Source organism: Sinomicrobium halophytocola (assembly GCF_052983395.1).
On sequence record NZ_JBRKIT010000007.1, the window covers coordinates 57,672 to 115,342 of the forward strand.

41 protein-coding genes (1 of these 41 only partly in view) are annotated in these 57,671 nt (G+C 41.3%); 31 read left to right on the forward strand and 10 right to left on the reverse strand.

Features of this window, described 5'->3' with window-relative positions; genetic code table 11:
• Nucleotides 1–266: 266 nt before the first annotated feature.
• The 5 genes from ACVBDY_RS01740 to ACVBDY_RS01760 form a co-directional block, all read right to left on the reverse strand.
• Nucleotides 267–1,136, reverse strand: a complete 870-nt coding sequence (locus ACVBDY_RS01740) for an alpha/beta fold hydrolase (protein WP_447173744.1) — start codon at nt 1,134–1,136, stop codon at nt 267–269.
• Nucleotides 1,137–1,216: 80 nt separating this feature from the next.
• A complete protein-coding gene (locus ACVBDY_RS01745) occupies nt 1,217–2,035 on the reverse strand; it encodes an SDR family NAD(P)-dependent oxidoreductase (protein ID WP_447173745.1) in 819 nt (272 codons plus the stop codon).
• 75 nt (nt 2,036–2,110) lie between these two features.
• On the reverse strand, nt 2,111–2,650 hold the full coding sequence (locus tag ACVBDY_RS01750) for a TetR/AcrR family transcriptional regulator (protein ID WP_447173746.1): 540 nt from the start codon (nt 2,648–2,650) through the stop codon (nt 2,111–2,113).
• Nucleotides 2,651–2,717: 67 nt separating this feature from the next.
• Nucleotides 2,718–3,731 carry a zinc-dependent alcohol dehydrogenase family protein gene (locus ACVBDY_RS01755; RefSeq protein ID WP_447173747.1) on the reverse strand — a complete coding sequence of 338 codons (1,014 nt, stop codon included), beginning with the start codon at nt 3,729–3,731 and terminating at the stop codon, nt 2,718–2,720.
• A 276-nt stretch (nt 3,732–4,007) separates the two neighbouring features.
• Nucleotides 4,008–4,559, reverse strand: coding sequence for a TetR/AcrR family transcriptional regulator (locus ACVBDY_RS01760; RefSeq protein WP_447173748.1), 552 nt, complete (start codon nt 4,557–4,559; stop codon nt 4,008–4,010).
• Nucleotides 4,560–4,692: 133 nt separating this feature from the next.
• Between ACVBDY_RS01760 and ACVBDY_RS01765 the strand changes: the two genes are divergently transcribed.
• The 3 genes from ACVBDY_RS01765 to ACVBDY_RS01775 all read left to right on the forward strand — a co-directional run bounded on the left by ACVBDY_RS01765 (nt 4,693) and on the right by ACVBDY_RS01775 (nt 6,811).
• A complete protein-coding gene (locus ACVBDY_RS01765) occupies nt 4,693–5,535 on the forward strand; it encodes a helix-turn-helix domain-containing protein (protein WP_447173749.1) in 843 nt (280 codons plus the stop codon).
• Nucleotides 5,536–5,676: 141 nt separating this feature from the next.
• A complete protein-coding gene (locus ACVBDY_RS01770) occupies nt 5,677–6,213 on the forward strand; it encodes a DUF417 family protein (RefSeq protein WP_447173750.1) in 537 nt (178 codons plus the stop codon).
• Between the two features lie 64 nt (nt 6,214–6,277).
• Nucleotides 6,278–6,811: a carboxymuconolactone decarboxylase family protein gene (locus tag ACVBDY_RS01775; RefSeq protein WP_447173751.1), complete on the forward strand. Its 534-nt coding sequence runs from the start codon at nt 6,278–6,280 to the stop codon at nt 6,809–6,811.
• A 1,006-nt stretch (nt 6,812–7,817) separates the two neighbouring features.
• Here the strand turns inward: ACVBDY_RS01775 and ACVBDY_RS01780 are convergent.
• A complete protein-coding gene (locus ACVBDY_RS01780) occupies nt 7,818–11,942 on the reverse strand; it encodes a hybrid sensor histidine kinase/response regulator transcription factor (protein ID WP_447173752.1) in 4,125 nt (1,374 codons plus the stop codon).
• Nucleotides 11,943–12,393: 451 nt separating this feature from the next.
• On the opposite strand from ACVBDY_RS01780, the gene ACVBDY_RS01785 reads away from it, so the two are divergent.
• The 9 genes from ACVBDY_RS01785 to ACVBDY_RS01825 all read left to right on the forward strand — a co-directional run bounded on the left by ACVBDY_RS01785 (nt 12,394) and on the right by ACVBDY_RS01825 (nt 30,633).
• The gene (locus ACVBDY_RS01785) at nt 12,394–13,812 is read left to right on the forward strand and encodes a sulfatase family protein (protein ID WP_447173753.1); all 1,419 of its coding nucleotides are present in this window, start codon (nt 12,394–12,396) and stop codon (nt 13,810–13,812) included.
• Between the two features lie 1,081 nt (nt 13,813–14,893).
• The gene (locus ACVBDY_RS01790) at nt 14,894–17,212 is read left to right on the forward strand and encodes a glycoside hydrolase family 2 protein (RefSeq protein WP_447173754.1); all 2,319 of its coding nucleotides are present in this window, start codon (nt 14,894–14,896) and stop codon (nt 17,210–17,212) included.
• A 97-nt stretch (nt 17,213–17,309) separates the two neighbouring features.
• Nucleotides 17,310–20,396, forward strand: a complete 3,087-nt coding sequence (locus ACVBDY_RS01795) for a SusC/RagA family TonB-linked outer membrane protein (protein WP_447173755.1) — start codon at nt 17,310–17,312, stop codon at nt 20,394–20,396.
• An 11-nt stretch (nt 20,397–20,407) separates the two neighbouring features.
• Nucleotides 20,408–21,886, forward strand: a complete 1,479-nt coding sequence (locus tag ACVBDY_RS01800; RefSeq protein ID WP_447173756.1) for a RagB/SusD family nutrient uptake outer membrane protein — start codon at nt 20,408–20,410, stop codon at nt 21,884–21,886.
• A 34-nt stretch (nt 21,887–21,920) separates the two neighbouring features.
• On the forward strand, nt 21,921–24,536 hold the full coding sequence (locus ACVBDY_RS01805) for an alkaline phosphatase D family protein (protein WP_447173757.1): 2,616 nt from the start codon (nt 21,921–21,923) through the stop codon (nt 24,534–24,536).
• Nucleotides 24,537–24,715: 179 nt separating this feature from the next.
• On the forward strand, nt 24,716–26,212 hold the full coding sequence (locus ACVBDY_RS01810) for a sulfatase (protein ID WP_447173758.1): 1,497 nt from the start codon (nt 24,716–24,718) through the stop codon (nt 26,210–26,212).
• A gap of 54 nt (nt 26,213–26,266) precedes the next feature.
• On the forward strand, nt 26,267–27,742 hold the full coding sequence (locus ACVBDY_RS01815; RefSeq protein WP_447173759.1) for a sulfatase-like hydrolase/transferase: 1,476 nt from the start codon (nt 26,267–26,269) through the stop codon (nt 27,740–27,742).
• A complete protein-coding gene (locus ACVBDY_RS01820) occupies nt 27,723–29,168 on the forward strand; it encodes a sulfatase (protein WP_447173760.1) in 1,446 nt (481 codons plus the stop codon). Before ACVBDY_RS01815 ends, ACVBDY_RS01820 begins: the two co-directional genes overlap by 20 nt.
• A gap of 19 nt (nt 29,169–29,187) precedes the next feature.
• Nucleotides 29,188–30,633, forward strand: coding sequence for a sulfatase family protein (locus ACVBDY_RS01825; RefSeq protein WP_447173761.1), 1,446 nt, complete (start codon nt 29,188–29,190; stop codon nt 30,631–30,633).
• 189 nt (nt 30,634–30,822) lie between these two features.
• On the opposite strand, the gene ACVBDY_RS01830 is transcribed toward ACVBDY_RS01825, so the two are convergent.
• A complete protein-coding gene (locus tag ACVBDY_RS01830; RefSeq protein WP_447173762.1) occupies nt 30,823–31,251 on the reverse strand; it encodes an SRPBCC family protein in 429 nt (142 codons plus the stop codon).
• 86 nt (nt 31,252–31,337) lie between these two features.
• A complete protein-coding gene (locus ACVBDY_RS01835; protein WP_447173763.1) occupies nt 31,338–32,603 on the reverse strand; it encodes a multidrug effflux MFS transporter in 1,266 nt (421 codons plus the stop codon).
• A gap of 279 nt (nt 32,604–32,882) precedes the next feature.
• Here ACVBDY_RS01835 and ACVBDY_RS01840 point away from each other — a divergent pair, with 279 nt between their 5' ends.
• Nucleotides 32,883–33,866: a GlxA family transcriptional regulator gene (locus tag ACVBDY_RS01840; RefSeq protein WP_447173764.1), complete on the forward strand. Its 984-nt coding sequence runs from the start codon at nt 32,883–32,885 to the stop codon at nt 33,864–33,866.
• A gap of 611 nt (nt 33,867–34,477) precedes the next feature.
• Here ACVBDY_RS01840 and ACVBDY_RS01845 read toward each other — a convergent pair.
• Nucleotides 34,478–35,188 carry a hypothetical protein gene (locus ACVBDY_RS01845; RefSeq protein ID WP_447173765.1) on the reverse strand — a complete coding sequence of 237 codons (711 nt, stop codon included), beginning with the start codon at nt 35,186–35,188 and terminating at the stop codon, nt 34,478–34,480.
• A gap of 283 nt (nt 35,189–35,471) precedes the next feature.
• On the opposite strand from ACVBDY_RS01845, the gene ppk1 reads away from it, so the two are divergent.
• The 13 genes from ppk1 to ACVBDY_RS01910 all read left to right on the forward strand — a co-directional run bounded on the left by ppk1 (nt 35,472) and on the right by ACVBDY_RS01910 (nt 50,805).
• A complete protein-coding gene (gene ppk1, locus ACVBDY_RS01850; protein ID WP_447173766.1) occupies nt 35,472–37,487 on the forward strand; it encodes a polyphosphate kinase 1 in 2,016 nt (671 codons plus the stop codon).
• Between the two features lie 63 nt (nt 37,488–37,550).
• Nucleotides 37,551–37,880, forward strand: a complete 330-nt coding sequence (locus ACVBDY_RS01855; RefSeq protein ID WP_447173767.1) for a YegP family protein — start codon at nt 37,551–37,553, stop codon at nt 37,878–37,880.
• Between the two features lie 230 nt (nt 37,881–38,110).
• A complete protein-coding gene (locus tag ACVBDY_RS01860; protein WP_447173768.1) occupies nt 38,111–38,350 on the forward strand; it encodes a hypothetical protein in 240 nt (79 codons plus the stop codon).
• Nucleotides 38,351–39,302: 952 nt separating this feature from the next.
• Nucleotides 39,303–40,358: an efflux RND transporter periplasmic adaptor subunit gene (locus ACVBDY_RS01865; RefSeq protein WP_447173769.1), complete on the forward strand. Its 1,056-nt coding sequence runs from the start codon at nt 39,303–39,305 to the stop codon at nt 40,356–40,358.
• Nucleotides 40,359–40,381: 23 nt separating this feature from the next.
• The gene (locus tag ACVBDY_RS01870; RefSeq protein WP_447173770.1) at nt 40,382–43,453 is read left to right on the forward strand and encodes an efflux RND transporter permease subunit; all 3,072 of its coding nucleotides are present in this window, start codon (nt 40,382–40,384) and stop codon (nt 43,451–43,453) included.
• Between the two features lie 11 nt (nt 43,454–43,464).
• On the forward strand, nt 43,465–44,772 hold the full coding sequence (locus ACVBDY_RS01875; protein ID WP_447173771.1) for a TolC family protein: 1,308 nt from the start codon (nt 43,465–43,467) through the stop codon (nt 44,770–44,772).
• A gap of 439 nt (nt 44,773–45,211) precedes the next feature.
• On the forward strand, nt 45,212–45,598 hold the full coding sequence (gene tssD / locus ACVBDY_RS01880) for a type VI secretion system tube protein TssD (protein ID WP_447173772.1): 387 nt from the start codon (nt 45,212–45,214) through the stop codon (nt 45,596–45,598).
• A gap of 412 nt (nt 45,599–46,010) precedes the next feature.
• Entirely contained in the window at nt 46,011–46,406 is a 396-nt protein-coding gene (gene tssD / locus ACVBDY_RS01885) for a type VI secretion system tube protein TssD (RefSeq protein ID WP_447173773.1), read from the forward strand.
• An 11-nt stretch (nt 46,407–46,417) separates the two neighbouring features.
• On the forward strand, nt 46,418–47,200 hold the full coding sequence (locus ACVBDY_RS01890; RefSeq protein WP_447173774.1) for a hypothetical protein: 783 nt from the start codon (nt 46,418–46,420) through the stop codon (nt 47,198–47,200).
• Complete coding sequence (locus ACVBDY_RS01895; protein ID WP_447173775.1) at nt 47,190–47,693, forward strand: DUF6843 domain-containing protein; 504 nt, start codon at nt 47,190–47,192, stop codon at nt 47,691–47,693. The genes ACVBDY_RS01890 and ACVBDY_RS01895 overlap by 11 nt, the downstream gene beginning before the upstream one ends.
• A gap of 17 nt (nt 47,694–47,710) precedes the next feature.
• Entirely contained in the window at nt 47,711–49,519 is a 1,809-nt protein-coding gene (locus ACVBDY_RS01900) for a type VI secretion system Vgr family protein (protein ID WP_447173776.1), read from the forward strand.
• A 15-nt stretch (nt 49,520–49,534) separates the two neighbouring features.
• Nucleotides 49,535–50,311 (forward strand): hypothetical protein, encoded by a 777-nt coding sequence (locus tag ACVBDY_RS01905; RefSeq protein ID WP_447173777.1) that lies wholly within the window; start codon nt 49,535–49,537, stop codon nt 50,309–50,311.
• A gap of 11 nt (nt 50,312–50,322) precedes the next feature.
• On the forward strand, nt 50,323–50,805 hold the full coding sequence (locus ACVBDY_RS01910; protein WP_447173778.1) for a DUF4280 domain-containing protein: 483 nt from the start codon (nt 50,323–50,325) through the stop codon (nt 50,803–50,805).
• A 7-nt stretch (nt 50,806–50,812) separates the two neighbouring features.
• Here ACVBDY_RS01910 and ACVBDY_RS01915 read toward each other — a convergent pair whose 3' ends face one another.
• Nucleotides 50,813–51,088, reverse strand: a complete 276-nt coding sequence (locus tag ACVBDY_RS01915; protein ID WP_447173779.1) for a hypothetical protein — start codon at nt 51,086–51,088, stop codon at nt 50,813–50,815.
• Nucleotides 51,089–51,163: 75 nt separating this feature from the next.
• Between ACVBDY_RS01915 and ACVBDY_RS01920 the strand changes: the two genes are divergently transcribed.
• The 5 genes from ACVBDY_RS01920 to ACVBDY_RS01940 all read left to right on the forward strand — a co-directional run.
• Nucleotides 51,164–53,608 carry a hypothetical protein gene (locus ACVBDY_RS01920; RefSeq protein WP_447173780.1) on the forward strand — a complete coding sequence of 815 codons (2,445 nt, stop codon included), beginning with the start codon at nt 51,164–51,166 and terminating at the stop codon, nt 53,606–53,608.
• Nucleotides 53,609–53,700: 92 nt separating this feature from the next.
• On the forward strand, nt 53,701–54,540 hold the full coding sequence (locus tag ACVBDY_RS01925; protein WP_447173781.1) for a hypothetical protein: 840 nt from the start codon (nt 53,701–53,703) through the stop codon (nt 54,538–54,540).
• Nucleotides 54,541–54,575: 35 nt separating this feature from the next.
• Nucleotides 54,576–55,466, forward strand: coding sequence for a hypothetical protein (locus ACVBDY_RS01930; RefSeq protein ID WP_447173782.1), 891 nt, complete (start codon nt 54,576–54,578; stop codon nt 55,464–55,466).
• Between the two features lie 52 nt (nt 55,467–55,518).
• A complete protein-coding gene (locus ACVBDY_RS01935) occupies nt 55,519–56,445 on the forward strand; it encodes a hypothetical protein (RefSeq protein WP_447173783.1) in 927 nt (308 codons plus the stop codon).
• 246 nt (nt 56,446–56,691) lie between these two features.
• A protein-coding gene (locus ACVBDY_RS01940) for a hypothetical protein (RefSeq protein WP_447173784.1) crosses the window boundary here: on the forward strand, nt 56,692–57,671 show its 5' portion. Its footprint extends 142 nt past the window's final position; the window shows 980 of its 1,122 coding nt (coding positions 1–980); the start codon lies at nt 56,692–56,694; its stop codon lies off the right edge, out of view.

Genomic DNA, 57,671 nt, shown 5'->3' on the forward strand with positions numbered 1-57,671 from the left:
TTTAATCCATATTTATACAAATTTTGGCACCATCTTTTCAGGGGTGTAATCTCTTCAAATCCTCTCCAAAATATCCGGAAATGAGTCCTTTTCTCTTCCTCAGCCGCAGTTACTATCGCCTTCCGCTGTAAAACCCGGCGTTACTGCCACAATCTTTTGCGGCAGCAACCCAAGCTAACATTATTATATTTTATAACCATATTTGTGTTTGGTCTCAGGCATGGTTTAATTCAAAAAGCCAATACCGATCTACTTGCCGTGTTTATTTATGTTGGCAGCCCATTTAAAAAGTTCAGTATTTCTTCGCCGATCTCATTTAAATGTGTCTCCAAGGCAAAGTGGCCTGTATTATATAGTTTCACTATGGCCTTTGGCAGATCCTTTTTGAATGCCTCTGCACCCTGCGGTAAAAAGAAGGGATCCTTGTCGCCCCACACTGCTAATAGTGCCGGCTGGTGTTTTTTGAAATAGGCATGGAATGCAGGGTATAGTGCTACGTTACTTGCATAATCTTTAAAAAGATCTAATTGTATTTCTACATTACCATCCCTGTCCAGAAAATACTGGTCCAGCGAATAACTTTCAGGTGCGATTAACGCAATATCGGATACCCCTGTAAAATACTGCCATTTAGTAGTTTCTAGAGTCGTCAGAGCACGCAAGTTGTTACGATTTTCCTCACTATGGTCGACCCAATACTTTTGTATCGGGTTCCAACCGTCACTTAAGCCTTCTTCATACGCATTACCATTCTGTGAGATTATTCCAGTTATCTTATCCGGATTGGCCAATGCTAAGCGGTATCCTACAGGGGCACCATAATCAAAAACCTGTAAAGCAAAGCGTTCTAGGTTTAGGTATCCGATTAATCCCTGTATATATTTAGTCAGATTGTCAAACGTGTAGGTAAAATTAGTATGAGCAGGTGCATCCGAATAACCAAATCCAGGTAAGTCAGGAGCAATAACATGGTATTTGCTGTTTAATAATGGTATCAGGTTTCTGTACATGTGCGAAGACGTAGGAAATCCGTGTAAGAGTAATACCGTTGGTGCACCAACTGGTCCTGATTCGCGATAGAAAATTTCTAAATCATTAATTTTCGCTTTTAAGTATTTAATCGCTTGTGTTTTCATAATATATTGTTTTAGATGACACGTGTAGCTTGCATGTCCATTGGCCATTAGCTACACTTTTTTGATTACTTTTTTTAAGGTTAATGACCGTGTGCGGCCGCGGATATTTCTTTGTAGGCATCAAATTCTGCTAGACGACTTGTGTATACTTGTTGTAGCCAAGGCAAACCCTTTCTTCCCAGCAATAAGCGTAGAGGTGGATTTTCGTTATCCACTAATTGAAGCACAGCATCCAGTGTTGCTGCCGGATGTCCGTAGAAATCATCATTAAAGTTTGCAAAAACAGCTTCTTTTAACTCGTCATAAACCGCTATTGTTTCTCCGAATTTTGCTGAAGAACCTCCAAAATCGGTTGCATATCCATTAGGCTCTAATAGTGATACTTTAATTCCAAACTGGGACACTTCTCCCGCAAGGCTCTCGCTTAAACCTTCCACCGCAAATTTAGACGCATTGTACCACGATAATATTGGTAATCCTACAAGACCTAATATGCTTGACACATTTACAATATGACCTGATCCCTGAGCACGCATTACTGGCAGCATTGCTTGGATTAGCCATAACGTCCCGAATACGTTGGTATCAAACTGTGCTCTTGCCTGGGCTTCGGTAATTTCCTCTACAGCACCCATTTGTCCATACCCGGCATTGTTGATCAGCACATCAATACGACCGAATTTTTCTTTGGCTTTATTGACCGCCTCAAAAGCTGCTGTCCTATCATTCACATCCAGTTTTAACGGCAAAACCGCATCGCCATAAAGGCTAACAAGGTCTTGTACACTATTGGTATCGCGCACTGCTGTTATCACTTTGTCCCTTCTTTTTAGGAATCCTTCTGCCCAGATTTTTCCAAAACCTCTTGAGGCACCTGTAATAAACACTATTTTTGACATAATTTTTGAATTTTAATATTTGTATTCAAGTTCCATAATTAAACAAACAAGTCTGTTTTTGTTTAATCAAAAAAATTACACAATCTTTCTGATCACATTCATGGCTGACTGTATAGGCCAACTGCTTTGATGAATTTTATGAGCTATTAGTGCTCCCTCCAACAAAGTATATATTTCATCAGCTAATTCCGGCCTCTTTACTGGGTTTACTGCCTCGGCAATAAGCTGCCTCACAGCATCCTTTTGTTTTTTTACCTGAGCACTTGTCAGTTCATCCCCATCCGGCATCTCATATACCAGATTCAAAAAATGGCATCCATAGAAATCGGGTTGTGAAATCAATTCCTCGATATACGAAAATATCGAAAGGATCTTTTCGAGCGGTTGAGTCTCTTTATTAGCAGCATTTATCAGTGCTTTTACCGTCGTCTCACCTGCTTCCTCTAGATATGCCAGTAGTAGTTCTTCCTTTGATTTGAAATGCTGGTACAAAGTCGATTTCGCTATATCTGCCTCTTCTATGATCTGATTGATCCCTGTTCTGGAATATCCCTGTCTATAGAATAACCTTGCCGCCGTTCTGATGATGCCTTCTCTTGTTTTACTATTTTTCATTGTCTTCACGCTAGCTGCATGTACTTTTCATGTTTCTCATTATCCATCAAAGAAGTAGAGCGTACGGTTAATCATTAGTAATAACGAGCTTCCCAACTATTCCTTTTTCTTGGTGCTTAAAGGCTTGTATTGCTTGGTCAAAGCTGTAGGTTTTTTCGATCACTGGTTTTATGTTGTGTTTTTCAACAAAGTCAACGAGCCTTTCAAAAGCTTCTACACTGCCTACTAGTGTTCCGCGTACCTGCGCTGCCTTGAAAATTACTGGGAACAGGTCCAATGTTGTTGTTGTACCATCTAAAAACCCTATAACCGATACCTGGCCGCCATTGCATATAGCCTGTACTGATTTGTTGATATTGTTTCCTCCGACAATATCTATTACAATATCGACCCCATTACCGCCGGTCAATTCCAATACTTTCTCGTGCCATTTAGGATATGTCTTATAATTTACCACTTGATCTGCTCCCAGACGCTGTAACAATTCACTTTTTTCTTCACTTCCCGTTAGTCCGATTACGCGGGCTCCCATGGCTACTGCTAGTTGTGTAGCAAATAGCGCTACACCTCCGGTACCCAAGGTTACTACCGTCTGTTCTCTCTGCAGCTTACCTAATTCTGCCAATGCCGTCCAAGCCGTTAATCCGGCTATAGGCAATGTTGAAGCCTCGATGTCCGTCAGATTTTCTGGGCTTCTTACTGCACCCGCTTCGCTCAGTAATGCATACTCGGCCAATCCACCATCTATAGGGCCTCCCAAAGCATGTTCAGAAACTCCTTTAGGGTGTCTTACTCCATTTTTCCATGTAGGAAACATTGTTGACATCACTCTGTCTCCCACCTTAAACTTTGTTACGCCCTTTCCCAGACCTACTACTGTTCCAGCGAAGTCTGATACTGGTACGATAGGCATTTTCATCAAATGTGGAAGGTACGCTCCTTCTATAATAGCTTTGTCACGGTAGTTCAGTGATACTGCGTTCACCTTTACCAAAAGTTGTCCTGCCCCTGGCTCAGGGGTTGCTCTTACTGTTTGTTTTAAATTCTCCAGACCGAAGCCCAGAATTTCCCATGTTTTCATATTGTGGTCGTTATTGATTATGAGGACAAATATAAAATTTTTTTATATAAAACAGACAAGTCTGTTTTATTATTTCAAGAAAAATATATATATGTTGATTTAAATATCTTATAAACAGATTGTTAATCGGTATTCTACAATTATGTAATAGGGCACTTTTTGACCTATAAAATTAGTTAGTTTAAGATTTATCACCTTATATAAATGAATAAGATCATGTACCAAAGGATGAATTAAAAACAATAATGCCTTTAGGATTGAAATTTATAAGGGTATTTAGGAGAGAAGTAAAGCAGCTATACTTTTTGCCTTGTCCACTGGCCAAACCTCATTATGGACCTTGTTGGCAATAAGGGCGCCTTCGAATAATATGTAAATTTCATCGGCTAGTTCCTCTTTTCCAATAGGCTCGAGAATACCAGTAAATAAATTCCGTACCCCATTCTTTTGTTTGCGTATCTGTTTCACGACACGTTCCGCGTCTTTTGGTATTTCTGAAATTAAGTTTAGAAAATTGCAACCGTAGTATTCATCCTCTTGTACCATATCGATCAGGAAATCAAATATCGCAAGGATTTTTCCTTTTGGATCTTTACCATTTTCAGAAGCACTTTTAAGTGCTACATCAGTAGCTTTCCCTGCACTTACCAGATATTCCATCAAAATATCTTCTTTGGTACGAAAGGCAGTGTATAAAGTTGATTTCACAACACCAGATTCTTCTATAATCTGGTTGATGCCCGTATTAACATATCCCTGCTTATAAAAAAGCCTGGAGGCGGTATTTATGATATTCTGACGGACAGCATTTTTTCTTTGGGTACGCATAACACAAATTTATGGTGTTTTTTTTAAACCGACAAGTCTGTTTGATTTATAATATAAATGCACACTTCAACAAAATTTTAAACTAAAAAACAAGTCGGTCTGTTTTTTTGTATATTTGTAATAAAAACCATCCATGATTCACCAATTTTATAACAATAAGACCGATGCGTTACTTCGTATGGTATATGATGAGAGATCACTTGACCGCAATTTTTATGGCAAAGATCAGAAGGAAAAGTTACTCACCATTGCATGGAACAGGGGAGTTGAACAAACCATCATGATCGATAACCTACCGTATTTGTTTCCCGGCAATACTGTACATTGCCTGATGACCAGCGAGAACTTTTATTTCGATAATGCGAAGGACATTGTTGCATGGCAGTTTAATCGAGAATTTTACTGTATTGTAGATCATGATAAGGAGGTGAGTTGTGTCGGCTTTCTATTCTATGGCCCACCAAGGAAAATGTTTATTGAGTTAACCGCTCACGATCAGCAGCAGATCGATAGTATACGGCAGATGCTTTGCGATGAATTTCTGACAAACGATTCCATACAGGGTGAAATGATGCAGGTTCTCTTAAAGCGCCTCATCATCATTGTGACCAGACTGGCCAAAGCACAATACGTTAATGAAAATGAACTGCCTAGTGACAAACTGGATATCATCAGGAAGTATAATTTACTTGTGGAGATGAATTTTAAAAAACAGCACCAGGTCAGTTTTTATGCTGATCAGCTTTTTAAATCGCCAAAGACACTTTCAAACCTTTTTGCCTTATATAATAACAAGAGCCCTCAGACCATTATTCAAGAACGCATTTCTCAGGAGGCTAGAAGACTTTTCTACTACACAGATAAGACCTCTAAAGAAGTTGCTTATGAACTGGGTTTTGAGAGTGCCAGTCATTTTGGGAAATTCTTCAAAAGGGTAACCGGTCAGTCGGTAACGGATTTTAAAAAACAGCATTAGTCCGCCTTTAATATGGTTTTAGGGGAATTTGATAATTCGGGAAACATTGGCACATTCTCGGGCAGTTGGGGCCTTTTCCGGCTTTTGCATTTGTCGCAACTTTGTCTTATCAAATTTTTAACAATTAAAAAACAATAAAAAATGAAAACATCAGAACTAAACACAGGACACCAAATTAGTGTAGAAAAACAAAATCTCATTTTGAAATTAGCAGGGTGGGTAGAAGCCAAAAATTTTCCTTTCAAAGTGATAGCTCCAGGGATGATCGTGATGCTGTTATGGGCTGGCGCCTATAAAATGACGGCGCCAGGAGCAGAGGGAATTATACCGCTGGTAACAAACAACCCACTGATCAGCTGGCATTTCAAAATATTCGGAGTGTATTTCGGATCGGACTTGATTGGGCTAACAGAAATAATAGCGGCAATATTGATGATTATAGGCTTGTTTAGACCAAAGGCTGGGATTATCGGAGGAGCGATTGGGGTTGTAATGTTCTTTATCACCAGTACAATGGTCATAACAACACCGGATTCGTTGACCAATGTGGAAGGAATAAAGTATATGAGTTTTTTAGGACTTTTCCTTTACAAGGATATAATAGGCCTTGGAGCATCATTATACCTGATAACACAGTTTGGGCTGAGAGCTAAAGGAAGTATAGCAAACAGAAGATAAGCCACAACAGATCTTTACAAAAAACAATATAAAATAAACAGAAAATAATTTAAAAATAGAAATCATGAATACAATAGAAGTACCAACAAGAAACCAAGTATCACTAGCAAACCAAGGATTGTTTGATAATTTGACCAAAAATATCGGACATGTACCTAATCTTTTCGCAGTCTATGCACATTCTGAAAATGCATTAGGGACTTATTTGGCTCTAGCAGGAGCAAAAACTTCTCTGAAAGCAAAAGAAAAAGAAGTAGTAAATCTGGTAGTAAGCCAGGTAAATGACTGTACATATTGTCTTGCAGCTCATACTGCCATATCAAAGATGCAGGGGTTTACTAACGAGCAGATTATAGAGCTACGTGGTGGAACGGCGTCATTTGACAGCAAATTGGATGCGCTGGCAAAATTAACGAAAAGCATCGCGGAAAATAAAGGACATGCTGATGAACAATCAGTGGAAAACTTTTTTTCGGCAGGATATAATAAAGGAACATTGATTGATGTGGTAGTTGCTGTAGGGGACAAGACCATAACAAACTATATCTATGCACTAACCAAAATTCCTGTGGACTTCCCGGCAGCACCTGCCCTATAAGAAGAGCGTGAATATTTTTATCAATAAAAGGGAAAAGAGACCGGCTAAAAAGTATTAGGCGGTCTTTTTTATTTGAGAGATTTTATGTCTGGAGAGGTGGCTTATACAAATATGGGAATAGTAAACAGTGATTTCAATTAATTATAAGATGGCGCATTTCCTCTTATATAGGTGATTTGATCTCGTTATATTGTGAGCTACGGCAACAAACTCTATTTCGGTTTCTACTTTGTCAATTCAAAGTATTTGAAGTTCAAATTGTATTTATATCTCAATGAACAAAATAATAATCATACCTATAATTCAAAAATATCATCTCAGAAGTGGGTGATTTGCTTATTAAATCCTTAATATTTCAAGGTTGTAATCTCCTCAAATCTTCCCCAAAATATCCGGAAATAAGTCTTTTTCTCTTCATCTTACAGTATAAAATTTTTAGTCTTATTTAAACAAATTAGCCTTATTAAAAATAGTTGGTGAAAAACATATTCTTACTATCCATTTTATTGTTTTCCTTTAAGCTTTCCAAAAACTTTAAAGGAGGCAATAGCAGTCATATAACCATCAAGGAAATGTAAACCTGCAAAAAGAAACCTTAAAGTCATCCGGTTTCAATTTTTTTTAGGATATTCCCATGCAAAGGACAAAGTTCAAGATGGAAAATAGGGGATCGATAACTAAAAAAATAGTACTTATTTTCAACTTCCAAAAATTACCAGTATTTTTGTATATCATCTGCAGCAAACGTCTGAATTAATGTGGTGAGTAGAGAAAAGACATGAATATGAAAAGTTCATCATAAGATTATTATAAGCTTGGTTCGACTCCCGTCCGGACCCTTTTCGAAAAGTAAAACAACGTAAAAGTCTGTAAAACATTTTTTTATAGACTTTTTTTGCTTTTAGGCGTTTCTTATTTAGTATTCTGGCTGAGGTTGAAGATGAAAAAGAGACCACAGTGTCAGATCAGGCCATGATGTATCGGAATAGTGATTTCCGCAAAAAAATCAATAGTTTTCACCACGTTCGTTTTTTACGTATTCCGATGGAGAAACTTCCATTTGTTGTTTGAAGACCCTACTGAAATAATTGGGATCGTTGTAGCCCACCTTATACGCAACCTCCGAAATGGGGTAGCCTTTTTGCAGTAGCACTACTGCCTTATCGATTCTCCTTCTTTTAATATATCCGGATGCATTGGTCTCGGTAATTTTTTTCATTTTGATATGCAACAGGGATCTACTGATACCCGCCTTTTGTGCTAATTTTTCGATGCTGAAATCCGGGTCATCAAAGTTATCTTCGATCAAATTGATGATTTTTAGGAGAAATTCCCGTTCCTTGTTATTGACAGGAATTGAGTTGGAGTTGGATTCCACCAAGTCCGAAAATCTGCTTTTCAGGTTTTTGTTGGCAGCGAGTTGGTTCCGGACCAAAAAATCAAGTTCTTTCAGGTTGAACGGTTTGTGCATATAAGCATTGGCACCGGCACTCAGCGCTTCCATTTTGGCCTGTTCGGTTGTTTTCGCGGTTAGTAATATAAATGGAATATGCCCGTTAGTTGGATCCCCTTTAAGCTTTTGGCATAGTTGAACCCCATCCATAAGCGGCATTTTTATATCCGAAATTATGAGGTCGGGTTTTATTTTATCTATTTTCAATAGTGCTTCTTTTCCATTTCTGGCACTGAACACCTTGTACCTCGTCGAATAGTGTCTAGTCAAGAAGTTCAGCAGTTCTTTATTGTCTTCCACCAAAAGAAGGCTTTGATCTTGATTGGGGGGTATTTTATCCTCCTCTTCCATGGCCTTTTCAAATTCCATTATCAGGTCATCGGGAAGAGTGGTGTTTTTGTTGCCATGAATATGTTCCACTTCAGTCATTTTCCCCTTATGATTTTCCATAAACAACGGTAAGCTTACACTACATGTGGTTCCTTCGTTTGGAACACTTTTTATCTTCAGGTCACCACTGAGGAAGTTTACCAGGCTTTTAACCAAGGACAAGCCTATGCCAGCCCCACTTTTTTCAGGACCTTTACGTGAGTTGGTATAAAATGGTGTAAAAATGTTCTCCCGTTCACTTTCAGTAAATCCATGGCCCGAGTCTTGCAGGGTAAATTCAATAGCCGCATTATCCTCTTCTGTACTGGGAGGTTGTATGGTTATAGAGAGGCTCAAACTTCCATCGCTGTCCATGTTCTTTATGGCATTGGCAATTAAATTCGTCAAGATCATTTCAAATTTATCCGCATCAAAATGGCAAAAGAAACCGGGGAGGTTGGTTTCAAATACGGCATTGATGCTCTTGTTTTCACAAAGGGGTTCGAAAGCTTCGAAAGTATCCTTGATGAACAGGACCACGTCGCCCTTTACTAATTTCATGCTTTCGTGATCGGTTTCTATCTTCCTGAACAGCATCAACTGCTGTACCAAATGGTATAGCCTTCCAGCACTTCGCTTTACGGATACCAGTTCTTTTGGGATGTTTCCTGGGGACATGTCGTACTTTTGGGAAAATTGTTCCACTGCAGCAATGATAAGGGTAAGAGGTGTTTTGAACTCGTGGGATATAAAGGTGAAAAAATTGAGCCTGTTCATGGCAATCTCATTGACCTTTTCCCGTTCCACCTTCTCCAGTTGCACCGCCATATTTTTGTTGTTTATAAACCTCGCAAACCTGAAATATACATAGACCACCAACACCGCAAGGAACACATACAGCGCATAGGCCCATCCCGTTTTCCAAAATGGAGGTAGGATTTTTACCACCAATGACCTTTCGGGGAGGACAGAGAGGTCGGTGACGTTGCTGACATTGGATTTGAGGTGGAACACATAATCGCCATCCTGGAGATTGGTATAGGTAGCGGATTGTCTGTCCCCCACAAAATTCCATTCATTCTCAAATCCTTCAAGGTAGTATGCGTACGAATTCCGGCCTTTGCTTAGATAATCGATTCCTACATATTCAAAAATAAGTGCATTTTGGTGGTGCTTTAGGACTAATGTGTCCATATAATCCAATGATAGAGTCAAGGGGGACTTTTCACTAATGGGCACATTTTTACTGAACAGTTTTAAGTTCCTGAAGTATATTTTAGAAAGCTTGTGGTCAAGAATGAGACTGTCCGGGTGAAAATAGGTCAGCCCGTTGACAGATCCAAAATATATCCAACCATCCGTATCCTTGAAAGAAGATTTAAAGTTGAACTGGTTTGCAGAAAGGCCGTCCGAAACAGTATAGGTTTTAAACAGGGATTGTCCCGGCTTGAAGAGCGTGAGGCCTTTGTTGGTACTCACCCAATACCCCCTTGTAGGATCTTCGATGATCCCATACACATTATTATTGGGCAGGCCGTCCTTTTTATTCACTACCTCGAATTTATCTTTTTTCCGATCGAACCAAATGGCCCCGCCATTCAGGGAACCAAACCATAATTTTTTGCTTTTGTCTTCGTAGATACTAATAATTTTATCGCTAGGCAGTCCGTTTTGAGATGCATTTGATGTAGTATAGTGAGTGAGTTTTTCAGAAGCTGCATGCAATCGGAAAATACCTGAGTTACGGGTGCAAAACCACAGATCGCCCGCTGAATCCTCCAAAATATCATAGATGAACCTATTTCCCAAAATATCTTCCTTGTACGCAGAAAAGTTGTTTTGGGCATCATTGAACAGGTTAAGGCCATGCTGTGTACCCACCCAAAGCCTACCTTGGGAATCCCTAGTGACCGCATAGACATAATCATTGGATAGAGATAAGGAGTCTTCCGGGATGTTCTTGAATAGAGTAAAAGTTTCCTTTTGGGGATCATACCTGTTCAAACCTCCGAAAAATGTGCCTATCCAAATGCTCCCATCATTGTCCTCAAAAATAGAATGGACATTGTTGCTGCTCAAGGAATTTAGGTTTTTGGGATCGTTTTTCAGATAAGAGAATTTTTCTTGCGACCTATTATAGATGGTAACGCCCCCATCCTCGGTCCCGATCCATAGCCTTCCCTTTTTGTCCTGTATGATGTCGCTGACCGCCTTGCCACTGATGGATTTTTTGAAGTCATTGGGCAATATCTTGGAGAACCCGTTTTTTAGGGATTTTAAGTAGTTAGCCCCACCAAAATAAGTGCCGGCCCAAACTATATTGTCCCGGCTGACAAACAGGGAATAGACAGCTTGGTCGGAAAGATGGTTCGGTGACGAATGGAAAGATTGTCCGTAGTGGACGACCCCTTCCTCTTTTTTATTGTACCGATATACACCGGACTCCCCCCCAAACCACAGGTTGCAGTCCTTATCCTCGGCAATGTCCCGGATCAGGTTGTTTTCCAACTCGCTTAGCCCGTCAATGCCGCTGGCCTTTTCAAAAGTATCCTTTTGTACATTGTAAAAAAGCACCCCTTTTGATGTACTCAACCAGACCCTATCCTCACTATCCTTGAAAATGGTCAGAATAAATTGTTTTTCATCTTCATCAAAGCCGATTGACTTTGTGGGCAGATCATAAGTTTTGATGATTTCACCAAAATTGTTGATGAGCAATATTTTTTTGTTGAGCGCTAGCCAGAAGATATTGGTCTTGTAATTACAGATGCTCAGCGCATTCACGTTGGTCATGATCTGTTTGGGCTTTTTGGTGTCGTCCATCACAAAAAGGCCCTGCGACGTGCATATGTATATGTTCCCGTTCTCTGACCTGTAGAGCTTGTTTATTGATTGATCGTCGAGGCCACCGCCTATATGCGTAATAAAAGTTTCTTTTTGGGACAGGTACTCGTTGAGCCCTTTTTCTGTTCCTACCAATAGATTTTCCCCAACAGACAACAAGGAGTTGATTTGGTTGGAAGCCAACCCATTCGTGCCTGGAGGTCCCGCATAATAGGTTTTTATTTGGTGACTGTCATACCTGTTAAGCCCTTCCCTTGTACCTAGCCAGATCAATCCCCTGTTGTCCTGCTCAATATCATACACCGTGCTATGTGACAAACCTTGTTGGGTGGTCACTTTTATAAATTCGTATTCTTGGGCAGATGCCCAGGGCGCCCAAAAAGTTAAAATACACAAAAGGTGGGCCATGGTCATGCTACCAGTGATCGACAATTGGTATTTGGGTGGTATTTGTGAAAGATTCATAGTTCTGTTGCTCAGGTACACATTTATTAGCAGTATGTTATTTAGGAAATCTTAGTCAAAATAAACATAAATGCTAGTATAAAGGATAAATATGCGGTTTCTTAAATTAAGAATATGTTAACATTGTTTTGTAAAATTATTAAAAAAAATATCTATATATAAATTATATGAATTTTTATAGGTAAAAAAATAAAAATATTTGAAATTCTAGAGAAGAGAAGCAGATTGGATAGTTCGTTTTTTGATGTCAATAAAGAACTTAGTTCTATACCTGATCCAGGCTTCAAAAACAAGCACTATTGTCTATAAACTATTGTAGCGGAAGCCGTGGTATGGCCACCTTGCCATACTTTAGTCAAGCTACCTGGAACCTGACTGATTGTAGAAGTATACACTAAATTCCGTGTTTTTTGAGACTCTATAGGAAATGAAAATAATTAAAAAAGGTAAAATGACTTTTTTCAAATACAATAAAACACTACAGCGCTTGGCCTGTCTGTCCATCGCTATTTTCACCAGTGCCATTTCAATTAAAGCGGCAATGTTAGGTACCGTGGATAAACGGCCGAATATTTTGATAATTATGGCTGATGACCTTACCTATCGCGATTTGGCTGTATATGGCGGAACAAATGTGGCTACACCCAATATAGATCTATTGGCCTCAAAATCCATGATCTTTAACAGGGCCTATGTGTCCATGGCCATGTGCACACCGAGTAGGGTAGAATTTTTAACAGGGAAATACCCGCCAAGTACTGGTGTGATCTACAATCATGGCCGTGCAGTAGACGGAACGAAGAGCATGGTTCATTATTTGGAAAGTGAAGGATATAAAGTTGGCATCGCGGGGAAAATGCATATTAAGCCGCAAAAGGTATTCCCTTTTCAGAAAATAGAGGGAGTTGAGCGAAGGGCAGTAGCCCCGACAGCAGGTTTTGACGCAACCCACATACGCAATTTTTTTGCGGCATCCGGCCCGTTTTGCCTGTTCACGGCTTTTACCATGCCACACAGTCCATGGACGGTAGGGAACCCTGAGAATTTTGACCGACAGAATTTAAAGTTGCCACCGTACCTTGTGGATAATGAAGTTACCCGCACTGAATATGCAAAGTATTTGGCGGAAATAGAAGTACTGGATCAACAGATCGGACAGGTATTAAAGACTTTGGAAGAATCGGGAAAGGCCGATAATACGCTTATATTGTTTACCACGGAACAGGGTTCACAGTTTCCATTGAACAAATGGACCAATTATGAAATGGGACTGCACACAGGGATAATGGTGCGTTGGCCGGGAAGGGTGACCGAAGGAAGCCGGACAAATGCGATGGTCCAATATGCGGATGTACTGCCCACACTCTTGGACGTGGCGGACGTAAAATACGAGCCCCATGATTTTGATGGGACAAGTTTTTTTGATGTGCTCCTTCATAAGAAGAAAGATCACAGGAAATTTGCCTATGCATTGCACAATAATGTTCCCGAAGGCCCTCCCTATGCAATAAGGTCCATAACTGATGGGGAATACAGGTACATAAAAAACCTGGATTCGGACAAACTATTTATTGAAAAACACCTTATGGGTAAAATAAGCCCAAACTCATATTGGGCATCGTGGATGTTTGATTCTGCCAAAAATGAAAAGAGTTTGGAAATTGTGAATAAATATATGAAGAGGCCTGAAGAGGAACTCTATCATACCAAGGAAGACCCGTTTGAAAAAATCAATTTGGCCAAGGATGCCAACTATTCAAAAATAAAGGAAAGACTATCCCTTGAATTGGATAAATGGATGAACCGGTACGGGGCGGCCGATAAGGAAATGGATTCTTGGAAAGCGTACCGCCGTTCTGTCAAGGAGTAAAGATCCTGGTAAAATTAGTCATCAATAGTTGGCTAACCAGGTATGTATGGAACGGGTTCAAAATAGGACTACAATCTGCAAGGGATGTCCAGGAAATAGGGAGACCTTCCAGTCGTAGATGAAAGGATTCCCGGACTTGCATGGAAAATCTTTGTTAAGGGTTTTTTTCAAATACCTCCGATAGATGAACCGGGTGGGCTTAATACGTTTGGTGGCCATATTTGTTGTTATGTGGGTGAGTTACTTACAGAATAGGGTATGGTGGGAGCCAGGAATATCAAATTCATATATGACACCTTTCAGACCGGTCGGTTTTTACGATCTGGATATTTTCCGTGATGATTGTATTGACCATAGTTTGCACAATTTTGGAAGAACCCGGGCAAGTGATGTGATTTGCGCCTAATTGAAAAAAGTTTAAAAGGGTTCATTGATTGCTCTGGAGGAAAACAATGACGGAATCCATCCGACTCCGGCATTCATCCAGCAACTTCCTTTGCACCAAGATGCACCTATTCCAGATGAGATAGATCATTCGTGCCATATTTGATGCGTCCCATCTGATTTCCTTGTAAATTTTTCCTGCTTCTACGCTGCATAAAGTGGGCAAAGGTTTCTTCCTTTGAGTGTCTTCTGGCTTGTCTCAAGGTAATTGATTCGGGAAGTAGTCAGGGAAGTTGAAAATATAGGATATCTGAATGAAATACAGTGCCTTACTTTAAAAAAAAATGAATGAAATTACCATCATTAAAACCTAATTAAATGGTTGTTAGCCTTTAAATGGATAATGGGACTAGCATTAAAGTTTCGAACCATTGATAAAGGATGAATTGTAAACAAAATTGCTATTGAATTAAACAAAAGTCCAGGAGGCAGGTTTAATAATTATTTAACATTACATCGTCATTTTTGTAAAATTCATATAATTAAAGTTTGATTTTTATAATAATTCAATGATAAATTTTGAGTTTAAGCAATTTGATGATTGGTTTTCCGGAATGATAAAAGCCAGGTATGATGTGTTAACGATCCATGTATAAGGACAATTTAATATAAATCTGAAACAATATAGCACAACGTAATGAGAAAAATTCTTTTCCTTTTTTTAGTAGTTTCCAACTGGGCAATGGCCCAAGATAATGAAGAGGTGCTCAAGTTCGCCATGGATACCAGGTGGACAGAAAGAGCATCTTCTGAAAATACATGGAATGAGTATCCCAGGCCGCAAATGAAGCGGGAAAACTGGCAGAATCTCAACGGACTGTGGGAGTATGCCATAGTCCCTGTTTCGGCAGGACAACCAGAGGGATATTTAGGGAAAATTCGGGTTCCCTATGCAGTGGAGTCAGAATTAAGTGGCGTGAAAAAGCTGGTAGGAGAAGAAAACAATCTCTGGTATAGGACAACATTTAAAGTCCCTACCCATTCGGACGATGAAAGAATACAGCTCAATTTCGGCGCAGTGGACTGGGAGGCCACACTTTATATTAATGGGAAAGAAGTGGGTAGTCACAAAGGAGGGTTCACTCCGTTCAGTTTCGATATAACTCCCTTTATTAAAATAGGGGGGCTACAGGAACTGGTTCTGAAGGTATGGGATCCAACTGATTCTGGCACCCAGCCCCGGGGCAAACAAGTGGCCAATCCACACGGAATCTGGTATACCCCGGTAACGGGCATATGGCAGACTGTTTGGCTTGAGAAAACTTCCAAAGATTATATAAGACTTATAAAGAATACTCCGTCCATAGACAATTCCACTCTGGAGTCCGAGATCCATTTCGGTACGATTTCCCGGGACCTCCAGTTAAAGGTGACAGCTAAGAATGGTAACAAAGAAGTCACATCACGGATAATTGAAATTGAAAAAGGAGATAAGAGTGCTGTGGTCAGCCTTGGTATTCCCGATCAGGTCCTTTGGAGCCCGAACAACCCTTATCTGTACGACCTTGAAGTTGAACTGTTGGACAATGGCAGATCTGTGGACAAGGTTTCCAGTTATTTTGGTATGAGAAAGATAAGCCTTGGTAAGGATGGGAATGGTTTTACCCGTATTCTGCTGAACAATGAACCTCTGTTCCAATTTGGCCTGCTGGACCAGGGATGGTGGCCCGACGGACTGTACACCGCTCCTTCCAGGGAAGCGATGATGTACGATGTGGAAATGACCAGGAAATGGGGGTTCAATATGATCAGAAAGCACGTTAAGGTAGAGCCTGCGATTTATTACTACGAATGTGATAAGATGGGAATGCTGGTATGGCAGGATATGCCCAATGGCAATCATTTGAAAAAACTTAGGATCCAGGCTTGGGAAGATGATGCAAAGCGCTCCGAAGCGTCATCAGGGCAATTTGAGTCTGAACTAAAGGAAATGATGGACCAGTTGCATTCCTTTCCATCTATTGTGGTCTGGGTACCTTTTAACGAAGGTTGGGGGCAGTATGATACCCAACGTGTTACCAAATGGACAGAAGAATATGACCCCAGCAGGTTGATCGATTCGCCCAGTGGATGGGCCGACAGGCAGGTAGGGGATATGTTGGACATTCATCTGTATCCGGGGCCGGGACTTGAATACCCGGAAGAAAACAGGGCTTCTGTCCTGGGTGAATATGCTGGAATTGGCTGGGCGGTCCCCGACCATATATGGTGGGACAAAAAAAATTGGGGCTATTTGACCTATGAAAACCAATCCGAGTTTAAAACCAGGTTCAGGGAGATGATGGACGATCTTATCAGCTTAAAAAGCTTCGGGCTCTCTGCGGCGGTTTATACACAGACCACGGATGTAGAAGGAGAGGTCAATGGATTGATGACATACGATCGGGAAGTAATCAAGATAGATCCGCGGGAGACCAGTGAAATGATGAAACCGGTATATGAAAAAGTTGGGCGGTACAAGACCATTGTCGCCGATTCGGAACACAGCCCGAACACCTGGAAGTTAAGTAATAACCCCGGAAAGAAATGGCCCCTAAAAATGGAGAAGGGGAAATGGGAGAATATGGCAGGCCCTTTCAGTTCCTATGACAACTATTTTCTTCCCGATGGGAGCACATGGGGAGAACGTAAGGACCTGAACATCCTAAAGGAATTTGATCTGGAGGTAGTCCCGGAAAACTTTATTCTGAGATATTATCTTGACAAGTCCAGCATGAATGTTTTCATCAATGGCAAAAAGGTTACTTCGGAAAAGGATGAGGGAGGTCGGAAACGGCACTACCGCAACAAAGTAATCCCGAATGCATCGAAATATTTGAGAACAGGGAAAAATGTTTTGGCGGTGAAAATCAAGGCTGACAAGGAAGACCATTCATTTGATATGGGGCTTTATACGGTTGGCGAGGCCAGGGATAACAATAAAGAAGAAAATCGAGTAGAGGTTTCACCTGATTGATGGCATCTAAGATAAATCGGTTCATCTTATGGAAAGAATGCGAAACAAAGGTACAAATGTATAGAAATAACCAAAACTAACTTAAAAACTACACATTATGAGAACAGGCAAATATCGGCGAAATTATGCATCTCGCCTATTGATAATAGCGTCCTTGTTGTTCGGGATGGATGCCATGTCCCAGGAGCTAAGTATCTCCGGAAATGTGGTCACCGAGGATGACGGACAGCCCCTTCCCGGTGTTAATGTGGTCGTCAAAGGAACCACCAATGGCACCCAGACCGATTTTGACGGAAATTTCACTCTAAATAATGTTAAGACAAATGCCACCCTTATCTTCAGTTATATAGGTTTTGAGACACAGGAAATCCCGATTAATGACCAATCTATAGTGAATGTCACCATGGCCATGGGCAATCAGACCCTTGATGAAGTGGTTGTAATTGGCTATGGTTCGGTAAAGAAGAGCGACCTGACAGGTGCTGTTGCATCCATTAAGGCAGAAGAACTCAATCCGGGGGCGAACGCTTCGGTAGAACAGGCCCTGCAGGGCCGGGTGGCCGGAGTTCAGATAAGTCAGAAAAGCAACGAGCCCGGGGGCGGACTGAGTGTAAACATTAGAGGAGCGGGCTCCATAAATGCCGGAACAGAACCTCTTTATGTGATCGATGGAGTAATTGTGAACAACGGTACCATTGCAGCGAGCGGGGGTGCCGGATTTACCGCCAACCAAAATCCCAGGAACCCGTTGAACTCACTAAACCCGGCCGATATACAGTCTATTGAAATATTAAAGGATGCTTCCAGTACCGCCATCTATGGTTCAAGAGGATCCAATGGAGTAGTCCTTATCACCACTAAAAAAGGAAAGACCGGAAAACTAAAAGTGGCTTATGATTATTACTATGGCTTACAGGAAGCGGCCAAAACATTGGACCTTCTCTCCCCAGTAGAGTACCAGACCGTATTAAATTCAATAATTGACGATGGCGGTGGAGATCCAGGTCAAAGGATAGAGAACATCGAAGGAAATGGGACCGATTGGATAGACCTTGTACTACAGACCGCCCCTACCCAGAACCACAACCTATCCTTCTCGGGAGCCACGGAGAACTTAACCTATTATTCATCCATCAATTACTTTAACCAAGAAGGCCTTGTAAAAGGATCGGGAATGGACCGGTATAACATACGCCTGAACCTTAGTTCTAACGCTATCGATAAATATAATTATGGGATCAACATGAATGCGTCCTATATAAAGGATGATTTTGCATCAACGGGAACAGGAATCAACGAGAACGGAGGCGCCCTTTATTCAGCGATCAATTTTGATCCTACGATCCAACCCTATAATGGAGATGGTAGTTATAAACTCTCGGATTTCATAACCATAGACAACCCCCTTTCCATTTTGAACGGCGCAAGTGCCAGTGCGGAAACGTTTCGGTTTTACGGCAACACCTTTTTTGAGTATTACATTATTCCTTCATTATCGGCCAAGGTGCAGTTGGGCGCGGATACTCAATCAGTCCGTAGGGACGTATTTATACAGCCCTACACCCTTGCCGGTCTCGGTACCGGAGGAATAGCATCTATCCAGACAGGGAGAAGAGATTATGTTTCTATGGAAGGTACCTTGAACTATAATAAGGATTTTGGCAATGATAACCTAACGGCCGTACTGGGTGCAACGTATGAATATTTCCAATCCAAATCGTTTACGGGCAATGCCCGGGGTTTTGCCCTTCCCGATCTGGGGACCAATGCCATAGGGTCCGGAGATCCCACACTGAACAACCTGGGCAGTGGAAGATCCCAGTCAAGGTTCATATCCTATCTTGCAAGGGTCAATTATTCATTGAATAATAAATACCTGTTCACGGCATCAATCAGGGCAGACGGTTCCTCAAGATTTGGAGATAACAATAAGTTTGGATACTTCCCGTCAGGAGCCATTGCATGGAAAATGCAAGAGGAAGAATTTTTAAAAGATAGTCCTTGGATCAATGAATTAAAGCTACGTGCCAGTATTGGAAGTACGGGGAATGCCAATATAGCCAACGACCTTACCTTCCAGACTTTTTCGGCAGGAGGCAATCATTTGTTCGGAGATACTTTCTACAATACCATATATCCGTCCAGGCTTTCCAATCCCAACCTTACCTGGGAGAAAGCAGTTCAGTACGATATAGGGGTTGACTTTGGACTGTTTGGGAACAGGATTGCGGGTTCCGTGGATTATTTTAACAAAGAAACAACAGATCTTTTGCTCGTTGTACCCCAAGCCTTAAATACCGGATTTGCCGGGCAAACGCAGAATTTGGGTGGTGTCAGGAACCGGGGAGTGGAAGTGGGTCTAAGTGCTGGAATAATAACTGGCGACAACTTCTCATGGGATGTCAATGCAAACATGGCCAAGTTGAAGAACGAGGTGTTGGATATAGGCGATAGAGGGGATATCATTAGGGGTGCACAGGCCCAGATTCCCGATTTTACCATTGTTTCCCCCGGGGAAACCATAGATAGCTATTACGGCTTTATTGTCGATGGTGTTTGGCAGGAAGGGGACGACTTCAGTGTCACCGAATCCCAGGTCCGGCCAGGAGATGTCAAGTACCGCGATATCAATGAAGATGGTGTTATTAATGCGGATGATCGGCAGATCATCGGAAATTCGATTCCTGATATCACCTGGGGATTCACCAACAACTTCAAAATCTTTGATTTTACCCTTGATATCGTCATGCAGGGAGTGGAAGGAGTGGAACGGTTAAACGGTAACCTGATCAATTCCTATTCCCCCAACAACTTTAGGCGCAACAGGATTGCCGAACCCTTGTTGAACAGATGGACCCCGGAAAATCCCACTAATAGTTATCCCTCTTTTGTAAATCCTACCTCCCAGGGAGGGTCAAATGCCCTGATAAATACCAGAACGGTTGAAGACGCTTCCTATGTAAGGCTACAATCTGTCCGGTTGGGGTACAACATTCCGGTGGATAACATAAGTTTCCTGAACAGGCTCTCCCTGTACGTAACGGGTCAAAACCTCTTTACGATAACGAACTATAGCGGTGTTGATCCTGCGGCCAACGCAAGTGGCAGCAATACGATAGCATTGGATTTCAATGCATATCCCGTTCCCAGGACTTATTTACTAGGTTTAAGTGTTGAATTTTAAAAAAGAGCGTGATGAAAAATTTATATTTAAAAATAGTTACAGGACTGACCATGGCAAGTCTGGTCTTAAGTTCATGTGAAAAGGAACTGGATATGCCCCCAGTAGGAGAATTCTCCCCGGAAAATGTATTGGTGACAAAAGAAGGAATAGAGTCGCTTCTGTTTTCAGCCTATCTCAACGATAGGTTGCGCCAAGGCAATGTTAAGAACGAAATATTGATCAATGAGGTCACCACGGACATGAGCTTTGTAAGAATAGGAGCCGTCGAAAGGGAAATGAAGCCTTTTATCGACTTTAACTGGGATGCCTCTCACACCTTTTTCGAGGGCCCGATCTGGGCGGCCCGATACCAGGCTATAAGAGATGCTAATACGGTTTTGGAAAATGTTGGTAATACACTGTTAGGGGAATCGGAGAAGCTGACGATCACTGCAGAGGCCAGATATCTGAGGGCAGCACAATATGCCTTTCTTCACAGATATTTTGGACTGGTGCCGTTGCGTACTACAACGGACCAAAACGAACAGCCTCAGGAACTCGCTCTTTCCTCTCAGGAAGAGTTCAATACCTTTGTGGAGACCGAATTACTGGCTGCGGCCGAAAACCTGTTGAATCCCGAGGCACAGACTCAGAGGGGAAGGGCTACAAAGGGACATGCCTATGCGGTACTTACAAAATTTTTGATGGAGACCAAGCAGTGGCAAAAGGTCGTGGATGTTACCCAGAATATAATGGACCTGAACTATTATGAACTCTATCCGGAGTATCGCGCCCTGTTTTTTGTGGAAAACGAAGGCAATAACAAGGAAATCATAGTAACATGGTCATTTGACAACCAGGCCGGATCCGGAAATCAGTTTCAGAACGGGGCCTTTCCTCCGGGATTTCGAAGTGCCGACAATATTCCTGAATTTGTCTGGACGACTGCTATGGGGAACTGGGCTACCCAATTCAGTATAAAGGATGGTTTCTATGATTCCTTTGATCCGGCGGATGACCGTAAGACAGGGATCGTGGAAACTTACACAAACATGGGAGGCAATACCATTAACTTAAGAACCACTCCTAATAATTTAAGAAGTCTCAAGTTTTTCGACAACGAACAAATGGGCAATTTCTCGGGCTCGGATTTTCCCTACATCCGTTTTGCAGATATCCTGCTATGCCGGGCAGAAGCCCTGAACGAGTTGGGTGGGCCTACACAGGAGGCCGTTGACCTTGTTAATGAAGTCCGTCTACGTTCCATTGACGATCCCTATACGTTGGCAGAAGTTGGTGGAGCAGATTCCTTCAGAGATATCATCCTTGATGAAAGGGGATGGGAGTTCTATAGTGAGGGCAAAAGAAGGGAAGACCTGATCCGACATGGTAAGTTTATAGAATTTGCGCAGGATAGAGGGTTAAATGCACAGGCCCACCAGGTATTTTTCCCGTATCCGCAAGGGGAAATCAACACCAACCCGGCCCTTGGGCAAAGAGATGGATATTGATGGTTAAACAAAAAGGAAAATAAATTATCCTATTATGAATCGTAGAGAGAATATAAAATCCCTGTTTTTGGGAGGGGTTTCCGCTTCGCTTTTCAGTAATTGTGTTTTTTCCGAAAACGGGAAAAAAATACCGGAGAACAAGGAAGCCACGGATCACGATATCAGTAATTGGGACAAATTGCCCGACATGGATTGGGCGGGACCAAAATATTGGGCCAATAGGCTACAGGACTGGAATATAAAAGATGGCCTGTTACAGTGCGTTGTACAGGGAAAAAACAGGACCTTTCACCACCTTAGCATGCAATTGGGCAATTCCAGGAATAGTTTTGTTTCAAGGGTTGGGGTCAGATTTTCAAAGGAACTCCAGGCTTCGGACCATAACAGGATAGGTTTTGTACTAGGGGCAAAGAGCTGGAATTTTGAATACAGGGCATCCGCTGTTCATGGTGATGGTCTTCGGATTGGGGTAACCACTTCGGGGAACTTGTTCATTGGAAGTGAAGAATTCTATCAATCTCCGGTCAAAAGAAGTAAGTTGGCCGAAGGTGTGGTGCTGGAGGCTTTTGCGGAACCGTTGGGGAAGGCATATCATTTAACCTTGAACGTGTTCGACAAGGCCGGTAATCCATTAGGCGAAATAGAAAAGAACGGGGTCGCCCCGGAGGATTTGATTGGTAATATCGCCTTGTTGTGCCACTTTGAGGAGTTCGATCGGGAAAATGCCGATGGTCTGGTCTGTTCTTTTGACAAGTGGGAACTCTCAGGGGATAAGTTCATGAAAGATAATGGACAGTTTTTTGGTCCTTTGTGCTTTACCCAGTACACCAGACAAAAAGATTTGGTAAAACTCACTGCCCAGCTATGCCCCATACCCCTTCCCTCAAAAGTGGGATTTGAAATTAAACGGGGTGATACATGGAAGCTGTTACAGGAAACGGAAGTACAATACCCTTCCTATACGGCACAATTCAGGTTTGACAATTGGAGTTTTGAAGAATCCACACCTTTCAGGGTTTCTTATAGCCTTGGCTATACTGATGGAAGCAAGGAAACATCCTATTGGGAGGGAACCATTGCACGCGAGCCCCTGAACAAAGAATTCGTAAAGGCACTCGTTTGCAGTTGTAACCACGATATGGGTTTTCCTGACCAGGATGTTGTGGAACATGCGTCAATGCACGAACCAGATCTTGTCATGTTCCTAGGGGATCAGTTTTACGAGATCAACGGACACTTTGGCTTTCAGACTGCCCCATTGGAAAAGGCTTATCTGGATTACCTCAGGAAATGGTATATGTTCGGATGGTCATTCCGAAAACTTTTCCAGCATATACCTACCATAAACCTTCCTGATGATCATGATGTCTTTCAAGGCAATCTTTTTGGTGCCAATGGAATCGAATTCCCAAAAGCTTCCATAGGGAAGCGGTACGAGAGGGATTACGGTGGATTCATGATGCCTCCGGAATGGGTCAATCTCGCCATGACCACCCAGACCAGTCATATGCCGGATCCTTATGATCCCCACCCGATAGAGCGGGGCATCCATGTGTTCTATTCCAATTGGGACTATGCCGGGATAAGTTTTGGTATTGTAGAGGATAGGAAATTCAAGTCGGGTCCTGCCACCATTCTCCCAGAGGAAGCAACGGTCAGGGATGCCTTCGTGGAGAACACGGATTATCCCATAAAGGAAAACGATTATCCCGAAGCTCATCTATTGGGTACGAGACAGATGGAATTCCTAAAGGAATGGACCGAGAACTGGAGTGGGGAAACCGAGATGAAGGTCTTGGTTTCGTGTACCCCGTTTCATGCTTTGCAGACCCTACCTGACGAGAACAGTAATGGTATGCAACAAAGGCTCGATATCCCTGAAAAAGACGAATATGTCCAGGGTGATGTAGCGGTTGCGGATATGGACAGCGGCGGATGGCCTCAGTATGAAAGGGACAAGGTGCTGAGATTGATAAGAAAGAGTTATGCCCTACATCTTGCCGGCGACCAACATCTACCTTCCGTGAGCCAATATGGAGTGGACAGTTTTCAGGATGCAGGCTATTCCTTTGCTGTGCCCGCTATTGGTAACAGTTGGCCAAGGCGCTGGTGGCCCACTATACGGGAACCTTTGGAAGGACAACCGGAATATACGGGAAACCACGAAGATGCCTTTGGCAACAAATTACACGTAAGGGCAGTGGCAAACCCATATAGAACCGGCCTTGAACCGTCAAGACTTTATGATCGCTCGCCGGGATATGGGATTGTAACCTTCAACAAGCGCAACCGTGAGGTTAAACTGGAATGCTGGCCCAGATATGTTAATCCCAGAAGAAATCCGGATGGCCAATTTAGAGGATGGCCGGTGACGATAAACCAAATGGACAACTATAGGCCACAATCCCCGTACTTTCTTCCGAAGCTCAAGGTAAAGGGTTTGGAGAATCCCTTGTTCAAGGTTCTTAATGACAGGGAGGAACCCCAGTTAATCATGAGACCCGGAGGCACTGAATTCCAGCCGGTCATGGACAGGGCGGGTATCTATACCGTCCGGATTCTCGACTCAGAAGGCAAGACCCTAAAACAACTCGATGGTATAGAAGCCATTGCTTCCTTCAACGAAAGGGAACTTGAAATTTCGGTTTAACCTGTTCCTTTAGTATCTTAGGTTCCCGAAATATTTTTTTGTGCAGGTATTCGTCTGTCTGTCTTTAAGATCGAATACCTTGGTTGGCTTCCTCTCAAGGGCAAATGGATCGTGGAAAACTGTAGTGGCCCCGAATAAAATTAAAAAATTAAAGAACAGGAAATATAAAATTAAGGTTTATGAAATTTAAAGTAACTTCATCCTTTTTATTGATATGTCTTTTGGCACAGATCGTTTTTTCACAAAGTGAATCACCGAAACCAAATGTACTTTTGATATTGGTAGATGATTTAAAACCTGCTTTGGGCGCCTATGGTGATACCATAGCCATAAGTCCCAATATCGATCGGCTTGCCGGGGAAGGCATGCGGTTTAACAATGCTTATAGCAACCAAGCGGTATGCGGTCCTTCCCGGTATAATATTATGCTGGGATCCCGATCCACCAGTACCGGGCTGTACAATTTTGGAAAAGAATTCCGTGATGTTGTCCCCGATGCGGTTACAATGCCCCAACATTTTATGAATGCAGGCTACCACACCGAGTCGATGGGAAAGGTATACCATATCGGACATGGCAATACCAATGATGAGGCATCCTGGAGTATTCCCCATTTTAAGGAAAAGGTGATCGAATATATTCAACCAGAGAGTACGAACGGGGAGCTGACCCGGGAGGAAGCTTTTTTTGAAAATACCCGGATGTATATCGAAGACACCCCACCAAACAAGGAGCTGCCCCGGGGGGCAGCCTGGGAGTCTCCCGATGTGCTCGACGATGCCTATGCAGATGCCAGGGTGGCTAATCATGCGATCGATCGCCTGCGAAAATTGAGTAGAAAGCCCGGACAGCCTTTTTTTATGGCAGTCGGTTTTGCCAGACCACATTTGCCCTTTAGCGTGCCCAAAAAGTACTGGGATTTATACAAACCTCAAGACTTGTCGCTGCCGGATTACGAAAAGGCCCCCGAAGGTTCCCCGGACTTTACAAAGAAGCGGGATCATGAAATGTCCCAATTCTTCCCTGTCCCGGTGGGCAAGGATGTATATGATGAGGATCTAAAGCGAAAATTGATTCATGGTTATTATGCGAGTGTAAGTTATATGGATGCACAATTGGGAAAAATAATGGATGAACTCAAAAGGTTGAAACTGGATAAAAATACCATTGTCGTGTTGTGGGGCGATCATGGATGGCATCTGGGTGATCATGCCATATGGACCAAACATACTAATTTTGAACAGGCCAACCACATCCCTTTAATTTTTAAGGTGCCCGGAGTTACGAGTACTGGCAGTGTCACCGACCAATTTGCAGAATCGGTAGATGTCTACCCTACCTTGGCCAGTTTAGCCGGACTGGATAAGCCTATCGGGCCCCAACCCATAGATGGAATTGACCTGACCCCCGTATTAAAAGACGGGTCCAAAGAAATAAAGGACCATGCCTATCACGCTTTTCCGATGGGAGGTTATCTGGGGGAGGCCATCCGCAATGACAGGTACAGGATGATCAGGTGGACACCAATGCGCCATAATAACAAGGAGGTCTTATATGAGTTATACGATTATGAAAATGATCCGAAAGAGACCAGAAACATTGCCCCGGAAAAACCGGATGTAATTTCGGAAATGATTGAAACGTTGGAAAAGTATCCCGAAGCGAAGAAAATATAATACCAATTCTAAAAAATCCTTTTCATAAATCTTCATGTTCTAAAACCTTATCTGATGAGTTTATATAAAAAACCGAAAGAAAAACTTTTATTTTTGTTGGTATTAACATTGTTTGTTGTTTTCGGATGTAAACATAAAACTGAAAAATCTAATGCCAATCTTGCCGAATCCGGTAAAAAGCCCAATGTCATCATAATTTTTATTGATGATATGGGATGGTCCGATCTTTCGAATTTCGGCAATACGGAGGCTGAAACACCTAACATTGATCAATTCGCCTCCGAGGGTATAAGTTTTGAGCAATTTTATGTAAATGCCCCGATCTGTTCACCATCACGTGTGGCGATATCCACGGGGACATATCCTCAACGCTGGAATATTACTTCCTTTTTATCCAACCGTAAACATAATGCAAAAAGAGGGGTGGCAAACTGGTTGGACACCTCGGCCCCCATGCTCGCCAGAGATTTGCAAAAGGCGGGTTATGCCACCGGGCATTTCGGGAAATGGCATATGGGCGGACAACGCGACGTTGATGAAGCCCCGGCCATTACGGAATATGGTTTTGATAAATCGCTGACCAATTTTGAGGGCATGGGCCCCAAATTATTACCGCTTACCAAAGATGCAAAGGGAAAGGTAGGCCGGATCTGGGAAGATGCTGTGCGGCTCGGAGGACCACACACATGGATGCAACGCTCAGAGATCACGACCGGATTTATTGATGCAGCCATGGGCTTTATAGATCAATCTAAAAAAGAAGAGAAACCTTTTTATGTAAATATTTGGCCGGACGATGTCCATAGCCCGTTTTGGCCGCCTTTTGAGGATTATGACCTCACAAAGGAAGATGGGAAAAGAGCACTGTATCTGGCAGTTCTTGAAGCCATGGACAAACAATTCGGGAAATTGTTCAATTATGTAAAAAATGATAAAGAATTGCGTGAAAATACACTGATTGTTTTCTGTTCCGATAATGGACCCGAGCCTGGCGCCGGAAAATCGGGTGATCTCAAAGGGTATAAAGGTCATTTATACGAAGGTGGAATCCGGTCTTCATTAATCGTTTGGGGACCTGGATTCATTGCTGAAGATGCCAAAGGAACCCGCAATAGTCAGAATTATTTCTCAGCGATCGATCTGAAACCATCAATTCTGAAATTTACCGGTATAGATACGCATGAAACTGAACTAACCGATGGAGAAGATCTTTTGCGAACCATGCTCGGAAAAACCGGTGAATCAAGACAATCTCCGATCTTCTGGGGGCGTCCGCCGGATAGAAAAAACTATGAGGATTTTGATGATCCCTTACCCGATCTGGCCATCCGTGACAGAGATTTTAAACTGCTTTGTGATTTCGACGGTGGAAGGCCCGAACTTTATAATCTTATAAAGGACCCCGGAGAAACCAATGATATAGCCGATAAATATCCTGATAAAGTAAAAAGTATGACTAAAAAAGTCACGGAATGGTACGATAAAATGCCACAGTTAGAAGGTGAGGAAAATGAAAGAATTCTTAAATAAACCAAAGAGACAGAGAAATATAGTGCTCTCGGTATTGTTTAGTACAATAATACCTTTGGTCTCATTATATGCTCAGGAAAAATACAATGTTTTATTCATAGCTGTTGATGATTTAAATGACTACGTATCCCTGTTAGAAGACTACCCGGGCATTAAAACGCCGAATCTGGATAAGTTTTCAAAGAAAGCCATTACCTTTACCAAAGCGTATACCGCCGCACCGGTGTGTAATCCTTCCCGGTCAGCTGTTTTAACCGGACTTAGTCCCATTGTGACAGGTTTATATGATAATCCGGACCACTTCCGAAATTCCGGCGAAGCTATGGAATCGACTTTAATTCCTGAACACTTCAAAAATAATGGTTATATAACTATGTGGTCCGGGAAATTGTTTCATACCGGAAAGGACAACCATATTTCAAGGCCTGGCAAAGAAAGGATCCGGGAAATGTGGGATGACATGAAAGGTCACGACGGAGGATATGGCCCTAATGCCAAAGTGCCGAATATACCAGATAGCATAGCACACCCTTCTTTATTTGATTATGAATCCTGGGAAGGTCCCGATGATGATTTTCCCGATGTGGTAAATACAGATAGAACAATTGAAAGGCTGGAAGCTGATTATGACCATCCGTTTTTCATGGTATTAGGTCTATACAGGCCCCATAATCCCTGGACTGCTCCAAAGCGTTTTTTTGAAATGTACCCCCAGGATGAGTTGCAAATGCCCACCGTTCTTAAAAATGATCTGGATGACATACCGGAAATAGGAAAAAGATGGGCTGCAAAACCTGTAAACTTTCAAAAGCTTAAAGAGGTGGGAGAGTGGAAGCCTGTCGTTCAGTCTTATTTAGCATCTATTTCCTTTATGGATTATAACTTAGGCCGGGTTATGGAAGCTCTTGAGAAAAGCAAGTATAAAGATAATACCATAATTGTGTTATGGGCAGATCATGGTTTCCATATGGGAGAAAAGGAACACTTTGCCAAATATGCTTTATGGGAAAAAACAACCCACACCCTATTAATGGTCCGGATTCCTGGAGGTCCAGGAGGTGAAGAAAGAAGCCAACCTGTAAATTTATTGGATATCTACCCTACATTAATAGATTATTGTAATTTGCCAATGGTAAATCAGGAATTAAGTGGAGTATCTTTGAGGAATGTGGTGGAGGACGAAGATTATGACAGGAAAACACCTTCCATCACATATTATAAAAAAGGAAGTATTGGAGTGAGAACCCAAAATTGGAGGTATATAAGATACTATGATGGCACCGAAGAACTTTATGATCATAAAAGTGATCCTGAAGAATGGGAGAACCTGGCCAATAACCCCGAATATGAAGAAGTGAAAAAACGTTTTGAGAAATGGCTGCCCGGAAATATAAAGAAAGCCGTAGGGCCCATTAAAAGGAAGTAACATTGTAATTAATCGGATTATGAAAATAAATAAATTTCATTTTTTAGTATTATTTTTTCTATTAGGAAATATTGTTAATTCTACGGCTCAAAAACCTATTTCCCCAGGGAAAAACCCTCTTAATATAATATTATTCATTGCCGATGACCTGGCCGCGGAGGATATTGGTCCGTACGGAAATAAGATAGTGAATACCCCGAATCTGGATCGTTTGGCCGGTGAATCTTTATTATTCCAAAATGCATTTGCCAGTTCTCCAACCTGTGGACCCTCACGAAGTTCAATGTTTACGGGACTCATGCCTTTTCGGCATGGCGGACATGGTAATCATAGTGGTGTAAAGGAGGGAACGCAGTCCCTGCCCCATTATTTAAGGCCTTTGAATTACAAGGTTGCCATAGCGGGAAAGTATCATGTGGGCCCGGAAGAAAATTTTCCTTTTGAAAGGATTATGAATACCAATGTGCCCGAACCGGGTTTTGAAAATAATCCGGGGCTTCATTATGATTTAAATATGGAGCCGGTAGATAGCTGGCTTTCCGAGCAAAAGGAAGAAGGTCCTTTTATGTTAGTGATTGCCGACCATAGCCCACATGTTATCTGGCCTGAAAATTCGGAATATGACAAAGATGAAGTCGATATCCCCAAAAGACATATTGATACCAGGGATACCAGGATTTCAAGGACAAGGTATTATCAGGACATTACAAAAATGGATAAGAATGTAGGGAAGTTGCTGAGCAGCCTGGAAAAAAACGGACTGGAGGAAAATACTATTGTGATTTTTGTTTCTGATCAGGGGCCGCAATGGGCTTTTGGTAAATGGAGCTTATATGATTATGGCGTCCAATCCCCTATGCTGATACGCTGGCCGGGGAAAATAAAAGCCAATACCAAAACCAAGGCTATGGTTTCCCTCATTGACTTGCTTCCCACTTTTGTTGAAATCGGTGGAGGGAAAGCTCCCGGTCAAATAGACGGTAAAAGTTTTCTGCCACTGCTTACCGGAAAAAAAGATACACATCGCAAAGTAGTCTTTGCTACCCATACCGGTGATGGCCAGATGAACCGGTCCCCTTCACGTATGGTCCGTACCGAACGTTATAAGTATATTCTCAACCTTGCTCCCGAAGTGCTCTATACCACACATATGGACAAGGCCAAAGACCACGACGGAGGCCGGGAGTACTGGGATTCATGGCGAGAAAAATCGTTCACCGATGCACATGCCAAATCGGTATTATGGAGGTACCATCATCACCCAAAAGAAGAACTCTACGATATCAAAAATGATCCGCAAGAACTTAACAATCTCGCAAATAATTCTGAATACTCCGAAATTAAGGAAAGTTTACGAAAACAAGTAAAAATATGGCGTAAGGAGCAGGGAGATTCGGAGACAGGGCCTGAAGACCTATCTAAAAAGAAAAAAAGAAAAAAACCGGTTGCACCATATGTATTTTAACTCTGAATTAATAGCATAGAACAAAGATATCGAAACATTTAATTTCTATACACCGAATATATCTGCTCCCGGCAGGTACCGACTTATTTTTGAGTGTCAGGATACCCAAAACAAAACATGGATTGATAATGTACGGTTAGAGTTAGTGGAGTAAATTTTAATGCCAGATACATTCAGTGTTTCTATGTGTTATTTATGATGATCAGGATATGGCTGTCCCTGACCTGTCTGGCAAAGAAGTTTCAGGCTCCTGAGGAAAATGGCCCAATCATAACTACATCCTGCATAGGTTTCTGCATTAGTTTTCCATCCATCATGATGAAAGACCAATGATGTTCCCCTGTCATGTGGTTGCAGTTCAAAAGTAATGAAAGTACCTACCCATTCTTCATACGCTTTAACGCACTGCCATTTTACCCTGCTATACGGTTGGAGCTCTTCTATTTTCATTTCTTTAAAATAGCCCGGTTCAAAAGTAAATCTTATTGTGCAGCCTGTTTCGGGTTTTGCTTTTGTTTCAGGAGTCCACCAGCCCATCAGGCCTTCCTGTGTTGTTAATGATTCATAAACCTTTTCAATCGGTGCTTCAATGACTAATCTGTGATTAATACTTTTCATGATTTAAAATTTTATTTAACAATTAATGTCTAAAAAAGATATGATAGAGACTTTATCATAGGTCAATCCGGGCATTAAAGCTGAATTCACCTGTTTTTGGGACGACGATCACCGAGTACCAATAATACCGTAATCAACCCTATGATAAAAAAGCCCAGTACGAGAGGAAAAACCCCGTTCACCATAAAATGGCTGATAATTGATCCCAGTGATGCCCCTATAAAAAAGAAAGAGGTTCCGTAAACGGCCGATGCCATACCTGCCATATTTCCCATGGGTTCCATGGCCAATGCACTGCTGTTGGGTTCAACAGCTATGTTGATGGCCATGAGTAAGGCAACAGTAATGAAAAACAAAAGTATATCAGGTGGATCACCGGAAATAATGGTAGACAATAATAAAAAGCCTCCTATAGCGGTATAAATGATAAGAAGCCACTTTATAGTTTTACGTGCCCCGTATTTAGACGAAAGCCGGGAATTCAGTAAAGCGCAAAGAGACATCAGTAATCCGATACCTGCGAAGATCCAGGCAAATAATTCCGGCCTGCCGTAAATCTCCCCGACTATACGTTCTGAACTGGCCACCCAGGAACTTAATGCCGTAAAGAGAACGGTAGTAATCCCTGTGTAGCGAAGGAATGTCCGGTTACTTATAACCTTCAGGACAGACCGGCTCATACTTACCCAACGTAAAGAAATACGTTGTTCGCGAGGAAGTGATTCTTTTAACCGGAGCGACCAGAGAAAAACAATAACTGCAAACAGCGGGGGTATAAGAAATACCATGCGCCAGGATGAAACCGACAAAATAGCTACCCCTAGAAAGGGAGCCAGTACAGGAGTGAACAGGAAGATCGTGAATATCAGTGACATGATACGGGCCATCTGGTCTCCGACAAAGCGGTCACGTACACTTGCTATGGTTGTCATAAATAAGGCTGATGCCCCGATACCCGCTACAAAACGGGCTGTAAGCATGAGTTCCAGGTTTGGCGCAAAGGCGGCAATGATTCCACCTATAATATACAGCGGAAACCCAATACGGAGGATAGGCAACCTTCCGAAACGGTCTGATAGTGTACCAAAAATAATCTGGGCAACCTGCCCCATAAAAAAGAACCCGATGACTTGTGCCGTTGCAGTAGACTCCGGACTAAGGGCAAAGTGTTCCCGAAGTTCACCAAATGCCGGGAGCATAATGTCAATGCCCAAAGCTGTCAGGGTCATTGTACAGGCAGACAGTGCGATGAATTCTGACGATTTCATTTTCTTGGATTCAACTTTTTTAATGGTATGTTCTCCGGCATCAGCATTATAAGCAACCGCAATATTGCATTCTGACTTTTCCATTTTTTTAGTTTTTTGAAGGTTGGACAATTACATAGAACAAATATACTGTCCGTAAATCACCTATTTAGGGTGTAAAATAGACTTTGTAACGGGTTGATTTGGACAAAACAAATAACTATCTTTCCCAAAAGGAGTAGAAGTGAAACCATCGTGTTTTAAAATAACCCTTAAACATACCTGGTAATACTTGATCTGAAGATCTCAGGTTCCATCGGGACAAGGGTTGACTGATAAAGATTTAAGGCGAATTTGTCTAACTAACAATAAAAACAAACAACTATGAAACATTTGACCATAGTAATACCTGAAGGACAGGACAACCTTAGTAGTTTAATAGGCCCTTATCAAATATTTAGCAGGGCCAATACATATTGGAAAGAAGCCGGTAAAGGAGAACTGTTTACCATTCACCTGGCAGGGATTCCCAGGGAAGTGGATTTTTATAAAGGACTTTTTTCTGTCAAACCTCATGTCAATATTTCGGCCATAACAAAAACCGATCTTATAATCATCCCTTCGGTAAACCATAATTTTGAAGGTACTCTAAAAGGCAATGAGACACTTATTAACTGGATTGTAAAGCAATATAAAAACGGGGCGGAAGTGGCCAGTATATGTACGGGCGCATTTATACTGGCATCTTCCGGCCTGCTTGATGGAAAACGTTGCTCTACGCACTGGGAGGCTGCAGAAGACTTTAGAAGGATGTTTGATAAAGTGGACTTGCAGCCGGATAAACTGATCACAGATGAAAACGGAATTTACACTAACGGAGGAGCATATTCCTTCCTTAATCTCATGATCTATCTCGTCGAAAAATATTATGACCGACAAACGGCTATTTTTTGTTCTAAAATCTTTCAGATTGAAATGGACAGGCAAAGCCAGTCGGCATTTATCATATTTACCGGACAGAAACAACACGAGGATGATATGATAAAAGAAGCACAGCAATACCTGGAAGATAACCTGCATGAAAAGATAGCTATCGAAGACCTCTCTTCCAGATTTTCGGTTAGCCGCCGAAATTTTGATCGCAGGTTTGTCAAGGCTACGGGCAATACCCCTGTGGAGTATTCGCAACGGGTAAAAGTAGAATCGGCCAAGAAAGCATTAGAGACCACCCGTAAAACCGTTAATGAAATTATGTATGAAGTGGGGTATTCTGATGTAAAGGCCTTCCGGGAAGTCTTTCGGAAAATTACGGGAATATCGCCGGTAGCCTATAAAAGAAAATATAATAAGGAAGCAGTTGTTCAGTGAAATATTTGGTTCTATTACATGGGATACAAAGTTGTGATTACTTGTCGTTTTTGAGTCTTTAGTCGGTCATTTAAGGCCCTATATGTGGAAAGACCGAAATGATATAAAAATCCTCTATTATAAAAAACGGGAGCTAATTGCGCCCGGTAATAAATCTCCATATTTCGGATAAGGAAAATCTCTTTGATTTTGACCTTTTTTCCTCTACAAAGAACGAATGTGCAGGTTCGGTTACTTTACTCCCATATCATTTGCTACCTTAGTACGAATATGAGATACATCTTCTTCAACACAATTTTCCATGCCTTTCGCTTTTTAGTTCATTTCCACTACTAAAGCCGAAAATGGTTGAAACAAATGTAAACCGGAGGATGGATAAAAAGCCTGGTTTATTGATTTGAACGATTGCATTGCCATCGCCTATGAAAAGATGAGAAAAGACAAAGTTAAGGAGTTCTTTCCGAGAGACTACACGCATACCAATCAGGAAGGAGCACTACAATGCCAGGGTGATTGCCGGTTGTTTAAAACAAGCAAAAAGCACTGGCTTGGAAAAGTATGTCATGAGCAAATGAGAATAAGCCCCCTTCATGTGAAAAATAATAAAAAACTTATTTTTCAGCCAGGTAAGCGTCCCCGCCGATAAAAATCATTTTTGTATCCGGCCTGGCCGGGTTTCCCGATGCTCCCAAAGCAAAAGAACGTTGTTCCTGCCTCCCGTCAGCAAAGGTTAAAATAAGTGTATGGCCTCGAATGGTGTATGTCCCTGTATGCTTATTTTCTTTCCACGCTGCCGATGCCGGGGCAATAGTCCCCGTATTGTTTCCTTCCACAAAATGCCGATCATCGATAAAGGATATTTTTGAAATGGCCAGGGTAGCTGCAGATTCTACATCGGTAGAACTAGTAGTTTTATATGACCGTGCCAGTTGCACATCATTGCCATATCGAAATGCGGGAAACCAGTTTCCGGAACCTGTTTTGTAATCATAGGTTTTTCCTTTGTAGTTGGTGAGGTAATATGTGTCGTTTTCCTTTTTCCATTTTCCCCAGGCTTTGGGCCTTTCCACTTTGGATTTTTCAATGTTCAGGGATGTTATAGGAGTTATTCCGACTTCCAGGTATTCTCCATTTTTAAACAATACCACCGGTTCAAAAGTAACGGAGACAGGGTATGCTGATATAGCCTTAAAGAACCACTGTTCTTCCGTTTGCATGTTTCCAGGAGAGGGTGGTGTTTTCAGGGTATTACTAAAAGCAGCATTTATAAGAGCCGTATAAACCAAAAGAATAAACAAACAGACTATTTTCTTTTTTTTCATCTCTTACGCCATTAAGATAGTGTAGCACATACTAAAATTGATCTGGTATTACATTAATTGCTTACTAATATAGGTCTCAATATAAAATCTATTGTAAAGTATAGGTTAATAAATTAAAATACAGTAAAATATAACGGATAGAATATGAGGAAAAAGACGCTAAGTTTATAGATATCCGACAGGAAATACCTTATTTTTAATTTGGTCATCAGGAAGAAAATTAACTTTAAGTTTAAGAAAGAAAGAAAACTGTTATCTATCTTTCTCCAATCTAATCAGGTATATGTTGAGCGAACCTAAGTTTTACAATCGCGATCTCAGTTGGTTGCAATTTAATCACCGTGTATTACAGGAGGCTGCGGATACCAGGAATCCATTGTACGAACGTATAAAATTCCTGGCCATTTTTTCTTCCAATCTCGATGAGTTTTTTAAAGTCCGGGTATCGGCAATCAGGCAATTGAAAAAGCTGGATCGGGATTTTAGGAGAAAGCTGATCTCTAAACCCAACAAACTTATTAAGGAAATAAAAAGTCAAGTAGAGAAGCAACAGGAGTGGTTCGGAGAGATTTACCGGGATCAAATTATCCCGGAGTTAAAACAAAATGATATTTGTATCATTGCCCGGAGTGAATTCAATAAAGAACAGAAGGCATTTTCCTCGGCCTGTTTTAAGACATTTGCGAGCAGGCTGGATATCCATTATTTTGATGAGATGTCCATCGAAGCGATAGCGTTGGACAGTGAAGCTATGGCCATGGTTGTTGAATTTGAACAAGATACCACCCCTGCCTTAGTCCGGTTTCCTGCGGAGGTAGACAGGTTTGTTGTATTGCCTTCGAATGACGGAAAATTTTTCATCACTTTTATAGATGATATTCTCAGGGACAATCTGAACAAAATTTGTAAAAACAAGCCAATCAGGAATATGTATGCCGTTAAACTGACCAGGGATGCGGAATTATACCTGGAGGATGAGTATTCGGGAACACTGGTTGATGCGATATACAATGCCCTGGGTAAAAGAAAAACGGGGCAGGCTACCCGCTTACTTGTCGATAAATCTATCCCCGAGTATCTCAAGACAAAACTGAAAGTAGCACTGGAGATTCATGAGGTCGATCTGGTAATGGGTGGGACTTATCATAATTTCAAGGATTTTTTCAATTTTCCGCGGCTTTTGGACGGATCACTTGAATTTGATGCTTTGGAACGAAAAAACTCAAAATGGGGTGAGGGGGGAGATATTTTCCAAGCTATCGAAGAGAAAGATCGCTTGCTGCATTTTCCGTATCATTCTTTTGATGCTTTGGTCAGACTGATCGAAGAAGCAGCTTTCGATAAAACAGTTACGGATATTAAGATTTCCCTTTACCGGGTGGGTAAGGAATCCAGGCTTCTGCATGCCCTGATGAAGTGCTGTGAGCACAAAAAAAATGTATTTCTTTTTATAGAAGCACAGGCCCGTTTCGATGAGGAATTCAATATTCTTTGGGGAAGGGCCTTTGAAGAGAAGGGAGCAAAGGTAGTCTACAGTTTTCCGGGGATCAAAGTGCACTCCAAAATTTTATTGATCCGGAAGAAAGACGACCGGGGTCAGATAAAAAAATACGGTTATATAGCGACTGGCAATTTTAATGAGAAGAATTCCGGTATTTACGGAGATCTGGGGATTGTTACTGCAAATGACGTAATTACGGATGAAATAGATGATGTTTTTCAGGTGCTGAGCAGGGATCTGATTATACCCCGGGTTAAACACACTCTGGTTTCCCCTTTCAATTCGCGCCTGAAATTTATGAAACTGATAGCGGGGGAAATAGAAAAAGCCCGGGGAGCTAAAAAAGGATATATTTTTTTAAAAATGAATAGCTTACAAGATCCTGATATGATTGAAGCTTTGTACAGGGCGAGCAACAGCGGGGTGGAGATCGTACTTATTGTAAGGGGAATATGTTGTTTGGTGCCGGGTATCAAAGGGCAAAGTGAAAATATAAGGGTCATCAGTATTGTAGGTAGATTTCTGGAACATTCCAGGATTTATCGTTTCGGGTATGGGGAAGAAAGCAGGATGTATATCGGTTCTGCGGACTGGATGACACGGAACCTGGATCATCGTATTGAAGTTATTATTCCTGTACTGGACCATCAGATCAAAAATTATCTGTTAAGGTTTATTGATCTGCAATTGTCAGATAATGTAAAGGCACGGATGATCGATATTGACCAAAGCAATCTATATGTCAGGGACCAGGGGAAAACCATAGATTCTCAGGAAGAAACCATGTCAATATTGTAATGATATAAATTTACTATTAATCTTTTTTGATGCCTTTAAAAGAATTCATTTAAAAATCAACTTATGGCAAAATTTGAAATTTACACGGATAAGAAAAGAGAATTCCGGTTTCGGTTAAAGGCCGGTAATGGGCAAACCATTTTAGCAAGTGAGGGCTATAAAGCAAAGGCGAGTTGTTCCCATGGTGTGGAATCAGTTAGAAAACACGCTCCGGAAGACAAGTATTACGAACGTTTAACATCTAAAAGCGGGAGTCCGTATTTTAATTTAAAATCCTCCAATGGCCAGGTTATCGGAACCAGCGAGATGTATTCCTCTGTTAGCGCCATGGAAACAGGGATTGCTTCGGTTAAGAAAAATGCACCTGAAGCAACTCTTGAGGATTTGACATAGGTGAAGATGATGACAGGCCGCATTTTATAGAGCGCCTTTTATTTACTTTGTAAAGTAATTTTCACAGCCCTAATCATACTGGATATTGAATATTTGAACTTTCGAATACCGTAGCCTCTGCTTAGGCTTACCATATGCTTTTCAACTTGTTATGGCAGGTACGCATTCACGTATATATATATTATACGTTTTTTGCGTTTAAGTGTTATATAAATCTAAAACACCCCGTCATGTCAACACAACAACAAAACCTCGACAAGTATGATCAGGTCTTTTTCCAAGTCAGAGAGATTTTAGGAAATAAGGATTACGAAGAATTTAATATGTTTATTGATAATCATATAAAAACCCATGATATCGGAATACTTCATGCCATGCTATTGAGTATGCATCCGGACAAAGAAAACAGGCATGTTAGCCCTAAATACAATGCTGTTCGTTATGAGTTAAAAAAGCGAACAAATGTATGAAGGATTTTTTTGTTAAAGATTTTCGAAGATAAGCCATGGAGAATATACAATACGAACTGTTTCGGGTTAGGCGAGGCCTACACAATTTTGTAGGTGATTAAGTTCTAACTTTCCATAAGAGTAATTTTTGTACTTGAAAATAGTACTTTAAAAAGTAAATGCTTGACGATGGAAAACATGGTAGTAAAAGCTAAAAAAACAGTTTTCATTTTCAACATACAAAAATTACCCGTATCTTTGCACAGCGTTTATAGCAAACGTCTGAAAATCGATGTAATGTGTGATATTTGGTGAGTAGGAAAGACGTTGGTTTAAAAAAATGATATAAGAGTATTGTAGGTTTGATCCGGGCTCAGTCCGGGCCGCTGAATAAAGAGAGAGTTCCGCGATTAAGGAACTTTTTTTGACTTTGAAAATTTAGTTGTGTTGTTTAGGGTAAATCAAGGATTTACCCAGGTTTAGTAGTTAGACCAATGAAAGGCTTTTCCGCCGTGTGCGGAGGGCTTTTTTTGTTTTAAACGCCCTTCATTTTGATACAAAAGGATGTCCTTAAAAGTATTCCATTTTCTTCTCTGTCCGATAACGGATCAATCCTAAAAGTTGTGGGCCAGACAAAAATTGTAGTCAATCTGTATAGGAAGAACTCCCTATGGATACTATTTTGATATAAAGTTAAACTTAATAGCCGGGTTGTATAACCATATTATGAGCTCCTGATACTCCGCGATATTTGAATTTAGCATCTAAACTGCCGTAAATATGTATTGCAGAGTAGGATATTTAGGACTTTTTTCTTAAAAAAATGTGAAACCTTGGTAATTTTAAAATTATATTAAACCATTGTAGGTCTATAAAGTCTTATTATTGCAATGCTGAAATGTTTTTGACCCGTCATTATACCAGCAATACCGTTACTAACTAACTCGATAAAATAACAAACCTAATCTATTGTATGAAAATACGAACGATTATTTTCGGCCTTTTGGGTATTGGGCTTGTCGGACTCATAGCCTATAGGATTAATAAAAATAATTCGGCGGGTGACACCCCTCAAATATCTTCCCGGACTCCTCTGAAAATTGCCGGAATGATTTTAAAGCCCCGGAAGTTTGAAGATCAACTCTTTCTTTCCGGTTCACTGGAAGCTAATGAACAAGTAGATATACGCAGTGAAGTTTCGGGAGTTGTAGAGAATATTTACTTTAAGGAAGGGGCCGTGGTAGCCGAGGGACAAGAGCTTTTTAAAGTAAATGACATTGAATTAAAAGCACAGCTTTCCAAAGTGCAGACAGCGAAGAAACTGGCAGCGGAAAATGAGAGAAGGGCAAAATTACTTCTGGAAAAACAGGCGATAAGCCAGGAAGAATACGATATAGCCAGTGCAGATTACCAATCGGCAACGGCAGAGGCGGAGCTCATTGCCGCCCAACTATACAAAACTTCGGTCAGAGCACCTTTTTCCGGTACCATAGGTCTTCGGAACATATCAAAAGGGACCTATGTCACCCCTACTGCGATTATTGCAAAACTTGTAAATACGGAGCAATTGAAACTTACTTTTTCTATTCCGGAAAAGTATGTTTCCCGGATGAAAGTTAACAGTACACTCACATTTACTACTTCAGACACGGAAAAACTTTTTTCGGCGAAGATTTATGCCGTAGAGCCGGAAGTTGAGGTTACAACGAGAACATTGAAAATGCGGGCTATCGTAGACAATAGTGACGGGGTCTTGTATCCCGGTATGTTTGTAAATGTGAATTTTCCTCTTGAAGTCGTGCAGGATGCGTTGATGGTCCCCACCGAGGCGCTGATTCCCATTCAGAACGGAAAGGAGATTTTCATTGTTCAGGACGGTAAAGCCAGAGCTGTTGAAGTTAAAACCGGCTCACGTACCAAAAGTGACGTGCGGGTTATTTCCGGGTTGAAACCGGGAGATACGATTTTAACTTATGGTGTTATGGCGTTGGATAACGGTACGCCGGTAGAAGTAACACTAGATAAATAACCGATACAGACCACCTGATCCCGATGAATCTATCCACTATTAGTATCAAACGCCCGGTTCTTGCCCTGGTAATGAATATTCTCATTATCCTCTTTGGGATTATCGGTTATATGTATTTGGGAATACGTGAATTTCCTTCTATAGACCCTGCACAGGTTTCCGTACAGACCAATTATGCCGGTGCAAATGCGGATATTATCGAATCCCAGATCACCGAACCGCTCGAAAAAGCAATTAACTCCATTGACGGTATACGAAATATAACATCTTCCAGCACCCAGGGGTCCAGCCGGATCAATATTGAATTCAACCTGGATAAAAACCTCGAGGAAGCAGCCAATGATGTTCGCGATAAAGTATCGCAGGCAGTTCGGAACCTGCCGGAAGATATCGATGCTCCCCCGGTAGTGACGAAGGCCGACGCGGATGCGGAGCGTATCATTTCCATGACCATACAGAGCGATACTAAAAATATCCTGGAACTTTCCGATTATGCCGATAATGTAATTGCTCAAAGGGTGCAGACCATTCCCGGGGTCAGTAGTGTGCAGATATGGGGGCAACGCAAATATGCCATGCGTTTGTGGATCAACCCTGTAAAACTGGCTTCTTATGGAGTTACCGTAGGAGATGTCAGAAATGCATTGCTGGCTCAGAATGTGGAATTGCCTTCGGGGAAACTCACCGGGGACAATACCGAACTCACCGTAAGAACTATAGGGAACCTTTCTACCGAAGAAGAATTTGATGATATTATTATTCGTGCCGAAGGAGACAGAACAGTGCGTTTCAGTGATGTTGGTAAGGCGGCTCTCGAAGGGGAGAACATGGAGACCAAGATGAGTGATTCGGGCCAGCCTATGGTAGCTGTCGCCGTTGTTCCGCAGCCGGGCACCAACTACCTGGAAATAGCGGAAGCCTTCTATGAAGAATACGAAAAGCTTCAGAAAGACCTCCCTGAAGGATTTAAGCTGAATGTGGTAATCGACGATACGGTTTTTGTGAAAAGGGCAGTAGAAGAAGTAGCGGAGACTTTGCTTATTTCCATAGTTCTGGTAATACTCGTTATTTTCATCTTTTTCCGGAACTGGTCAATGGCCTTGCGTCCCCTTCTGGACATCCCCGTGTCTCTTATCGGAACGTTTTTCATTATGTGGTTGCTGGGATACTCGGTCAATGTACTGACGCTCCTGGCAATTGTATTGGCAACGGGATTGGTGGTGGATGACGGAATTGTGGTGACAGAAAATATTTATAAAAAAGTAGAGGAAGGAATGAGTCCTATAGAAGCCGCCATAAAAGGAGCCAATGAGATATTTTTTGCGGTGATCTCCATTTCCATTACACTTGCCGCGGTATTCCTGCCCGTAATATTTCTGGAAGGATTCGTAGGGAGGTTGTTCCGGGAATTTGGTGTGGTGCTGGGGGCTGCCGTACTGATATCCGCTTTTGTTTCGCTAACGCTTACTCCTATGCTCAACGCTTATTTGATGAAGCCCGGTAAGCAGAAACAATCGAAATTTTACAAAATAACTGAGCCTTATTTTGTAATGATGAATAAGGGATATGCCAGTTCACTCAAAAGCTTTATGAAACGCAAATGGTTAAGCTTTCCTGTCCTGCTTGTATGCCTGGGACTGATATGGTTATTCTATGCCATTCTGCCTAAAGAGACCGCTCCGTATGAAGACCGAAGTTTTGTCAGTCTCAATGTGACAGCTCCCGAGGGCTCTTCCTATGAGTATATGGACAGGTATATGACTGAGATCACCAAACTTATCAATGATTCCATCCCTGAAAAAAAAGTGAGTCTCGTACTCACTTCTCCCGGCTTTGGAACTTCATCCGTCAATAGCGGACGGGCTCATATAGCCTTGGTGCCACCCGAGGAACGGGATAAGTCCCAACACGAAATTGCTGTGGCTTTAGGTGCGTGGGCAAAAAAATATGTCGGCTCAAAAACCAGTGTTTCGGAAAAACCTACCATATCGGTAAACCGTCGCGGAGGTCCGCCTATCCAGTATATTATCCAGGCACCTAATTTTGAGAAACTAGAGGAGAAAATTCCCGAATTTATGCAGGAAGTGGAAAAAGACCCTACCTTTTCCTTTACCGATGTGAATCTTAAGTTTAATAAACCTGAAATTTATGTAGATATCGATCGGCAAAAAGCAGAAAGCATGGGGGTTTCAGTCCTTGATGTCGCACAAACCCTGCAATTATCCCTGAGTGGACAACGTTTCGGTTATTTTCTTATGAACGGAAAACAATACCAGGTCATAGGACAATTTGACAAAAAAGACAGGAACGCCCCCATAAATCTCACTTCTATATTTGTAAGGAACGAAGACGGACAGTTGATCCAGCTGGACAACCTTGTTAATGTAAGCGAACATAGTAGTCCGCCCCAACTATACCACCATAACCGCTATCTTTCTGCCACCGTTTCGGCCAACCTCGCCAATGGGAAAGCTATTGGCGATGGTATAGAGGCTATGGAAAGGATCAGGGAAAAGGTGCTTGATGATTCATTTACTACAGACCTCGGAGGTGAATCACGGGATTTTGTGGAAAGTAGTTCCAATACCTCTTATGCTTTCGGCCTGGCCCTGTTACTTATTTTTCTGATTCTTGCAGCACAATTCGAAAGTTTTATCGATCCGTTTATCATTATTCTTACCGTCCCTATGGCCGTTGCCGGTGCTTTATTTTCACTGTGGCTTTGGGGTGAAACCTGGAACATATTTAGCCAGATAGGTACTATAATGCTGATAGGGCTTGTTACCAAAAACGGTATTCTTATCGTAGAATTTGCCAATCAGCTCCGGGAAGAGGGAATGTCAAAATCACAGGCTATTATCGAAGCGGCTGAGTCGCGTCTGCGTCCGATATTAATGACCAGTCTTACCATTATATTGGGGGCGTTGCCCATAGCACTTTCATTGGGAGCAGCTTCTACCAGCCGTATAGGTATGGGTGTCGTTATCATTGGTGGGTCCCTGTTTTCACTTATACTGACACTTTTTGTTATCCCGGCGATCTATGCCCTGTGGTCCAGGGATAAAAAACATCGTCCGGAACTTGATGCCGTGTAAAAAATAATGTCATGAGTAAACGAATACTGTCTATATATTTCATTTTCGGTTTCCTGGTTATAAAAGGAAGAGCCCAGGATATATTAACACCGGAAGATGCCATAAGGATTACCCTGGAGAACAATTATGATATCCGCCTTGCTGAAAATTCCTATGAATCCGACCAATTGGGGGTAAGTGCAGGATTTGCCGGAATGCTCCCCCAGGTCAACCTGGTACTCAATGATAATAATAGTATCCAGAGCCTGGACCAGACCAGGACCGACGGGACGGAAATGTCCTTGTCCAATGCAAAGAATAATAGTCTTAATTACGGTGTGGCATTGGATTGGACTGTTTTTGACGGTTTAAGGATGTTCGCCCGCCATGAGCAGCTTGTGGAACTGGAAAAATTGGGAAGTACCGAGTTGAAAAGAGCCATACTGACCAATGTGAGCAATGTACTGATCACCTATTACGATGTGGTACAACAACAACAACAACTGGCAGTGCTGGATAGTACCCTGGTAATTTCCGAACAACGGGTAGAGCTGGCGAAAAACCGTTTTATTATCGGTAAAGCCTCGAAACTCGAACTGCTGAATGCTCAGGTCGATTTGAATACGGACCAGACACTTAAATTAAAACAAAAAGAGTCGTACAACAATACTAAAATACAGTTGAATGAACTTTTGGCCCGCAACAGTAAAACCGATTTTCAGGTAGTTGACGAAATTGGTGTGGATAAGGATTTGTTTTTGCCTGAACTCGAAGCCCTTGCCAAAGAACGTAACCCCGAACTCCTTGCCCAGATTATTAATAAACAAATTGCTGAACTCGAGCTTAAGCAGGTAAAGGCAGGACGTTATCCTACTATAGTCGCCTCTACGGGATATAATTTTGCCAGGTCGGAGTCCAGTCTGGGCTTTACTACAAATTCATCGTCCTATGGCTGGAATTACGGCTTTAGTGTGAGCCTTAATGTCTTTGATGGGTTTAACCAGAACCGTAATGAAAAAATTGCCAAAATTGCCATTGACAATAATCAATTAATGATCGAGCAACAGAAACAGGCATTATCGTCACAGTTGGGGACAGCTTTTCAGACCTATCAGACCAATCTGGGACTTATCGTTTTGGAACACAGAAATGAAAATATCGCTAAAGAAAACCTGGATATTACAATGGAAAAGTATAAAATAGGTACTATTCCCACAATTGAATTCAGGACAGCACAGCTCAATTATATCAATGCCCGGCTACGGCATAGTGAAGCAATGCTTCAGGCGAAGTTATCCGAAATTACCTTGAAAGCCATTTCCGGTAGCCTGTCGTTCTGATACGCTTATGGATAATGAAGATATTTTCATTATTGGTGTATTCTTGGCAAAACGGAATTTTACGCTGTTGTATACCCATGAATATTTGTCCGTAGTAATTGATTGTTTTCCAAAGGCTTCTTTAAAGAAACCTTTTTTAACCGATATATAGCCGATAATTTCTTTCTAAATGCGATAATATGCGTGTTTTAAAGTCGCATTTCGTACAAGATGAACAACTTGTTTCTTGCTGCATTTCAGAGGCCATTTCCCCGGTATTCAGTCCTTTTACCCTGTCGTTCATAAAATAATTCCTACGAAGGAAAACGGAAAGACAACACTTTCTTAACGTCAAATTTTGCATAATACGTTCGCATTTAATATCTTGCAGGCTGTATGTAACTCAATATTTGATTTGGTATTTTTTATTAGTTAACCTTAATTTTTAAATTTTAGTATTATGTCATTTAAAGCAACATTATCCGTTGGCGGAAAGAAAGTCAACATTTTAAGTGCAAATTACGATTTGGCACAGGAAGTAGATGCTACCGGTCGTCCTTCATCAATAACGCGTGGCGGGCGTATTAACATGACTGTGGAATCTACAGGAGATTCTTTTTTCTTCGAATGGATGACCAATAACTTTGAACGTAAAAACGGTGTAATTACCTATATTAAACGAGACACCGACGCAAAACTCAGGGAAGTGAATTTCACCGAGGGTTACCTTGTGAAGTATAAAGAGAACTTCGACGCTTCCGGAGACAATCCTTTAACAGAAACATTTACCATATCATGCCGCGCTGTTGCCAGTGGTGGCGGAGAGCACATTAACGAATGGGTATAAAACATTCATTCCTATAGCAGTAATAAGCGAGCCGATCAAATATTACTTAAAAGGGGATGGTTGTTTCCCTCCCCTTTATTTACCCCCCCAATCTTACATTTATATTATAGAAATTGTCCGAAAAGTTTTAGTTCTGTTTTCCGGGATGAGACCGAGTGTTTCATATACCCGGATATATGGAGTTACAGTGTTATTAACTTACCCCTGCCCGTAATTTTCGCGCTATGCTCAGTGTACGAAATTGATTCCAGGAATTCCTTTTTGAGGGATATCCGGGGCTTTGAAGATGTATCCGGCAGCATTGAAATATGTACGTGGAAAATACCGGGTTTCGGGGATAGGGGTTAATGGTATAAAGGCGTACTTTTATGGAGAAATTAAACACAATCTGTACAGAAATAATACTTTAATTATGAGTTTTTTATCAAAACTGACCATTGATGGTGAAGAAATGATCGTACTGCGGTACAGAATGTCTATGGTTCAGGATACGGATCATAGCGACAGACCGGCAGCCGACCCCAGGGGCGGGCGTATCCGGGTGCTGGTGGAACTGACAAAAAGTACTTCGCTTTTTGATTGGATGCGGAACCCGAGCCAGGTAAGGGATGGCGAGTTTGTGTTTTACCGAAGGGATGGCATGTCTAAAATGAGAGGATTGCAATTTAAAAAAGCTTACTGTGTGGCGTATGAAGAAGCCTTTGATTCCGATGATTCCCTGCCCATGCGTGCAGAGATTACCATTGTAGCCAAGGAGATCAATATCAACGGTTCGCGGTTTGATAAGAACTGGCCGGTAGCATTATAAATGATAGCATAATGGATATAAGTGTACACGCCGCCCAAGAGGCTTTGGGATGGATCGAAGAATTGTCCCGTGTAGGCTATCGCGGAGTTTTAAATTTTACACTCCATAGCCATGGAGAATGGCCGTGGCGTATCCATATACGATCTTTTATAGCTTCTCCGACTACAGGGGTATTTTTCAGGGGAGATGGGAGAGGGCCTTCTTTGGATATAGGTGAAAATGTAACCTCCAGAGTAAGGAGTACTTTTATAGTTGACCCCATGGAAGGTATGATTACCGACCCGCAGTCCAGAAGTGACTTCACATTGTTCTATGGAACTCCTCCTGTGCCCGGGCAGCCATACGTTCCTCCACAGGTGGATGAAGGAATTCCAAAATCCAGGATTAGCGATAAGGTTTTTTCCGGAGGGACAGCATCTTTTGACTTTCAACACTATGGCAAAGACCCTCTTACACCAGGCTTTATAACCCCGAGCCTTGATGTACATTCCACTTTATCCGTAACAGAAGACCAGGAGAAAGGCATGCTGATCATCAAAGGCTCTTTTACGGGAGACAGTTTTCCCAGCGCCGAAGCTTTTGTGGCAGACCAGTCGGGAATGACCAAAGTATTTTTAGGGGCAAAGCAGGAGTCCGGGGGAATACACAGTCTTTTCGGGGATAATAAAAATCCGCTGTTTAATGTAGATATGCAAATTATGTTTGACAGTAATGGTAATTTTACTAGTGTCCGTCAGGGTGATCAGACCTATACTATTGACGAATGGAATAAATATATTCAAGATGAATTTTAAAATTAACATCCCGGTGTTATTGTTTGTAGCACTATCCGTTTTTGCAGGGTGCGGACCTTCCGGTGAGGAAGCTATATTCGTAGTGCCGGAAAATTATACCGGCTATATTTTGGTTATTTACGATCAGGAAAACGGAGCAGAAAAGGAATACAAGGATAAAGCCCGAATATACAGGATACCTTCGAACGGGATATTGTTGTCAAAATTTCCAACTAACCCGGGCTGGTCGGATTTCCCAAAATTTTATTATCGGAATATCGATCAGGAAAATGAAATTCGGTTTACTATGGACAGGGAACTTCCTGCGGATACTGTAATAGTTACAGGCGGATCTAGTGGTTATGCCAGTAGAGATAGTGAAGGGAAAGAGGGAATTAGATTTGTGCAATACTACATAGGCACCAAAGATCAGATAGATGAGGCTTATGAAGAAGCCGAAAATCTTGACATTGTAAAATTAGTGGATACCTCACAAACCAGGGAAGGTTTATAACATAAACACATTGTATTATGGCCATACAGACCAATATCAGGATAGCTATAAACGGAGAACTGTTAACCAGGTTTTCTACGATTGCCATCGCACAGCAACTCCGGGCACATCATATATTTTCGATAAAACAATCTTTGCCTAAAGAATTTATATCTTCAGCTATTGATAAAGCTCAGGATTATATGGGGCAGCCTGTTCACATAGAAATAAAATCCAAGAATCTTCAGAAAGAAACTTCTCCGTTAGTGTTCAAAGGACTGATCACTGATGTCAGTGTGGACCGGAGCAGGGGAGCTGCAGGAGAGATTATTATTTCCGGGACGAGCCCCACGGTGAAACTGGATGGCATTCCCAATACCCGGTCACACATCAGTAAAGAGTTGTCGGCTATCGTACAGGATACGCTTGGTCCGCTAAAGGAAAGTATGAACCTGAACCTGCAGATCAGCAGGGATACCGCTCTCGATTATACCGTACAATATAAGGAGAGCGATTTCGGATTTCTTTGTCGTATGGCTGGGAAAAAAGGAGAATGGTTTTATTACAACGGTACCGAGTTGGTGTTCGGAAGGCCTAAATCCGAGTCTTTTTCCCTGGTGTACGGACAGAATATCACCAAATTCAACCGGCATATGAGTATAAAGCCGTTGAGTTTTCAATATACCGGATATGATCCCGAAAATGCGCAGACCCAAACCATAAGCTCAGGTGAAGTAGGATATGAGACCAGGGGATTGGCACAGGCTATGGTCCGGGCTTCCCAAAAAGTCTTTACGGATAACGGGGCTTCTATGTATTATCATCACCCGATAAGCGCGGGTAATGCCCAAAGCCATTTGCATGACAGGGTAAAAACACAATTGCATGGCCGTACGGCCGGTTTGGTTGTAGCCAAAGGAGTTTCCACCGAAACCGGTTTGCGTCTCGGAGATATGGTAAGTATCAAAGAACCGATGTTTTCCCTGACCGGTGACATGGCCGATGGGGTAAAAGAAGATTCTTTCGGAAGTTACTACATCACCGCCATAACCCATATATGCGATGAAACCGGTAATTATACCAATGAATTCAATGCTGTGCCCGATACGGTAGAAGCCCCTCCGTATACCGATGTGCTGAATCCGCCCGTAGCAGAAACTCAACCTGCCGTAGTAACCGACAATAACGATCCGAAAGGCCTGGGGCGTGTAAAAGTTAAATTTCACTGGGATTACGAAAGCCCGTGGATACGGATGGTACAACCTCACGGGGGCGGAAACAAAGGATTTTATTTTATTCCCGAAGCCGGGGAAGAAGTCCTGGTGGCTTACGAAGGAGGGAATGCGGAAAAGCCTTATGTGGTAGGCACCATGTATAACGGAAATCAGAAAAGCGGGTACGCGACGGCAAATAACGATCTCAAAGTAATACACAGCCGCAGCGGTACCAAAATAAAAATGAACGATGCTGAAGGCAGTATTTTTATCGAAGATCCTTCGGGGAATACCTGGTTTATGGATGGAGAGGGTAACATAAAAGTAGATGCGCCCGAAACCATAACCCTTAACGGGAAGAACGTGGAGATCTTCGCCAGTGAAAACATTACCACAAAAGCAGGAGAAGAAATTACCAATAGTGCAAAAAATATTAGTGATAGTGCCGCCGAAAACCACAATACGATGGCCAGGAATAAGAATGAGATTGTGGATGAAAATATTGTTGTGAATGCTAAAAAAACACAACATTCAGCAGAAGAGGTGTCCATCAGCAGTACAGCTCAGAATATGACCCTGTTTTCAGATAAATCAGTGGATGTACAAAGTAATGATAAAGTAAACCTGTTTTAATTTCTGTGTATTGGAGTGGATATAGGTACTACCAAAAAAATATACGGGATCAGGCAGAAAGTTCAGCGGGATAAGCAAAAGGAAACCATCCTGCAATATGAAATGGAGGTGAATTATACCAAATTGGATTTGGGGTGGCGGTTTGAATTATTTCGGAAGAATATGTTTATCAATGGTAAAGGTATTGCTACCATTATGGATAGGATGGCTTATGATCTGGGGCAAGTTGTATACCCTTTGCTAATTGAAAAAGCAGGAAACAAAAATACCATAAAAAGCAGGGAAGAAACCATAAAGAGATATACGGAGGTCAAAAACAAGATCACACAGAGCTATAAAGGGGAGACAGTAGAAAGCTATTTGAAGTCCATGGAACAAACTTTGAATGACCCGGTTTTATTTGCAGAGAGTGTACAGAAAAGTCTTTTTTTAAGCCTTTTTATAGAATCATGTACTGTGAGCAGGACCCTGGGAGAAAATACACAGAAAAAGATATCCCTTTCGTTAGGGGAGGATAAGAGAAGGTCAGTATTTAATGTAGAAGAAGAGACAAGCAAAGCCTATACCCCTTATGGGACCGTAATGGTGATGCAAAGAGGAGAAATATTTGGAGATACAGAAGATACCAAAGAAGTGGAAGATGAATATTCGGGAAATGTGGATATCCGGTACCAGCTCTATAAGGATTCCGGATTCCTGCACTCGATTATAGGCCGCGGAGACATGTATTCTAAACATAAAGGTAAGAGGTCATTTTCTCTGGAAGCATATCATTTAGCGGAAAGGGACTAAAATGAATTAGTATGAGTAGTGAAAAATACCTGGTATGCCAGGGGGCCATGTGTCAGTGCAAATTCGGTACGACACCGGATGTTCTGAAAGTGAGCAGCCAGGATAAGTATTATATCAACGATAGCAGTTCTTCCCAAAAGCTGGTGGGCAATACCATGGACCTGGGGAGTCCTTTAAAAGCGGGCACGTTCGGATCTTGTAAGAAGATGAACAATAACCCTTGCAAACCGGCTGTTACACAATGGAAGGATTTTTATGATAAAGTTGTTTTAAAGAATGGCGGCAAGATATTGACCGAAGAAAGCAAGGCTACCTGCGCTGTAGCAGGAAGTCCTTGTATAGAGTTTACAACTACCGGCCAGATGGCAACGGTAAACCCCGGGAATGCTGAAAAGGCCGATGAAGAAGTACAGCAAGAGTTGAATCCTCTTGTAGAAGTTAAAAAATTGAATAAAGTCGGACCTTTTGAGGGAATAGAGCTAAAATCAGAATAATATGTCTTTAGGCATCCAAACCATAAAACTTATAGAGGGTCAAAACACGGAAGGCATTACTTTTAAAGATAATGTACTCATTAATGGCAAACAACACAAGCTTCTCATTATAGAGCGAGGAAAAAATGCCTCCCTTACCACCGTATTGTCTGATACCACCCAAAATGTCCGGGCAACCCATGAAAAAACCAAATGGATTTTTGGGACCAAAGAAACCGAGGATGGGAACTGGGAGTATCGTAACTGGACCAGTGGAAAAAAAGTTCCTATAGATCTGAGACATGGCGAAAGTTTACAGGATTATGCCACGACAACACAGGTTGGAATAGTCGGAGGTGAAAATGAAAACCTGGGGAAATTGTATTGGCTTGAAGCCTTTGTATATCAGGCCGAATATCCTGAGAGTTCTAATCCCAAGGGAATTTATGTGATTTTTACCGATGATCCGGAGGTAATGCAGGCCGGTTTTGACGCTGCCGAACATAAAGTTTTCCCTAAAACGGAGGTTTATTCCGGAGAAAGAGATATTGTAAGATATGGTGAAACGATTCCCCTGTACCTGGAAACCCATAGATTACCGGATTTGACCCTGGACTATCATAACTACGGTCTTTTTGAAATTACCGTATTTGCGGCAAAAAACAATCAAGCTGTTTCAGATACCCTTACTTACAGGCAAGCTTCAAAAAGTGATCCGGTTACGTTTAATGGCCTGACAAAGCTCAATATTCCGGTAATGGAAGAATGGCGGGATAAAGTTGGCCATAAACCGAATACACAAGAGGAATTTTATGCGGAGTTACAGCCTTATATGGAATTTAACCCCAATGCTGTAGAAGGTGAAAAGACGAATGAAGAATTACCTGTTGGGGTACTTACCAATGAGGCCCTCACCAAAATGAAATACGGGGAGAAAGTTGGGACGGAAATTCAGGCTCCGAATGATCAAATGGTATTGGTTAGTTATAACAGGGCCAATCCTCGTGATTTTGCATTACCGGATCAATCTTTTAATATTGCAGACCAATTGAATAAGGGAGCCCTGATGTTGGCCTCTGCCTATAGAAAAAAGGAAATCGGGGATACCATCCGGACTACCAATACCTTCCTCGTTCCTTGGGACACTTTTGCCGATATTTTAGATCGAAGGAAAACTAAAGTAGGGGATAAGATGGCGGCTATATTGGATCGAAGTTTTGAAGCACCCAAATTCGAATTTTGTAAATATACTGCGATCAATTTAAAAGTTGGGGATAAAGATGTCGTTCCTGTATTTGCAGAAATAGAAGATAAGGGTGTCCAGGATAAAACCAATCTGATATATGGAGTCATTGCCGGAGACAATAAAGCAGAAACTGTTGCCATAACATTAGACAATTTATCTCATGCAGGTACTCCGGTTCAATGCTTAGAAATAGGGGGGCGGGAACATGCTTCTATAGAGGATGTCATCCGTATTAAGGATGACGCAACTGAACAATGGTTAGAAGAGGGAGAGAAAAGTGAGGGAAACCAAAGTCTAAGGAGTAATTATAAATTTACGGATAAAGGAATAGAGCTATATCTGAAATATCCGTATAACAGAAGCTATGATACACGGGCGGAAGAATGGTTGGGAAATACATTGGGGGAATGGACAGATGAGTTGATAAATTTGGCCTGGATTGTTCGATATTTATTTTTGTGGGAAAACGATACTCAGTCCTATTACGTGCCTATACATACCTGCAGATATCCGGACCAGGTGGTAAAATTACAGGTGTATCCTGATGTGGAGTGGTACGTTAATTTTAAATTCAATACCGATAGGCCGGTATATGTAAAACAAGATAAAAATTATAAAAGTAGAGAGTATCATACGGGTAAAGACAAGCAAAAAGCCGGATTAAAATACGGTAGAGAGCGGGCTTTGATGAAGAAATCTTCAGCTTACACTCTTGATGTGGTTGTTGGTATTAAGGTGAATGGCAAGTCTTATGATGTAACATTTAATAATAAGCAACCAATTTTCCGTACGATCAATTTTTGTTTGGAGGCCTATGAAGCGCTGAATAAGCTATTGATGTCCGACGAGAGTAAGGAAAGTCTTCCGGCAGCAAAGTCTTCCAAGATGGGTGCGCGTGTTGGAAGAGGAATGCCAGTACGTATAGAAGTACACAGGCCGGCATTTTCCGGAGGAATATGGTGTAAATACACACCCTCTAAAACGCAGCAGGAAGCCATTGGTTGGTATCTTAAACTTGCATTTAAGTCAGAACCTTTTTTGTCAGCTGAGGGCAGGTTGGATTTACTATTCTTTGCTCAGGCACTTCCGGTAGCGGGACAGTTTATTACTGCGCTTAACCGTATTATTGACGGAATAAATTTACTTACTTTTGGAGCTGTTAATATAGAATATTATATCGATATTGTGGTATATACAGCGGCTAATATAGAGGTAAAACCTGTAGCTTATCATAGTATTGACGGTTGGGAAGGACCGGGGATTGCGATTGAGGCTGTTTTTGAAATAGGACTAGAGGCTGGTGGAAGTGTTAAAATTGATGCGTTTAATATTGAGGGTCAAGGAAAAATTCATGCAGAAGGTAAAGCTAAATTTAAGGCTTATGCTGCCTATAGTGACAGAGAACGTTCCTGTCCTGCTGATTTTGATTTTGAAGGATTGGAAGCTTTGGTGTTCATTCGATTTGAGTTAAATAGAAGTGATAAAAATTCTAGAAATCCAAAAAGAGAAGACAAGCCCCATAAAATCCCGTTATTAAGTGGTGTAAAAGGGCCAAAAATTGAATTGTTTAAAGCATGATCAGTAAAATATTTATTTCGGTATTATTATTATTCGGCAGTACCAATGGTTGTAAACAGGAGGTGAAATCCGACGACATAAAAGAACCGAATATGGAACAGAAAGACAGTACTATGACTCAAGCAACCCCTATAATGTATGGACTGGATGTCCAGATGTATACTAAATATGAAATATATTTAGATGATATAGCAATCGAAAAATGGTACAATAACTCTTTGAGTTCGTTTGTTGATCTTAATCCCTATCTATTAAAAAACGGTAAGCATCAAATATCGGTGAGGTTGCTTCCCCATAAAGGAAAGGATTCCATAAGGCCTGACGATATAAGAGATTCATATATAAAACTGATTCGTTTTGAAAGGCAAAATATCCCTGGGCAGAGCAGAGCTAAAAATTATACTGAATTGCAAAAACTGGAATTCCCCAAGATTGAAAGTTCTGTCCCCGTATTGGAAACTCTATGGGAAATTGAGATAACAGAATTGCCGTATGAACTGGACGGCTGGAGTCGAAGTCAGGATTTAAGAGAGATGGATTCGGAAGAACTTGAAAAAGAGGTTGTTGTCTGTTATAACATGCTTAGAAACTTGCTCAATACCGGTAAGGTGGATGAGTTTTTTAAATTTGAAGAGCAAAAATATAAAGAGACAACAATATATGGATATTATTCAGAGTCAGAAATGAAAGAAACGAGGGCTGAAGATATAGAAATACTAAAAACCGAAGCCAAAGGTAATATGTGGCCTATAGAAAAATATAAAATGTTTGTCTATGGAAATGGTAAATTGGTCAGATTGGAACGTATTGATGGTGAAAACAAAGGTTGGGATGTTTTAATCCGAGAAACCCCAGATGGTTCAATAACTTCTACTGGTACTCTTTTACACAAACCTCAAGGTAGTGATACTTTTCAGATTATACGTAAATAATAAAAAAGATGGTGAATAATCTTTGAAATCTAGTAATGCATCTAAAACTGTTAATCTGCGGCATACTGTTTTTGACTAATGGTTATACGGAAAATATAAAAAACGAATTCCCGCAAATAAACTGCTTCGAAGAACGTCCATATTATAGCATAGAATTTAGTAATACCGGAAGTACTATTAACTTTGAAATACTGGTTAATGATGTACCTGTTGTTAAATTTCTGAATGAAGAGGGTGGAATATCGTCAGCAGTACCGATTAATACTGCCATTCTGGAAAGTGGTCAACAAAGCATAAAAGTTAATGCTTATCCTCCTATGGGGAAGCAGTTAATAAAGCAGGAACAAAAAGATATTTTAAGTGTTAAAGTAAGTTATTTGCCTGATGCATGGAGCACAAGTAGTCAAAATGAAGTAGTCATTTTTGAATTACCTCAGATAAATATCCCAGGGGATGGTGTGCCATACTGGAAGTATGAAGGAGAGTTTGAAGCGGAGGTACCATACCATTTAAGCGGTTGGCTTAAATCCAGAAATTTGAAAGAAGTAGATGATTTGGAAGAGAAGGTATTTAGAAAGTTTAGAGAACTCCAAAAAATACTGGCAAATAAGGATACCAAATTACTTTTGGAATTGTCCGGAAAAAAAAATACGGAAATATATACCTCTTTATTTCTTAAGAAAGAAGACATAAAAGGGCGTGAAGATTTTATGGAAATCGAAGAGGATGAGGAAGTAATACCTTTGGACGATACGGTTATTCTGAAATTTTACGGAAATAACAGACTGGTTACTTTAGAATACCCGGATGGAGAATCGGCATTGAGAACAAAGATAAGGGAAGAAGGTTTCGAAGATGAAATAATTACCTACGATATATTGCTTCATATACCTATTGGAACAGAAGATTTGGAAATTATCCGGTGATACTCCATTTGTCATTAAGGAGGTTAACTATTTATTCTTTTAATATCTAGTAATGCATCTAAAATTATTAATCTGTGGCATACTGGTTTTGACTAATGGCTATACGCAAAATGTAGAAAACGAATTTTCACAAGTAAATCGTCCTCCTAAAAACAAGCAAATAACCTATGCCATAAACGTAAATGCCAAAACCCCCTATGAAATATTCATAGATGATATACCGGTTGAACAGGTATATCAAAGTGGCATGAATTCTACCATAGAACTAAATCAATATCTTTTAAGGAATGGAAACCATACATTGACGGTCCGTTATCTCCCCCGACCCGATACCGAAGACGGATTATTATACCCGGAGCATGTAATACATAGCAAAGATTCTAAATGGAATATATTTTTTGTAAGCTATGTGAAAAATGCCGATGCTGCAATGGGGTATGAAGGAGAAATAGACTATCAAAACAGTGAGTTAGAGGTGCAGGCTCCTTCAGAACCAGTACCGTATTGGGAGCAGAAATTTGAGTTAGATATAAAAGATCTCCCCTATGAATTAGTGGGGTGGAGTAACGGACGGGACTTGTCCCAAATGGATAAAGAGGATTTGGAAAAAGAGGTCGTCTCATTTTATGATCATTTAAGAAACCTTCTTAATAATGGCAATGTTGAAGAGTATTTGCGTTTAGGAAAGAAAAAAGATGAAGAAGTACAGATAGCTACCTATGATGATGATATAGCATGGTATTCTTCAGTGGAAAGAAAACAAAATTTAATTAAAAAGTGTAAAGGAAACATGTTGCCTTTAGAGGGTTATAGGCTAAGTTTATATGCTAATGGAAAATTAGTTTGTTTAGAACGTGTTTATAGTAGAAACAGAATAGGTTCCCCATTAATTGCGAGTATTGGAAATAAAAAAGTGGGATATCAAGCTTTATTGTATAAACCCAAAGGGTCGGATGATTTTGTGATTATTAGAAAATAAACTACGGTTGGCCGTAGAAATAATCTTAATAAACCTGTTTACTGTCGGTAAAATATATTTAAGTAGATTGTACTTCCCCTTAATATGGTTGATGATTTCTGAGGAAGGAATACACGATAATCTGAAGGTAGGTAGTGAAAAGAATTTCTAATTTAGTAGCAATTTCCCTTGATTTAATACCTGGTGTTTCCGATAGACATCTGTAGGTATGCAAACCAGGTGGTAAAGCTTCATGTTTACCCGGATATGAAATGGGTACTTAACTTTAATTATAATATAGATTCACCGTTGTACTATGAAGGAACAACGGAACTAAAGGATTACTACAGCGGCTTTAATGAGGGGGATGTTAATACCAGTAACAATAGCACGAGAAAAGAGATACTGGACAACCTAATTACGAACGACTTACAACATGAAGTTGGCCGCAAAACCAGTTTTGGACTTTATGTAGAATGCGAGATCAATGGGGGGAGTAAGTTTAAACTAGGCGATAAATTTGCAGAGAAATATCGTAAAATGTTGGCTCCTCTTTTATGGATTGTAAATAAATTGGATTCGGATCTGGGGGTTTCTGATGCTAAAAGAGAAGAGACACGAATAAGAAGAAGTGGTGGGAATGGGATTTTGGCACGCTTGAATGCTCTTCCTATGAGTTTTGAGCTTATGGCACCATCGGTAGGAGTAGGTATAGGATATGGTCTCACAGAAAACTATCAGGCTGGATACGAATTAGAGGGGCGTATTATTGCAGACCCCTTAATTGGCGCCAATGTAAAATTGGACTTATTAGCTCTGGGAAGTAAATTCAAACCTTGGGGGGCTATTATTGATGCTTTAGATATTGCAAGCTGGTTAATTAATTTTTGTTCGGGAGGAAGAGCTGAAATAAGTTATGAATTGTACTTTCAATTGACATCCAAGATTTTGTTAGTAGATGCAAATGTAAAGGATGATGATGCCAACCAGCCCGCAAATATTACGTATAATTTTGAAAATGGGAGATACAATGGTTCCATAGGATTAAAAGGAATCATAGAGGGCAAGTTGGTGGCAAGTTTCGGTTTTTCTCTACAGATAGAAAGTACACAAGGTAAAACGTTTCAAGGGGATATTGGAGAAAATGCAGAGAAGAAAAAGGGAGAATTGAGTATAGGAGCAGAAGGAAAATCTTATGTTAGTGTAACTTTGGGTAAAAATTTTGGTGATAAAAGTAATTTTACCTC

What these genes read in the sequence shown, in the direction of transcription:
- ACVBDY_RS01740 (WP_447173744.1), bottom strand. Translation starts at nt 1,136, where the DNA reads ATGAAAACACAAGCGATTAAATACTTAAAAGCGAAAATTAATGATTTA.
- ACVBDY_RS01745 (WP_447173745.1), bottom strand. Translation starts at nt 2,035, where the DNA reads ATGTCAAAAATAGTGTTTATTACAGGTGCCTCAAGAGGTTTTGGAAAA.
- ACVBDY_RS01750 (WP_447173746.1), bottom strand. Translation starts at nt 2,650, where the DNA reads ATGAAAAATAGTAAAACAAGAGAAGGCATCATCAGAACGGCGGCAAGG.
- ACVBDY_RS01755 (WP_447173747.1), bottom strand. Translation starts at nt 3,731, where the DNA reads ATGAAAACATGGGAAATTCTGGGCTTCGGTCTGGAGAATTTAAAACAA.
- ACVBDY_RS01760 (WP_447173748.1), bottom strand. Translation starts at nt 4,559, where the DNA reads ATGCGTACCCAAAGAAAAAATGCTGTCCGTCAGAATATCATAAATACC.
- ACVBDY_RS01765 (WP_447173749.1), top strand. Translation starts at nt 4,693, where the DNA reads ATGATTCACCAATTTTATAACAATAAGACCGATGCGTTACTTCGTATG.
- ACVBDY_RS01770 (WP_447173750.1), top strand. Translation starts at nt 5,677, where the DNA reads ATGAAAACATCAGAACTAAACACAGGACACCAAATTAGTGTAGAAAAA.
- ACVBDY_RS01775 (WP_447173751.1), top strand. Translation starts at nt 6,278, where the DNA reads ATGAATACAATAGAAGTACCAACAAGAAACCAAGTATCACTAGCAAAC.
- ACVBDY_RS01780 (WP_447173752.1), bottom strand. Translation starts at nt 11,942, where the DNA reads ATGAATCTTTCACAAATACCACCCAAATACCAATTGTCGATCACTGGT.
- ACVBDY_RS01785 (WP_447173753.1), top strand. Translation starts at nt 12,394, where the DNA reads ATGACTTTTTTCAAATACAATAAAACACTACAGCGCTTGGCCTGTCTG.
- ACVBDY_RS01790 (WP_447173754.1), top strand. Translation starts at nt 14,894, where the DNA reads ATGAGAAAAATTCTTTTCCTTTTTTTAGTAGTTTCCAACTGGGCAATG.
- ACVBDY_RS01795 (WP_447173755.1), top strand. Translation starts at nt 17,310, where the DNA reads ATGAGAACAGGCAAATATCGGCGAAATTATGCATCTCGCCTATTGATA.
- ACVBDY_RS01800 (WP_447173756.1), top strand. Translation starts at nt 20,408, where the DNA reads ATGAAAAATTTATATTTAAAAATAGTTACAGGACTGACCATGGCAAGT.
- ACVBDY_RS01805 (WP_447173757.1), top strand. Translation starts at nt 21,921, where the DNA reads ATGAATCGTAGAGAGAATATAAAATCCCTGTTTTTGGGAGGGGTTTCC.
- ACVBDY_RS01810 (WP_447173758.1), top strand. Translation starts at nt 24,716, where the DNA reads ATGAAATTTAAAGTAACTTCATCCTTTTTATTGATATGTCTTTTGGCA.
- ACVBDY_RS01815 (WP_447173759.1), top strand. Translation starts at nt 26,267, where the DNA reads ATGAGTTTATATAAAAAACCGAAAGAAAAACTTTTATTTTTGTTGGTA.
- ACVBDY_RS01820 (WP_447173760.1), top strand. Translation starts at nt 27,723, where the DNA reads ATGAAAGAATTCTTAAATAAACCAAAGAGACAGAGAAATATAGTGCTC.
- ACVBDY_RS01825 (WP_447173761.1), top strand. Translation starts at nt 29,188, where the DNA reads ATGAAAATAAATAAATTTCATTTTTTAGTATTATTTTTTCTATTAGGA.
- ACVBDY_RS01830 (WP_447173762.1), bottom strand. Translation starts at nt 31,251, where the DNA reads ATGAAAAGTATTAATCACAGATTAGTCATTGAAGCACCGATTGAAAAG.
- ACVBDY_RS01835 (WP_447173763.1), bottom strand. Translation starts at nt 32,603, where the DNA reads ATGGAAAAGTCAGAATGCAATATTGCGGTTGCTTATAATGCTGATGCC.
- ACVBDY_RS01840 (WP_447173764.1), top strand. Translation starts at nt 32,883, where the DNA reads ATGAAACATTTGACCATAGTAATACCTGAAGGACAGGACAACCTTAGT.
- ACVBDY_RS01845 (WP_447173765.1), bottom strand. Translation starts at nt 35,188, where the DNA reads ATGAAAAAAAAGAAAATAGTCTGTTTGTTTATTCTTTTGGTTTATACG.
- ppk1 (WP_447173766.1), top strand. Translation starts at nt 35,472, where the DNA reads ATGTTGAGCGAACCTAAGTTTTACAATCGCGATCTCAGTTGGTTGCAA.
- ACVBDY_RS01855 (WP_447173767.1), top strand. Translation starts at nt 37,551, where the DNA reads ATGGCAAAATTTGAAATTTACACGGATAAGAAAAGAGAATTCCGGTTT.
- ACVBDY_RS01860 (WP_447173768.1), top strand. Translation starts at nt 38,111, where the DNA reads ATGTCAACACAACAACAAAACCTCGACAAGTATGATCAGGTCTTTTTC.
- ACVBDY_RS01865 (WP_447173769.1), top strand. Translation starts at nt 39,303, where the DNA reads ATGAAAATACGAACGATTATTTTCGGCCTTTTGGGTATTGGGCTTGTC.
- ACVBDY_RS01870 (WP_447173770.1), top strand. Translation starts at nt 40,382, where the DNA reads ATGAATCTATCCACTATTAGTATCAAACGCCCGGTTCTTGCCCTGGTA.
- ACVBDY_RS01875 (WP_447173771.1), top strand. Translation starts at nt 43,465, where the DNA reads ATGAGTAAACGAATACTGTCTATATATTTCATTTTCGGTTTCCTGGTT.
- tssD (WP_447173772.1), top strand. Translation starts at nt 45,212, where the DNA reads ATGTCATTTAAAGCAACATTATCCGTTGGCGGAAAGAAAGTCAACATT.
- tssD (WP_447173773.1), top strand. Translation starts at nt 46,011, where the DNA reads ATGAGTTTTTTATCAAAACTGACCATTGATGGTGAAGAAATGATCGTA.
- ACVBDY_RS01890 (WP_447173774.1), top strand. Translation starts at nt 46,418, where the DNA reads ATGGATATAAGTGTACACGCCGCCCAAGAGGCTTTGGGATGGATCGAA.
- ACVBDY_RS01895 (WP_447173775.1), top strand. Translation starts at nt 47,190, where the DNA reads ATGAATTTTAAAATTAACATCCCGGTGTTATTGTTTGTAGCACTATCC.
- ACVBDY_RS01900 (WP_447173776.1), top strand. Translation starts at nt 47,711, where the DNA reads ATGGCCATACAGACCAATATCAGGATAGCTATAAACGGAGAACTGTTA.
- ACVBDY_RS01910 (WP_447173778.1), top strand. Translation starts at nt 50,323, where the DNA reads ATGAGTAGTGAAAAATACCTGGTATGCCAGGGGGCCATGTGTCAGTGC.
- ACVBDY_RS01915 (WP_447173779.1), bottom strand. Translation starts at nt 51,088, where the DNA reads ATGTCTCAGATCTATAGGAACTTTTTTTCCACTGGTCCAGTTACGATA.
- ACVBDY_RS01925 (WP_447173781.1), top strand. Translation starts at nt 53,701, where the DNA reads ATGGAACAGAAAGACAGTACTATGACTCAAGCAACCCCTATAATGTAT.
- ACVBDY_RS01930 (WP_447173782.1), top strand. Translation starts at nt 54,576, where the DNA reads ATGCATCTAAAACTGTTAATCTGCGGCATACTGTTTTTGACTAATGGT.
- ACVBDY_RS01935 (WP_447173783.1), top strand. Translation starts at nt 55,519, where the DNA reads ATGCATCTAAAATTATTAATCTGTGGCATACTGGTTTTGACTAATGGC.